Source organism: Pseudoalteromonas sp. CST2 (assembly GCF_028599385.1).
Taxonomy (GTDB): domain Bacteria; phylum Pseudomonadota; class Gammaproteobacteria; order Enterobacterales; family Alteromonadaceae; genus Pseudoalteromonas; species Pseudoalteromonas atlantica.
The window spans coordinates 115,344-173,014 of the sequence record NZ_JAQREO010000005.1 but is presented as its reverse complement, the minus strand read 5'-3'; the positions used below and the strand labels follow the sequence as shown (position 1 = coordinate 173,014).

General features: G+C 39.3%; 48 protein-coding genes, 1 pseudogene and 1 riboswitch (2 of these 50 cut by a window edge). Of the genes and pseudogenes, 9 read left to right on the top strand and 40 right to left on the bottom strand.

From position 1 onward, the window contains the following. The 4 genes from PSH41_RS09190 to PSH41_RS09175 all read right to left on the bottom strand — a co-directional run. Positions 1-714, bottom strand: partial view of an FAD-dependent oxidoreductase gene (locus tag PSH41_RS09190; RefSeq protein WP_273588884.1) — the 5' portion only. The gene continues 288 nt to the left of window position 1, outside the view; the window shows 714 of its 1,002 coding nt (coding positions 1-714); the start codon lies at positions 712-714; its stop codon lies beyond the left edge, outside the window. Between the two features lie 55 nt (positions 715-769). Further along, positions 770-2,722 (bottom strand): phosphomethylpyrimidine synthase ThiC, encoded by a 1,953-nt coding sequence (gene thiC / locus PSH41_RS09185; protein WP_273588883.1) that lies wholly within the window; start codon positions 2,720-2,722, stop codon positions 770-772. Positions 2,723-2,865: 143 nt separating this feature from the next. Further along, positions 2,866-2,971, bottom strand: a riboswitch (TPP riboswitch). Positions 2,972-3,065: 94 nt separating this feature from the next. Further along, a complete protein-coding gene (locus tag PSH41_RS09180) occupies positions 3,066-3,464 on the bottom strand; it encodes an META domain-containing protein (RefSeq protein WP_273588882.1) in 399 nt (132 codons plus the stop codon). 311 nt (positions 3,465-3,775) lie between these two features. Then, on the bottom strand, positions 3,776-4,180 hold the full coding sequence (locus PSH41_RS09175) for an acyl-CoA thioesterase (RefSeq protein WP_273588881.1): 405 nt from the start codon (positions 4,178-4,180) through the stop codon (positions 3,776-3,778). Positions 4,181-4,263: 83 nt separating this feature from the next. On the opposite strand from PSH41_RS09175, the gene PSH41_RS09170 reads away from it, so the two are divergent. Next, entirely contained in the window at positions 4,264-6,381 is a 2,118-nt protein-coding gene (locus tag PSH41_RS09170; RefSeq protein WP_273588880.1) for a TonB-dependent receptor, read from the top strand. Positions 6,382-7,178: 797 nt separating this feature from the next. Here PSH41_RS09170 and epmA read toward each other — a convergent pair. Both epmA and efp read right to left on the bottom strand, forming a co-directional pair. Further along, complete coding sequence (gene epmA / locus PSH41_RS09165; protein WP_273588879.1) at positions 7,179-8,153, bottom strand: elongation factor P--(R)-beta-lysine ligase; 975 nt, start codon at positions 8,151-8,153, stop codon at positions 7,179-7,181. Between the two features lie 56 nt (positions 8,154-8,209). Next, positions 8,210-8,776 carry an elongation factor P gene (gene efp, locus PSH41_RS09160; RefSeq protein WP_004587956.1) on the bottom strand — a complete coding sequence of 189 codons (567 nt, stop codon included), beginning with the start codon at positions 8,774-8,776 and terminating at the stop codon, positions 8,210-8,212. Positions 8,777-8,817: 41 nt separating this feature from the next. On the opposite strand from efp, the gene epmB reads away from it, so the two are divergent. Beyond that, positions 8,818-9,831, top strand: coding sequence for an EF-P beta-lysylation protein EpmB (gene epmB, locus PSH41_RS09155; protein WP_029773264.1), 1,014 nt, complete (start codon positions 8,818-8,820; stop codon positions 9,829-9,831). On the opposite strand, the gene PSH41_RS09150 is transcribed toward epmB, so the two are convergent. Next, positions 9,828-10,037, bottom strand: a complete 210-nt coding sequence (locus PSH41_RS09150; RefSeq protein WP_024031488.1) for a hypothetical protein — start codon at positions 10,035-10,037, stop codon at positions 9,828-9,830. The two genes, epmB and PSH41_RS09150, sit on opposite strands and share 4 nt — an antisense overlap. 82 nt (positions 10,038-10,119) lie before the next feature. On the opposite strand from PSH41_RS09150, the gene PSH41_RS09145 reads away from it, so the two are divergent. Further along, entirely contained in the window at positions 10,120-10,410 is a 291-nt protein-coding gene (locus PSH41_RS09145; protein ID WP_004587953.1) for a hypothetical protein, read from the top strand. A gap of 88 nt (positions 10,411-10,498) precedes the next feature. Here the strand turns inward: PSH41_RS09145 and PSH41_RS09140 are convergent, their stop codons facing one another. Both PSH41_RS09140 and PSH41_RS09135 read right to left on the bottom strand, forming a co-directional pair. Beyond that, on the bottom strand, positions 10,499-10,990 hold the full coding sequence (locus PSH41_RS09140; protein ID WP_273588878.1) for a DUF3016 domain-containing protein: 492 nt from the start codon (positions 10,988-10,990) through the stop codon (positions 10,499-10,501). Positions 10,991-11,383: 393 nt separating this feature from the next. Continuing rightward, entirely contained in the window at positions 11,384-11,875 is a 492-nt protein-coding gene (locus PSH41_RS09135; protein WP_273588877.1) for a DUF3016 domain-containing protein, read from the bottom strand. Positions 11,876-12,061: 186 nt separating this feature from the next. Between PSH41_RS09135 and galE the strand changes: the two genes are divergently transcribed. From galE to PSH41_RS09120, 3 genes are all read left to right on the top strand, one after another. Beyond that, positions 12,062-13,078: a UDP-glucose 4-epimerase GalE gene (galE, locus tag PSH41_RS09130; protein WP_273588876.1), complete on the top strand. Its 1,017-nt coding sequence runs from the start codon at positions 12,062-12,064 to the stop codon at positions 13,076-13,078. A 496-nt stretch (positions 13,079-13,574) separates the two neighbouring features. Then, on the top strand, positions 13,575-14,273 hold the full coding sequence (gene rsuA, locus PSH41_RS09125) for a 16S rRNA pseudouridine(516) synthase RsuA (protein ID WP_273588875.1): 699 nt from the start codon (positions 13,575-13,577) through the stop codon (positions 14,271-14,273). 120 nt (positions 14,274-14,393) lie between these two features. Next, positions 14,394-14,738, top strand: a complete 345-nt coding sequence (locus PSH41_RS09120) for a four helix bundle protein (protein ID WP_126005846.1) — start codon at positions 14,394-14,396, stop codon at positions 14,736-14,738. A gap of 64 nt (positions 14,739-14,802) precedes the next feature. Here PSH41_RS09120 and PSH41_RS09115 read toward each other — a convergent pair whose 3' ends face one another. Further along, positions 14,803-15,576, bottom strand: coding sequence for a YggN family protein (locus tag PSH41_RS09115; protein WP_064386118.1), 774 nt, complete (start codon positions 15,574-15,576; stop codon positions 14,803-14,805). 1,035 nt (positions 15,577-16,611) lie between these two features. On the opposite strand from PSH41_RS09115, the gene PSH41_RS09110 reads away from it, so the two are divergent. Further along, positions 16,612-18,063, top strand: a complete 1,452-nt coding sequence (locus tag PSH41_RS09110) for a capsule assembly Wzi family protein (protein ID WP_273588874.1) — start codon at positions 16,612-16,614, stop codon at positions 18,061-18,063. Between the two features lie 57 nt (positions 18,064-18,120). On the opposite strand, the gene PSH41_RS09105 is transcribed toward PSH41_RS09110, so the two are convergent. From PSH41_RS09105 to wecA, 28 genes and pseudogenes are all read right to left on the bottom strand, one after another. After that, positions 18,121-19,287, bottom strand: a complete 1,167-nt coding sequence (locus tag PSH41_RS09105; RefSeq protein ID WP_273588872.1) for a nucleotide sugar dehydrogenase — start codon at positions 19,285-19,287, stop codon at positions 18,121-18,123. Positions 19,288-19,540: 253 nt separating this feature from the next. Continuing rightward, entirely contained in the window at positions 19,541-20,461 is a 921-nt protein-coding gene (gene galU, locus PSH41_RS09100) for a UTP--glucose-1-phosphate uridylyltransferase GalU (protein ID WP_273588871.1), read from the bottom strand. A 663-nt stretch (positions 20,462-21,124) separates the two neighbouring features. Then, entirely contained in the window at positions 21,125-22,081 is a 957-nt protein-coding gene (locus tag PSH41_RS09095) for a DHHA1 domain-containing protein (RefSeq protein WP_273588870.1), read from the bottom strand. Positions 22,082-22,184: 103 nt separating this feature from the next. Further along, positions 22,185-22,796 carry an adenylyl-sulfate kinase gene (cysC, locus tag PSH41_RS09090; RefSeq protein ID WP_273588869.1) on the bottom strand — a complete coding sequence of 204 codons (612 nt, stop codon included), beginning with the start codon at positions 22,794-22,796 and terminating at the stop codon, positions 22,185-22,187. Positions 22,797-23,112: 316 nt separating this feature from the next. After that, positions 23,113-24,849, bottom strand: a complete 1,737-nt coding sequence (locus PSH41_RS09085; protein WP_029773233.1) for an SLC13 family permease — start codon at positions 24,847-24,849, stop codon at positions 23,113-23,115. A 265-nt stretch (positions 24,850-25,114) separates the two neighbouring features. Next, positions 25,115-26,527, bottom strand: coding sequence for a sulfate adenylyltransferase subunit CysN (cysN, locus tag PSH41_RS09080; RefSeq protein ID WP_273588868.1), 1,413 nt, complete (start codon positions 26,525-26,527; stop codon positions 25,115-25,117). Between the two features lie 89 nt (positions 26,528-26,616). Continuing rightward, the gene (locus PSH41_RS09075; protein ID WP_029773231.1) at positions 26,617-26,964 is read right to left on the bottom strand and encodes a four helix bundle protein; all 348 of its coding nucleotides are present in this window, start codon (positions 26,962-26,964) and stop codon (positions 26,617-26,619) included. Positions 26,965-27,062: 98 nt separating this feature from the next. Beyond that, positions 27,063-27,971 (bottom strand): sulfate adenylyltransferase subunit CysD, encoded by a 909-nt coding sequence (gene cysD / locus PSH41_RS09070; RefSeq protein WP_029773230.1) that lies wholly within the window; start codon positions 27,969-27,971, stop codon positions 27,063-27,065. Positions 27,972-28,567: 596 nt separating this feature from the next. Continuing rightward, positions 28,568-29,437, bottom strand: coding sequence for a glycosyltransferase family 2 protein (locus tag PSH41_RS09065; protein WP_273588867.1), 870 nt, complete (start codon positions 29,435-29,437; stop codon positions 28,568-28,570). 2 nt (positions 29,438-29,439) lie between these two features. After that, complete coding sequence (locus PSH41_RS09060; protein WP_064386131.1) at positions 29,440-30,345, bottom strand: glycosyltransferase; 906 nt, start codon at positions 30,343-30,345, stop codon at positions 29,440-29,442. Positions 30,346-30,473: 128 nt separating this feature from the next. Further along, a pseudogene (locus PSH41_RS09055) lies at positions 30,474-30,749 on the bottom strand (glycosyltransferase family 2 protein); the annotation flags it as partial. Positions 30,750-30,903: 154 nt separating this feature from the next. Next, complete coding sequence (locus PSH41_RS09050) at positions 30,904-32,241, bottom strand: hypothetical protein (RefSeq protein ID WP_273588866.1); 1,338 nt, start codon at positions 32,239-32,241, stop codon at positions 30,904-30,906. After that, on the bottom strand, positions 32,238-34,019 hold the full coding sequence (locus PSH41_RS09045; protein WP_273588865.1) for a glycosyltransferase family 2 protein: 1,782 nt from the start codon (positions 34,017-34,019) through the stop codon (positions 32,238-32,240). Before PSH41_RS09045 ends, PSH41_RS09050 begins: the two co-directional genes overlap by 4 nt. An 89-nt stretch (positions 34,020-34,108) precedes the next feature. Beyond that, the gene (locus PSH41_RS09040) at positions 34,109-35,269 is read right to left on the bottom strand and encodes a hypothetical protein (RefSeq protein ID WP_273588864.1); all 1,161 of its coding nucleotides are present in this window, start codon (positions 35,267-35,269) and stop codon (positions 34,109-34,111) included. A gap of 27 nt (positions 35,270-35,296) precedes the next feature. After that, positions 35,297-36,175, bottom strand: a complete 879-nt coding sequence (locus tag PSH41_RS09035; protein WP_273588863.1) for a WcbI family polysaccharide biosynthesis putative acetyltransferase — start codon at positions 36,173-36,175, stop codon at positions 35,297-35,299. Beyond that, the gene (locus tag PSH41_RS09030; RefSeq protein WP_273588862.1) at positions 36,168-37,040 is read right to left on the bottom strand and encodes a hypothetical protein; all 873 of its coding nucleotides are present in this window, start codon (positions 37,038-37,040) and stop codon (positions 36,168-36,170) included. Before PSH41_RS09030 ends, PSH41_RS09035 begins: the two co-directional genes overlap by 8 nt. Continuing rightward, on the bottom strand, positions 37,040-38,047 hold the full coding sequence (locus tag PSH41_RS09025) for a hypothetical protein (protein WP_273588861.1): 1,008 nt from the start codon (positions 38,045-38,047) through the stop codon (positions 37,040-37,042). Before PSH41_RS09025 ends, PSH41_RS09030 begins: the two co-directional genes overlap by 1 nt. Continuing rightward, complete coding sequence (locus PSH41_RS09020; RefSeq protein WP_273588860.1) at positions 38,048-42,310, bottom strand: glycosyltransferase; 4,263 nt, start codon at positions 42,308-42,310, stop codon at positions 38,048-38,050. Between the two features lie 3 nt (positions 42,311-42,313). Next, a complete protein-coding gene (rfbB, locus tag PSH41_RS09015; protein ID WP_273588859.1) occupies positions 42,314-43,405 on the bottom strand; it encodes a dTDP-glucose 4,6-dehydratase in 1,092 nt (363 codons plus the stop codon). 194 nt (positions 43,406-43,599) lie between these two features. Continuing rightward, positions 43,600-44,496, bottom strand: coding sequence for a dTDP-4-dehydrorhamnose reductase (gene rfbD / locus PSH41_RS09010; protein ID WP_273588858.1), 897 nt, complete (start codon positions 44,494-44,496; stop codon positions 43,600-43,602). Between the two features lie 23 nt (positions 44,497-44,519). Further along, positions 44,520-45,065: a dTDP-4-dehydrorhamnose 3,5-epimerase gene (gene rfbC, locus PSH41_RS09005; protein WP_273588857.1), complete on the bottom strand. Its 546-nt coding sequence runs from the start codon at positions 45,063-45,065 to the stop codon at positions 44,520-44,522. A gap of 12 nt (positions 45,066-45,077) precedes the next feature. Further along, positions 45,078-45,989, bottom strand: a complete 912-nt coding sequence (rfbA, locus tag PSH41_RS09000) for a glucose-1-phosphate thymidylyltransferase RfbA (RefSeq protein ID WP_064386151.1) — start codon at positions 45,987-45,989, stop codon at positions 45,078-45,080. Positions 45,990-46,043: 54 nt separating this feature from the next. Next, on the bottom strand, positions 46,044-47,477 hold the full coding sequence (locus tag PSH41_RS08995; RefSeq protein ID WP_273588856.1) for a lipopolysaccharide biosynthesis protein: 1,434 nt from the start codon (positions 47,475-47,477) through the stop codon (positions 46,044-46,046). 2 nt (positions 47,478-47,479) lie between these two features. Beyond that, on the bottom strand, positions 47,480-48,130 hold the full coding sequence (locus PSH41_RS08990) for an ABC transporter ATP-binding protein (protein ID WP_273588855.1): 651 nt from the start codon (positions 48,128-48,130) through the stop codon (positions 47,480-47,482). 24 nt (positions 48,131-48,154) lie between these two features. After that, on the bottom strand, positions 48,155-48,940 hold the full coding sequence (locus PSH41_RS08985) for an ABC transporter permease (protein WP_273588854.1): 786 nt from the start codon (positions 48,938-48,940) through the stop codon (positions 48,155-48,157). After that, positions 48,941-50,668, bottom strand: a complete 1,728-nt coding sequence (locus PSH41_RS08980; protein ID WP_273588853.1) for a polysaccharide biosynthesis/export family protein — start codon at positions 50,666-50,668, stop codon at positions 48,941-48,943. Positions 50,669-50,676: 8 nt separating this feature from the next. Beyond that, on the bottom strand, positions 50,677-51,066 hold the full coding sequence (locus tag PSH41_RS08975; protein WP_126005781.1) for a DVU3141 family protein: 390 nt from the start codon (positions 51,064-51,066) through the stop codon (positions 50,677-50,679). A 47-nt stretch (positions 51,067-51,113) separates the two neighbouring features. Next, positions 51,114-52,151, bottom strand: a complete 1,038-nt coding sequence (gene wecA, locus PSH41_RS08970) for a UDP-N-acetylglucosamine--undecaprenyl-phosphate N-acetylglucosaminephosphotransferase (protein ID WP_064386160.1) — start codon at positions 52,149-52,151, stop codon at positions 51,114-51,116. 324 nt (positions 52,152-52,475) lie between these two features. Here wecA and PSH41_RS08965 point away from each other — a divergent pair, with 324 nt between their 5' ends. Further along, the gene (locus tag PSH41_RS08965) at positions 52,476-53,855 is read left to right on the top strand and encodes an MBL fold metallo-hydrolase RNA specificity domain-containing protein (protein ID WP_273588852.1); all 1,380 of its coding nucleotides are present in this window, start codon (positions 52,476-52,478) and stop codon (positions 53,853-53,855) included. Between the two features lie 434 nt (positions 53,856-54,289). Beyond that, positions 54,290-54,742 (top strand): REP-associated tyrosine transposase, encoded by a 453-nt coding sequence (locus tag PSH41_RS08960; RefSeq protein WP_126005775.1) that lies wholly within the window; start codon positions 54,290-54,292, stop codon positions 54,740-54,742. Between the two features lie 450 nt (positions 54,743-55,192). Here PSH41_RS08960 and PSH41_RS08955 read toward each other — a convergent pair whose 3' ends face one another. Together PSH41_RS08955 and PSH41_RS08950 are read right to left on the bottom strand one after the other, a co-directional pair. Continuing rightward, positions 55,193-56,197 carry an NAD-dependent epimerase gene (locus tag PSH41_RS08955; RefSeq protein WP_273588851.1) on the bottom strand — a complete coding sequence of 335 codons (1,005 nt, stop codon included), beginning with the start codon at positions 56,195-56,197 and terminating at the stop codon, positions 55,193-55,195. Between the two features lie 31 nt (positions 56,198-56,228). Continuing rightward, a protein-coding gene (locus PSH41_RS08950; RefSeq protein WP_273588850.1) for a polysaccharide biosynthesis protein crosses the window boundary here: on the bottom strand, positions 56,229-57,671 show its 3' portion. Its footprint extends 492 nt past the window's final position; only the last 1,443 of its 1,935 coding nucleotides appear in the window; its start codon lies beyond the right edge, outside the window — the gene reads right to left on this strand; the stop codon is at positions 56,229-56,231.

Here is a 57,671-nt window from a genome sequence, read left to right as displayed (position 1 = left end):
TGGCGCTATATAAATTGGGTAGCGCGGGTGCATTAAACGCACCGGCCGCGTTAAATTAACCTCAGGTGCATGTAATCTAGCCACTTCACCGCGTACGCCTCTAAGGGGTTTATCGCCTTTAGCACCTAAGCCACGACAGTCAATAATGTAATCAAACGCGCGGTTATTCACCTCGCCGTTTTGAATGCTAACGCGTTGGTTAAAAACAAACTTAACCTTACGTTTATTAAGCATGGTAAAGCTTGCTCTATAAAAGGCCTGGTTATCTATTTGCCCTTCGCAGGGTAAAAACACACCTTGGTTAAAACGATTAGCTAATTCGGGTTCTAACTGCATTATTTGCTGAGCATTTAACGCCTGCGCGCCGTGCCCTGCTATAGGCTTAATACGCTGGCTAAAGCTTTGTAAGTCGCCTTTATCTTGCTGGTGTGCCACGACCAGCGTGCCTTTTTGCTGATAAAAAACTTCGCCTTCAATCTCGCTCACTATCTCTGGCCAGCGCTTGAGAGAATTTAGCCCCATGATGGCTAAATCCGTTTCACACAATACCGACTCAGCAAGCGGAGCAAGCATTGCCGCAGCCACTTTACCGGCACTATTTTGTGTGTGTTCGTCACTGGCTTCAAACACGGTTACATGATGCGACTTACTAAGCTCGAGGGCAGCTAAGCGCCCTGCTAAACCAAACCCCACAACAGCAATGTTGTAAAACATAAAACCTCCTTTTAATAAAAGGCTAGCAGCCATAAGCCGCTAACCTGTTATTGGCTTATATTGCTTTGTGGTAAATTTCTGAGCCCGTTTGTTTAAACTCTTCCGATTTCGCTTTCATTTGCGCTTCTACATCAACCATTTTGATCTCAATTGCATCACCAACATTGTTAGGGTCGATCCCGCGTGATTCGAGATCTTTGGCGTAATCGCGTACCTCTTGGGTAATTTTCATTGAGCAAAATTTAGGGCCACACATAGAGCAAAAGTGCGCTACTTTGCCAGACTCTTGCGGTAGGGTTTCGTCGTGATATTCACGGGCACGTTCTGGGTCTAAACCAATGTTAAATTGGTCGTGCCATCTAAATTCAAAGCGCGCTTTTGATAATGCATTATCGCGCTCTTGCGCGCCGGGGTGGCCTTTGGCTAAGTCGGCCGCATGTGCTGCAATTTTGTAGGTAATTAGGCCCTCTTTTACATCTTCTTTATTGGGCAAACCTAAATGCTCTTTTGGTGTTACATAACACAGCATGGCACAGCCGTACCACGCTATTTGTGCAGCGCCTATACCCGATGTTATATGGTCGTACCCTGGTGCTATATCGGTCGTTAATGGGCCTAATGTGTAAAAAGGCGCTTCGCCACAATGCTCTAATTGCTCATCCATATTGGCTTTAATCATGTGCATTGGCACATGGCCTGGGCCTTCAATAAATACTTGTACATCGTGTTTCCACGCAATTTTTGTAAGCTCCCCTAACGTACGTAGCTCACTAAATTGCGCTTCGTCGTTGGCATCAGCAATCGAACCTGGACGAAGGCCATCTCCAAGCGAAAAACACACATCGTATTGTTTTAAAATTTCGCAAATATCTTCGAAGTGCGTATATAAAAAGTTTTCTTTATGATGCGCTAAACACCACTTAGCCATAATTGAGCCACCACGCGATACAATGCCGGTTACACGCTTTGCCGTCATTGGCACATAACGCAGCAATACACCGGCATGAATAGTAAAGTAATCAACGCCCTGCTCGGCTTGTTCAATTAACGTATCGCGAAATATCTCCCACGTTAGGTCTTCGGCCACTCCGTTTACTTTTTCAAGCGCCTGATAAATTGGTACCGTGCCAATAGGCACCGGCGAGTTACGTACTACCCATTCACGGGTTTCGTGAATGTAACGCCCGGTTGATAAATCCATTACGGTATCGGCACCCCAACGGGTAGACCACACCATTTTTTCTACTTCTTCTTCGATTGATGAGCTTACCGATGAATTACCAATATTCGCGTTAACTTTAACTAAAAAGTTACGGCCAACTATCATGGGCTCGGTTTCGGGGTGGTTAATATTATTTGGTAAAATAGCGCGGCCGCGGGCTATTTCGTCGCGTACAAATTCAGGGGTAATAAAATCGGGAATACTCGCCCCAAACGACTCGCCTTTATGCTGTGCTGCTAATAGCTCTTCTCTAATTTGTACACGGCCCATGTTTTCGCGTATGGCTACGTATTCCATTTCAGGGGTAATAATGCCTTGGCGAGCATAATGCATTTGCGTCACGTTTTTGCCCGCTTTACCACGGCGAATTTTAGGTAAATGATCAAAGCGAATATGATCAAGGCCGTCATCGGCCATACGTTGCTGAGCAAATTGCGAAGTGACTGAGTCGAGCACTTCGGTGTCGTTGCGCTCTTTTATCCACTGTTCACGAAATTTAGGTAACCCTTTACGTACGTCTAACTCAAAGTTAGGGTCGGTATACGGGCCTGATGTATCGTAAACACGCAGTGGATCGTTTGGCTCATACACAGGGTTTTGCTCATCGCCACCAATAAACGTATCGCTTAATGTAATTTCGCGCATACCCACGCGTACACCGCTTTGGCTACCTTCAACATACACTTTTTGTGAGCTTGGAAATGGCTGACCCGTTAAATTATAAATATAATCTGACGCAGCAGCGCGCGTTTCTCGACGTGTAGACTTATTTGTAGTGTTTGACATGACTTACCTCATTGCTAAAGGGTTGTCTTGTCAGATATTCCATAAGGAATAGAGAAAGATCGTAAAGCAGTGGTTACGCTGCTTTGCGGCCTAAAATGGCTATTTATTTTGTTGTGCGCATAAAAAAAGACGCACAAGCGTCCCATTTTAGGCAGCTTGTTCCCTACGCAGGTTTTAACCTGATCAGGTTCACGGATCCCGCTTTCGCGATCTCAGCCTTAATTATTTAAGGCACTCCGACAAGTAAAATTATGTTCGTTGATTTGCTATTTTGATCAAATCAGCGTTGAGTGTACGCCAGTTAAAAATTGCCTGCAAGGGGCAGTTTTAAATACTCATGCCACTACTTTGCATTAAATAAAAAAGTTTGATCGCCCTGCATAACTAACTGTGAGCCTTGCATGGTAAGCGTTGCACCTTCTCGTAGCGCTTGTAAAAACTGCTGCTCTAGCTCATCAACGTCTGCTCCGCACGACTTACGCGTCATGCCAAGTTTATTAACGCTAATACTGCTGTCTTTAAGCTCGCCTTCACCAAAAAACTTATTACATCCTGCAAACCCGTTTACTTGCAACGCTTCAATAAAGCTCATTGATGCACTGTAAGAGGCCGGCACAGCTAAACCATCAACCTTTGATAGTTGCCATTGTGTGTACTTTAGCTGCTCAGTGGTCACCGTCCCTGTGGCTGTACAACCAATACATAAACCGATTAAAAGCATCGGTAGTGCTGCTAATTTCATGCTATTTCTAACTAAATATTTAATTACCGTAATAGTAACAATTTTTATGCGGTTTATCCGTTAAAAATGCATGTTTTAAATGTAAATTTTTGTTCTATGATAGTTTAGAGAGTGTTGAACTTTGCAGATTAAAACGTGTTCACATTATGGGCGCTTTAATCGCTTTGCTTTATTTGTAACTTAGTAGGCTCGATAACAGCACCTACGCTACCCGCTATTTACGATAAACAATCCCACTACCTAGGCGCTGCTTTAAAACAAACTAGGTTAAATTTAATCCCAAAGGTCACAGCCCCTAAAAATTATACCCGCTAATACTGGGTGTAATTTTTAAATAAATTATCTATTTCGGGAGGTAAAAAAGGGCGGCCTTTTTCATTAACCGAGGTGCCTATAACCTTGGCTTGTAGCATTACTTTGTTGTCGTGTTTACGCACTAAGGTTTGCTTAAACGCAAACTTTATACGGCTTATACGTTCAGGTTCAACTGCTATATAAAATTCATCATCTGGTACAAGCGAATGTTTATAATCAACCTCACTGCGTATCACCACTAAATTAACTTTTTGCTTTGCTAGTAGTGCAAAATCAACCCCATTTGCAAATAAAAACTCATGGCGAGCATGCTCTAAATAATTAAAGTACACACTGTTATTTACAATTCCTTGTAGGTCACATTCGTAATGGCGCACTTTAAAATCAACTTTAAAGGTCATATTAGTAATCCTGATTATTTAACGTATAATCGCTGCGTTATAACACAAGTATTAAAATAATTGCTACCATACGAGTCCCCAAAATGGAGTTAAGTAACCTAATGAACTTACGTTTGTCTTTAATTACTGCGGCGTTATTACCGCTAATTAGTACACCACTTATAGCAAACGCTGATGACAGCGACCTAGAACGAATTGTTGTTACAGGCGACTTTCAACGTGAAAGCATTCAAACATTAAGCGCTAGCGCTAGCCTATTTAGCAAAGATGAAATTAACCAACGTGGTGCAAGTTACTTAGACGAAATGCTAGGTAGTACAGCCAACGTAAACTTTACATCTGGTGCGTCTCGTGGTCGTTATATTCAAATTCGTGGAGTGGGACTTCGTTCACAATTTGTAGATCCAATTAACCCATCGGTTGGCTTAGTTATTGACGGCATTAACTACTCGGGTTTAGGTGGCAGCTCATTATTATTTGATATAGACCAGGTAGAAATTTACCGCGGCCCACAAGGCACTCGCTTTGGTGCAGACGGCATGGCCGGTATGATCCAAATGGAATCAGCTCAGGCAACTGTCGATCCGAGCTTAAAATTACAAGTGGGTATGGGTACTTATAACTCGCGCGAAGCAGGCCTTGCAGCAAGTACTGGATTAACCGACGACACAAGTGCCCGCGTCAGCTACTTTCGCAGAAAATCAGATGGCTACGTAGATAACCTATATTTAAACGACGAAACTCAACAACAGGATGAGCAAGTAGCCCGCTTTAAATTAAACAGCCAACTTACTGAGCATTTAAACACAGAGTTAAACCTGCACTACATTGATATAAACAACGGCTACGATGCGTTCACGCTTGATAACAGCCGTAATAGTGTAGCCGACGAGCCAGGCCAAGATAATCAACAAAGCTACGCCATTGGTATTAATAATACCTACACAGGTTTTGATGCCTTTGATGTAAGCTTAAACCTTTCAGCCATTGATACAGAGCTACTTTACAGCTTTGATGAAGACTGGGTATGTAACGATGCAAGCGAGCCACAATTATGTGCAGCTGGCTTACATCCTTGGGGTTATAGCTCAACCGATGTGTACACGCGTGATCGCGATGATCAATCGGCTAATTTACAATTTAATTCTAAAACAGGTAATTGGGTTGCCGGTGTTTACTATCAAAACCGCGACGTAGATTTAGAGCGCGAATACACTTGGCTTGCAAGTCCATTTGCATCAACCTACGAAACCAGTAACGTAGCTGTTTACGGCCAAGTAGCCACACCTATCGGCCCTAAAACCACGCTCATTACCGGTTTACGTGTAGAGCAATACCAAGGTGATTACACCGACAGCAACGGCTTTATTGAAGAGACTGATGACGTAATGGTAGGCGGTAAAATAGCACTTGAATACCAAGTGATTGATCGTACTATGATCTACACCAGCATTACCCGTGGTTATAAAGCTGGCGGTATTAATTCAGAAGCATTAGCCAAAGCTAAAGACGAAGGCTTAAACCTAGATGCTGATTTTTTCCAGCAGCATACAAGCTTTGACCCAGAATACCTTTGGAGCGGCGAGTTTGGCGTTAAGGGTTCATCGCTTGATGATAAATTTACCCTGCGTTTAGCAGCATTTTATATGCACCGCGACAACATACAGCTAAAAGCATGGCAAGTAGAAGGTCAGCAATTTACAGGCTACGTTGATAACGCAAGCTCTGGTAGCAACTACGGGCTAGAAGTTGAAGGTAGTTACCAACTTACCGAAGATTTATTCTTAACAGGTAGTGCCGGTTACTTAAACACAGAAATTGACGACTTTGTAACGCAATCTGGCTTAAATCAAGACGGTCGTGAGCAAGCGCAATCACCTAAATACCAATACGCATTTAGCGCACGTTACAACTTTACTAATGAGCTGTACGGTATGATTGGTGTTGAAGGTAAGGACGATTATTACTTCTCAGATAGCCATAATTCAAAAGCACCCAGCAGCAATTTAGTAAACCTAAGTTTAGGCTACGAAGCCGACATGTGGGCAGTGCGCGCATGGGCACGTAACGTATTTGACGAAGAAGTACCAACCCGCGGCTTTGAGTTTGGTAACGACCCACTTGATGGCTACGCTACACACACCTACGTGCAATTAGGTGAGCCAAGAGTAGCGGGTATAACGTTTACGTTAGAGCTATAAGCTGTTAGAAAAAATAAATATTAAGCACCGCGTTTACAATAAACGCGGTGCTTTTTTATTGGTAGGCGTGAAGCTTACTCACGCAAAAAGAAAAAGCGTAAATAGATTTTATATTAACGCGCCAGCAAGCAAGGCGTTTACAATTAATTATTACTTCTTCACTACTGCATGTTTTCTGTGGTGATAAAATTTCTTTAGTTTTTACTTAAAAGAACAATTTTGACCACCGAGGGCGCAGCGCGCTACACTGAGACGTTGTTTGCTCTTCTCCTTCACTTCTCCGTGTTCTCTGTGGTGATAATAATTTCTTAATTACTGATGCACTAGAACAAAATGCTTTTACCACCGAGAACACCGAGGCACTGCCACTACACTGAGAAACACACAAGTAGCAGCAAGTTTATCTCCCGTCTGGCATTTAATACAAAATACGCGGCATAAAGCCGCGACTACAACATGACCCTCTAAAGCGCAGCGCCTTCTAACCTCTTTGTGAAGAAATAACTTAACCTTTATTGCACAAAGAGAATAAAAAGAGGAGTAAATGAGAAAACATACAAGTAGCAGCGAGTTTACCTCGCGTCTGGGTTTATTGTTTTAACGCGGTATAAATACCAAATGCGCCTACATTAAAAACACAATGTCGTAGGCGTGAAGCTTGCTCACGCAAAACTGCAAATACTCAATATGCAGCATACGAATACAACATGACCCTCTATAGCGCAGCGCCTCCTAACCTCTTTGTGAATTAATGCTTTAAATTTTTTGGGTGGATAACCACGCCTACAGGTAAAGCATTACGCCCTATCTACATCAAACGCGATGACTTCTTTTATTGTATCTTTAGCGGTGGCTAGCATAACTAACCTGTCTATCCCCATAGCAACGCCTGCGCATTGCGGTAAACCGTGCTCAAGTGCGGCGATTAAGCGGGTATCCATAGGCACGTGGTTTAAGCCATTCTCTGCGCGATAAGCGTTATCTTCATCAAAGCGTTTTGCCTGCTCTTTAGCATTAGTTAATTCATTAAAGCCGTTCGCTAATTCCATATTTTTATAATAAAGCTCAAAGCGCCCTGCTACTCGGTTATCGTGCTCACAAATTTGTGCCAATGCCGCTTGCGATGCCGGGAAGTGATACACAAAACACGGCTTAGTTTGCCCAATAGTTGGCTCTATTTTCATACAAAATAACAGCTGCAGTAAGGTATCTTTATTGGTTTCGTTTTCGGCTATATCGGCAAAACCGTGATCGCAGGCAAGTGTTTGCAATTGCGTAAGCGTAGCTGTTAATGGGTCAAGCGCTAACACTTGCTCAAATGCTTGCTGGTAAGTCAGTCGCTCTGCAGGCTCTACATTTAAAATGAGCTGCATTAGCTCATCCATTTCATCCATTAATGCAAACTCATCAAACCCAGGGCGATACCACTCAAGCATGGTAAATTCGGGGTTATGATGGCGCCCCGCTTCTTCGTTTCTAAATGCCTTACAAAGCTGAAATATGGGCCCTGAGCCTGCTGCTAGCAAACGCTTCATTGCAAATTCAGGCGATGTTTGTAAATAAAGTGGCAAGCCACCCGCGTGGCCTGGGCCTACAAACTGTGTATTAAAACTTGCTAAATGCACATCGGTTACACTGGCACTGCTTAAGCTCGGTGTTTCTACTTCCATTACATTACGCGTATAAAAAAACTCACGAATTATTCTCAGTATGGCTGCACGCTGCTTAAGGGTGTTTATGCTTGCACTAGGTGCCCAAGGTGTTGCTGACATATTTTCTCCAAAAAAAATCCCAGCTTAAGCCGGGATTTTATAAACCGTACTCAAGCTTACTTAACACGGCCTACGTATTCACCGCTACGGGTGTCTACTTTAATTACTTCACCAATTTGTACGAATAATGGAACGCGTACTACTGCACCAGTGCTAAGCGTTGCAGGTTTACCGCCTGTGCCCGCTGTATCGCCTTTAAGACCAGGATCAGTTTCAGTGATCTCAAGCTCAACAAAGTTAGGTGGAGTAACCGCGATTGGGCTACCGTTCCATAATGTAATAGTACATACATCGTTTTCAACTAACCATTTAACGGCATCGCCAAGTGCTTTTTCGTCAGCGGCAATTTGTTCAAATGTTTCGTTGTTCATGAAATGCCAAAACTCACCGTCTGTGTATAGGTACGCTAAGTCGGTATCCATTACATCGGCGCCTTCAACTGATTCACCCGATTTAAAGGTTTTTTCAAGCACCTTACCAGAGATAAGTTTGCGGATACGAACACGGTTAAACGCTTGGCCTTTACCAGGTTTTACCATTTCATTTTCTAAAATACTGCAAGGTTCGCCGTCCATCATAATTTTTAGGCCGCCCTTGAACTCGTTGGTGCTATAATTCGCCATCGTTTCCTCTATTTAATTTTTTTCGAGTAATCTACGTGCCAATGATACAAAGAAATGAAGCAAATTTGCATAAAAACTGGCAAAAAGAATTAGCAAATGTAGTTACCTGCCCAAAAACCTTGCTTGAAATGGTCGGTTTATCGAGCCAAGCCCATGAAAACGACCTAAAAGCCCGCAGTTTATTTCCGGTACGCGTGCCAGTCCCTTTTATAAAAAAAATACGCAAGGGCGATGCAAACGACCCCTTATTGCTACAAGTTATGCCACGCCATCAAGAGTTTTTAACCAAAACAGGTTTTAATAAAGACCCTTTACTAGAGCAAGACAACGAACAGCCTGGGCTTTTACATAAATATAAATCCCGTGTTTTAATTATGTTTAAAACTGGCTGTGCAGTAAATTGCCGTTACTGCTTTAGGCGCCACTTCCCGTATCAAGAAAACCAGCTTAATAAAAAAAGCCTGCTTGATGCGCTGAGCTATATAAAATCAGATGCCAACATAAACGAAGTGATTTTAAGTGGTGGCGACCCACTTATGGCCAAAGACGATGCCATTAGCTGGTTTTTAGATGAGCTTGAACAATTACCTCAAATTAAACGTATGCGAATACACAGCCGATTACCTGTGGTAATACCTGCGCGAATTACCGATGAGCTATGCGCGAGGCTAAAGCAATCACCGCTAAAAATTATATTTATTAACCATATAAATCACGCCAACGAAATAGACGACGAGTTTAAAGCCGCCATGCAAAAGCTAAAGCAAGCAGGCGTAACGTTATTAAACCAAGCAGTTATTTTAAAAGAGGTTAACGACACCGTTGAGGCACAAATAAATTTAAGTGAGGCGTTATTTGATGCAGACGTACTGCCTTACTATTTATATTTGCTAGATAAGGTTGAAGGCGCAAGCCACTTTGATATAGAAGAGCCACAGGCAATAAAAATAATGGCAGAACTATTAAAAGCCCTGCCTGGATTTTTAGTGCCTAAATTAGTAAGAGAAATAGGCGGTCAAAAAAGCAAAACACCTATCGACCTTAAGTTAGTTTAAACGTATATATTTACGTTGTTACCCAGTGTTGCAGTGACCGACTGAGCCGGTGATTGCGCACTTGTTGGCTGGGCAGCACCTTCAATTAGTGCAAGTGCTGCTGCGCCATCTGCTAATTGCTGCTTTTTAGACAAAGCAGCGGTATATACTTCACCACCTTGGCCAGAGCTAGACATAGCGGGTAGATTTCCACCTGATATATTCATCGTTATAAGCCTTAATCAACCTGACATTTAAATGTAATCCAAGTACTATATCGGCAATGCAGTACAAAGCTTTAGGAAAACCATGGATTCTATAATTGAACAACTCAACGCTAACTTAAAAATTGTTTATCGCCAAGCACTTGATGCCGACAAAAAACTAGATGAGCTACAGCAACAAGGCCACGGTAAATTTAAAGCCTTGTTCCCAGCTGATGCCGGATTTAGTTTTGAAGCTAAACGCTTTAAGCCATACGTACTTGATGTAGCAGCCGATGTAGAAAGCTTAAGCACAGATGGTTTTGATGAAGAAAAGCTTAAAACAACGGTTATTAAGCTACAACAGTTACTTACCCTGCTCGCTACGTTTAAGTAACTAAAAATTAAAGTTTAATTTAGTAAACATCAAATACAAAAAATGCCGATAATGTTTATCGGCATTTTTATTTATTTTGTAACTGTATTTAACTTATATTAGATAAAACTTTTGAATGAAACCAGTTAGTTACTAAGCGTTTTTCATAATAAAATGATCTAGAGGTTGAGCGCTTAATTTTATCTAAATAGCCTCTATCTTTTAATAACACTTCTGTGGCGTGGTTCACAACTTCACCCTGCGGATTAGTTACCGTGTAAGACAGCTTAATTTGTGGGTAATGAAATGGTTGAATTACTCTTATTTTTTTAGCGCCAGAAAACTCAATAGCACCTGCTAAATCAAGATCTGCAACCTCTACATTTAATTTATATCCACTTGGTAATTTTTCAGCTAACTTCGCAAAATGCTTTTCAAAGTTAATAGTAATTTGCTTTTCAAAAGAAGTTGGTGATTGATTTGCTGCACGCACATCGCGGTAATTGTCAAAATCATGCCATTTAACTGCAGACTCACCAGCTTGTGCAATACCAATAGAACTTAAACCCATTACTAACGTTAGTAATTTTAAACTTTTCATAATCTTCTCCATATGAACTATCAAAAGTCAACGCAAGTACAACACATTCAATTTAAAACAATAAACCAGAACACTTACACTGATGACATTAGTTTAAATTAGCAGCAAAAATTTTTAATGTAAAGTTAGGTACATGCCGATATTGGTAAAAACACAATCAAAAAGTAATTTAATCACTTACTTGCTAGCAAGTGCAAAAGCTAATAACTCTCTTAGTAAGCATAATTAAAATGATAAAAAAGCCTACTTACATTTAAGCTCTGCTTGATAAAACTAATTTTAATAAGGAAAACTATAAATCGCTATTTTTAGTTTGCAATAGTTGCTTACTATAGCCGCTACCTTTAAGTCATTTTGATTTTGTAACTTACCACTTTTACTGGCAAGTTTAATTTAATCAATACTTGCTAAAATTTGCTCGCCAAACCATTCGGTTATTAAGCGTTTTTCATAAAAAAACGGCTCGTCGCGACCCATTTTAATTTTATCCATAAAGCCCATGTCTTTAAGCTCTACATCGTCCTCTTCACTCACTACGCTCCCTTTATTATCGCTTAGCGAGTAATTGAGCTTAATGCGCGGAAAATAAATAGGTTTTACTACGCGTATTTCATCCATACCGCCATAGCGTACGTCCCCTGCTAAATCGATATCGGTTATTTCTAAATTTAGCTTGTAGTCTTTTGGCAATTGCTCGGCAAGTTTAGAAAAATGTTTTTCGAACTGAGTAGCAATTTGTTTGTGGTACGACGCTTTACCCTGGCTAGAAGCGCGCACATCGCGGTAGTCTTTAAAATCTTGCCACTTAACTACAGATTCTCCAGCGTGTGCAAATGCAGGTAATGTAATACACATTGCCATAGCGATTGTTTTAACTGAATTCATAGCATTCTCCAAAGGGCAGTACTAATTATTTAGACTTAGCCCAGTAATAGACCATACAAGTTTAACACTAGTTTATTAACCATTACTTAATTAACCTATTTTAATACGCTTTTAAAATAAAGCATGTAAATACTAAGAATATGTGATGAAATTAAGATAATTGAAAAAGGTATCCACGGAGCATTCATGGCAATTTTAGTAACAGGCGGCGCAGGCTACATAGGCTCACACACCGTTTTAGAACTTTTACAGCAAGGTAGCGAAGTTGTTGTTGTTGATAACTTAAGTAACGCATCAAAAGAGTCGCTTGCACGCGTAAAGCAAATCACAGGCAAAGAAGCCACGTTTTACCAAGGCGACATTCTTGATAAAGGCTTTTTAGATGCCATTTTTACAAGGCACACTATAGAGAGTGTGATTCATTTTGCTGGCTTAAAGTCGGTTGGTGAGTCGGTCGCTAAACCTGTTGAGTACTATCAAACAAACGTACAAGGTACGCTAACACTTGTAGATGCCATGCGTGATGCAGGCGTATTTAAATTAGTATTTAGCTCATCAGCCACAGTTTACGGCGACCCTGTAAGCTTACCAATTAAAGAAGACTTCCCGGTAGGTGGCACCACTAACCCGTACGGCACATCAAAACTGATGGTTGAGATGATGCTGCAAGATATTGCTAAATCAGATGAGCGTTTTGCATTTGCTATTTTGCGTTACTTTAACCCAGTGGGCGCACATGAGTCAGGCTTAATTGGCGAAGATCCAAATGGTATTCCTAATAACTTATTACCATTTATTGCCCAAGTTGCAGTAGGTAAATTAAAGCAGCTTGCTGTATTTGGTGATGACTACGACACCGTTGATGGCACTGGTGTACGCGACTATATTCACGTTGTAGATTTAGCGATGGGGCATTTAAAAGCGCTTGATAAAATTGCCAACAATACCGGCGCACTTGTATATAATCTTGGCACAGGCAATGGTTACTCTGTACTGCAAATGGTTAACGCCTTTATAAAAGCCAGCGGCCAAGACGTTCCTTATCAAGTATCGCCTCGTCGCCCTGGCGATATTGCTGCATGTTACGCCGCGCCAGAAAAAGCACTTAATGAGCTAGGCTGGGAAGCGGTGCATGGAATAGATGCCATGATGGAAGACACATGGCGTTGGCAATCAAATAACCCTAATGGTTATAAAAGCTAATTAAACATACTTTTTAATTTTAGGCGTGAAGCTTGCTCACGCAAAACTGCTAATACTCAATACGCGGCATAAAGCCGCGACTACAACGTTACCCTCTAAAGCGCAGCGTCTCTTAATCTCTTTGTGAATAAATAACTAAACCCCCTATTGCACAAAGAGAAGAAATGAGGAGTAAATGAGAAAACATATAAGTAGCAGCGAGTTTATCTCGCGTCTGGGTTTATTATTTTAACGCGGTATAAATACCAAATGCGCCAGCAAGCAAGGCGCCTACTTAAAAACACAATGTCGTAGGCGTGAAGCTTGCTCACGCAAAACTGCTAATACTCAATACGCGGCATAAAGCCGCGACTACAACGTTACCCTCTAAAGCACAGTTCACCCGCATCTATTTTTGCTTGGTAAAGCCTTAAAATTTGTGGGTAGTTTACTGACATGGGGTTTCACTATCGGCTATAATCGCCGCCATTGTAGCCGACTAAAAATGTGAACCAAAATGAAATTCCCTTGCCGCTTAGATAAATTTATTAGCCACCTAGCCGAGCTACCACGCTCAAAAGCTCGCGCGGGTATTAAACGCCAAGAAGTGCAAGTAAATGGGGAAGTTGTTAGCGCGTTCGATTTTCAAGTAAACCAGCAAGATGAAGTAACATTTGCTGGTGAGCCTATGGTATTTTTAGGCAAGCGCTACTTTATGCTACACAAACCTGTAGGCTACGTGTGTGCCAATGTAGATGAACTACACCCCACCGTATTTGATTTGCTCGATGAGCCAAATATGGCCGACTTTCATGTAGCAGGTCGCCTTGATATAGATACCACCGGCTTAGTACTTATTACTAACGATGGCGATTGGTCGCACCGTATTACCTCGCCAAAGCACAACAAATTAAAAACCTACTTAGTAGAAACACAAGAGCCTATAACCGAAGAAGCATTAGAACAACTACGCAACGGCGTACAACTTCACAACGAAAAAGATCTTACCCGCCCAGCTAAAGCAGAAGCACTTGCCACCTACAGCTTACGTTTATCAATCAGCGAAGGTAAATACCACCAAGTTAAACGCATGTTAGCCGCGGTAGGTAACAAAGTGGTAGAACTACACCGCGAGCAAATAGGTAATATTATACTGGACGAAAACTTAGCAAGTGGAGAGTATAGGGAGTTAAAAGAGGGAGAGGCTATTCTTTAAAGCTTTTAGCTTTTAGCTTTTAGCTTTTAGCTTTTAGCTTTTAGCTTTTAGCAAAGTTAACACTCTTGCTTAGTTGTACTACCCTTTCTTTATTAGAATTGATAATAAATAGAGGGTGAAATGAATTTTGAAAATTTAGAAGTATGGAAACGTTCTGCACGATTAAGCGCAGATATTTATAAGGCAACTGCAACCCTCAAGGACTATGGTTTTAGGGATCAGCTAACACGCTCGGGGCTCTCCGTGCCAAGCAATATAGCAGAAGGAATGTCCAGAGAGAGTAATAAAGAGAAAAGGCGTTTTCTAGATATTGCAAGAGCCTCCTTGGCCGAAGCAAGAACACAAATATATATTGGCATTGATATTAAATATATAAATAACATCGACGGCAAGGAGTGGCTTAAAGAAACAAACGAACTATCAGCCATGATCCAATGCCTCAAGCTAAAAATCCCACAGAACTAACACTTATAGCTCATAACTAACAGCTTACAGCTTATAGCTTATAGCTTATAACTCCCCACTTTCCTTACGATTTTATCTGCACTAAATCAAAGTCAGCCATGCCTGGGACAATCGCTTGCAAGCGTGATTCGGTCACATCGAGTGCGTTTAAACATTCACAGTATTCAGAGGCTTTAAGCTCAAGTTGCTGAGCCTTTTTTTGCAGAGATTTATCTATTTCTTTAGAGATAATATCCATACGTTGGCCCATGTCATTAATGCGGTCTTCAATATTACCTTCGCGTGATTTAAAGGCATCACCAAGCGACATTAAAATAGCCCCTAACGAGCCATGTACGGCAGAGTGTATTTGCTGGCTAATTTCTTTAGTGAAAAAATCATCTATTTGCGAGAGCGACTGTGGCGCGATAAAAAAGAAGTCATCACCACGCTTAAATTTGTCCATAAGCGCACGTTCTACGTACTGGAGCTGGGTTTTTAGCACCTCTGGCTCTTTGTCAGACATCCCCTCGACTACATGTTCAATGGCGCTTAAACCTAAGTTAACACCATCGGTAGCCAAATTAACAAGCTCCGGCACCGTATGGCGAATACCATGGCTAAATTGCTCAAGCACTTTGCTTTCTTCAGTGCTTAAATCAACCCAGTAACCTCGAATAAAAAGCTGGCTATTATTATTAATTTGTACACGCGTTTGGCCTTTATCAAGAATACGTATAACGTCGTCGGTAATTATTAAGCCATGACTAAGCTCAACATCACACTGTGACTGAGCTAAAACAGCAGAGCTTGAAAGTGCTAAACACAACGCCAATATCGAACGAGATAACAACGCCATATACACCTCAACAAGCCAAAAAAGGAAGGCAAGTAGGTTAACAAAAAACCAACTTTATGCAAGAAAAATAGCTGTTAACTGTTAGCTGTTAGCTGTTAGCTGTTAGCTGTTAGCTGTTAGTTGTTAGCTGTTAGCTGTTAGCTGTTAGCTGTTAGCTGTTAGCCAAAATAAATTATTAAGCACTGTGTTTACAATAAACGCAGTGCTTTTTTATTGGTAGGCGTGAAGCTTGCTCACGCAAAAAAATAAAACACCTCTATTTTAACCACGCGCGAGCAAGCAAGGCGCCTACAACACTCCCCTCTAAAGCGCAGCGTCTCTTAACCTCTTTGTGAATTAGTATTTTTATTTTTTTCATAAAGAGAAGTAAGTGAGAAAACATACAAGTAGCAGCGAGTTTACCTCGCGTCAGACATTTTGCATTAATAAATATACATAGAATAATTACAAAACGCGCCAGCAAGCACGGCACCTATAACACTCCCCTCTAAAGCGCAGCGTCTCTTAACCTCTTTGTGAATTAGTATTTTTATTTTTTCACAAAGAGAAGTAAAAGAGGAGTAAGTAAGAAAACATACAAGTAGCAGCGAGTTTACCTCGCGTCAGACATTTTGCATTAATAAATATACGCAGAATAATTACAAAACGCGCCAGCAAGCAAGGCCCCTACAACGTTACCCTCTAAAACGCAGCGTTTCTTAACCTCTTTGTGAATAAATTACTTAATATTTTGTACAAAGAGAAGTAAAAGAGGAGTAAATAAGAAAACATACAAGTCGCAGCGAGTTTACCTCTCGTCAGACATTTTGCATTAATAAATATACGCAGAATAAATTCCAAATATGCCAGCAAGCTGGGCGCCTGCAAAATAAAACTTAACTTCAAAGCTCATTTGGGCTAAAAATGTAGATCTTACCCATACTAAATAACGACTAATCTACGCGGGTTTGAGTCTTTTTCTTTCTTACTTAGTTATTTATTGCTAACCTCGCATTAACGTTTTTACTTAAACAATTTTTTGCTAACGGAATAATTATGCTAAAAAAAATAACACTACTTGTCGGGATGGCAATCAGTGCAGACGTAATGGCTAAAGGCGGAGTTTCACCTTATTTACCTTTAAATCAAGTTCCTGAGCTTGAGCATAATATTCAACGCCTTTTAGCTGTAAGTAAAAACACCCACTTAATGAGTAAGCCCTATAAGGCTCACGATATTTACAACGTACTGCAAAAAATTAGATTCACACACCCTGATCTATACCACACGCTTACTTACCAAATAAATCCGTACATTCAAGCAGGGGCGCTTACTTTTGTTAAAGGCACAGCATCTGTAGGAACAAACAATAAAAACCTGCCTAATCAACGAGGGCAGACCACAAAAACAAATTTAATTATCGAAGGTGGCGCTAATTTAAGTTTGGGCGACTATTTCGGTGCAAGCGCCGTAGGAATTATAAATGAAGATGGAATTATCCCAACCCAAATCATTGTTTATATGGGGTTTAAATACGCTCAGCTAGATATTGGCTACCGCGAACACTGGTACTCTCCTTTTAACAGTAGTGCTATGTTACTAAGCACCCAAGCCGAAACAACCCCATCTATAACTTTAAGTAATGTCGAGCCAATCACAGATTTTAAGATACGCTACGACATGTTCATTAGCCAAATGACAGAGCAAAGAGGGATTTTAAAAAACCAAAGGGTCGAAAATCCCGAGGACCGAGAGTACGAGCCTGGTAAACCTTACTTATTTGGCTTACACACCAGCTTTTCTATCACAGACAATTTAACGATAAGTTTAAGCCGCCTAATGCAGTTTGGCGGAGGCCCGCGAAGCGTAACTTTAAAAGATTTCGCCGAGGGTTTTTTCAGCCCTGGTAGTAAAGATAATGTAGGCGAAGACGATACTGACGACGCTAACTTTGAATTAGGTGACCAATTGGGTGCAGTCGCTTTTAGCTATTCAAATACATTAAATAACCTAGCCTACGAACTTTATGCAGAGGTAGCCCTTGAAGATACTTTAGGTGGCGGTGGCGGCGGCAGAAATAACGCTTACAGCTTCGGCCTCTTTATTCCATTTATTAATAAAAATCATAGCATTCGATTTGAGCATAGTAATTGGCAAGCGCTTTGGTACGCAAATGGTATATACCTAGATGGCAATAGAAATCATGGGAATGTAATAGGCCATTGGGCTGGAGATGAACATGAATACGAAGATTACGTAGCAGCAAAAGCAATAAGCTTAGATTGGAATTGGCAATTAAATCGAAAAGAGTATTTACAAACTACCTTTCGCGGCTTAAAAAACGCAGGCGACAACTACAAAACAAGTTATGAAATGCAAATTACTTATAATAGTAAGCTAAACAGGCCTATGTGGGGCGCTAAAAGCTGGGGTGTTGAATTATATACGGGTAAAGATGTATATGGGGACGCATTTTCAAAATTAGCATTTACGGCTAGCTTTAACTAATTAAAAAGCCTACACCGTTTTTAAACGCTGTAGGCGACGCATTTTAAACGTTACTTATTAATCACTACCAAATAAATCACGTGTATACACTTTATCTGCAATGTCGCTAAGCTCCTCAACCATACGGTTAGAAATCACTACATCAGATATCTGCTTAAACTCGTTTAAGTCTTTTATTACGCGTGAGTGGTAAAACTCATTTTCTTCAAGCACAGGTTCAAATACAACAACCTCAATACCCTTGGCTTTAATACGCTTCATAATGCCTTGAATAGCAGAGGCTCTAAAGTTATCAGACCCCGTTTTCATTACTAAACGGTAAACACCTACAATTTTAGGGCTACGTTTAATAATTGAGTCGGCAATAAAGTCTTTACGTGTTGTATTGGCATCTACAATAGCGCCAATAATATTGTTTGGTACATTTTGGTAATTAGCTCGTAGCTGCTTGGTATCTTTTGGCAAACAGTAGCCACCGTAACCAAACGATGGGTTGTTGTAATGGTTACCAATACGTGGGTCTAGGCCTACACCTTGTATAATTTGCTTAGAGTTTAAGCCATGTGCTTCTGCGTAGCTATCTAGCTCATTAAAATAAGCAACTCGCATGGCAAGGTAAGTGTTAGAAAATAACTTAATCGCTTCAGCTTCTGTTGAGTCAGTGAATAGCACTTCAACATCTTGCTTAATTGCACCTTGCTTAAGTAAGTTAGCAAAAATAGTTGCGCGCTCGCTTTGCTCACCTACAACAATACGTGACGGGTGTAAGTTATCGTAAAGCGCTTTGCCTTCACGTAAAAACTCAGGAGAGAATATTAAGTTTTCAGCATTAAGTTGCTGCTTAATATCAGCCGTAAAGCCTACCGGAATAGTCGATTTAATCACCATAACCGCATTAGGGTTATGCGCCATTGTGTCTTTAATTACGGCTTCAACAGAGCTAGTATTAAAGTAGTTGTTTTCAACATCGTAGTCAGTGGGTGTAGCTATAATTACGTAATCAGCGTCTTTATAAGCGGCTACCTTGTCAGTAGTGGCTGTAAAATTTAAGTCATCACGCGTTAAAAACTCACTAATTTCTGTATCAACAATTGGTGACTGCTTATCGTTTAAAAGAGCTATTTTTTTCTCGTCAATATCAAGTGCAACCACTTCGTTATGTTGCGACAAAAGCATAGCGTTTGAAAGGCCTACATAGCCTGTACCTACCACGGCAATTTTCATGTTATTCCCTTAATGTTTTCATTGGTAATTAATAAGTATAATTTTATCAGAATTGCACAATATCAGCTATTAAAACGATACAAGGTTAGCGGTAAAAGTAAAGCATCAAACACTTATAGCCAATAAACAAATTCACAATAAACGCATTTTCATGTACTTCATTTGTATAACAAATAAAAAACGCGGCATTAAGCCGCGTTCGTTTAATTTTTACAATGCAATTAATTCAAGTTGAACCAATAAGCATTATTACTTATAAGTTTACAACATTGTCAGATTGCAAATTCGACTCATCGTTAACCAGTGTAGTTAAGTACTGTCCAAAATCCTCACCCAACTTAGTATCACGCATGCCGTATTCAACAATCGCTTTTAAATAACCTAGCTTATCGCCACAGTCGTGCGAGCGGCCACTCATATGAAATGCTTCAACGGTTTCTTGAGTCATTAACGCATCAATAGAGTCTGTTAATTGTATTTCACCACCAGCGCCTACTGGCGTTTTGGCAAGTAGCGGCCAAATATTCTTACTTAGTACATAACGGCCAACAACAGCAAGGTTTGATGGTGCTTTATCGGCATCTGGTTTTTCAACCATTGTTTTAATTGCCGCACTGTTACCTGGTGTTAACTGCACGCCATTTATATCAGCAATACCGTATTTGCTTACATCTTCTTGTGCTACTGGCTCTAGCATAATTTGGCTTGCTTTGGTCTCGTTAAAGCGTTTGATCATCGCGGCTAGGTTTTCAGTTTTTTGATCGGCCGTATAAGCATCAAGTATTACATCAGGGAGTAATACTATAAAGTCGTCATCGCCCACTATTGGCTTTGCACACAAAATAGCGTGCCCTAGGCCTTTAGCTTCGCCTTGGCGTACACTCATTACCGTTACATCAGCAGGGCAAATAGAGCGTACTTCTTCAAGTAAAGCACGCTTAACACGCTTTTCTAAAGTAGCTTCTAGCTCGTAGCTGGTATCAAAGTGGTTTTCTATGGCGTTTTTAGAGCTATGCGTTACTAGTACAATGTCTTTAATACCGGCAGCTACACACTCACTCACTATGTATTGAATAAGTGGTTTATCTACAATCGGTAGCATTTCTTTAGGAATTGCTTTAGTCATAGGTAACATGCGAGTGCCAAGGCCGGCAACAGGAATCACAGCTTTCATGGGTAGTCCTTTAATTTGAAATAAAAATTTATATGTTGATCTTAACTTAGCAACTTTAAAGTAGATACAACCTGAATATATTTAATAATGCGCTTATTTATTGAGAGCTCCGCAAATCAAGGCTATAAACACCGTAAAGGCACTGCCTTTAAACGCCAGCTAGCTGCGCCTCTACAAAAATTTAATCACCGCGCTAATTTTGACTGCAGACGTAGAGCTTGCTTACGCAAATTTTAAAAACTAAGTGCCATTAAAAATATACACACTCACAAAAAACGCGGCATAAAGCCGCTGCTACAACACCCCGTTTTAGTTAACAAATCACTAAATATTTTGCACAAACAGAAGTGAAATAAGAGTAAATGAAAAGACATAAAACAAGCACTTATTTTAAGCTTATTGCTTCTTCTAAAGCGCAGCGCCCTCTTGGCCTCTTTGTGAAGTAAACGAGATAAAAAATAATTTATAAGTTTAACTGGTGCCGCCAACAAGCAAACTCAACCATCGAGCCAATCTTCAGCTGTAGACGTAGAACTTACTCACGTTAGAAGCAAAGCTTATCGCGTTTTTAAAATATAATAACCACTATAAAAGCGCGGCTTTTAAACGCCAGTAAGCTGCACGTCTACAATAAAACTTAATATAGTTCAGCTCTTGGCCTAACTATATGTAATATTCTACTAACTCTTTGATAAAGTGTTCAACTTGCGCTTTAGGTAACTCATTAATGCCAGCAGCGGCAGCACGACCACCGCCCGTATCAAACTTACTACATATATCAACAGCGCCTTGCTTGTTAGTTAGGGGGGCTCTAACGCTCACTAAGTAACTGCCTTTGTTATTAAACGTAAATACTGCATGGGCTTTATTTGGTGACTGATTAGCAAGGTCATTACCTAAAACGCCGCTTACTCGGCGAGCCCAAGCTGCATCCTCTAATAAAACTACTTTAGCTGTATCGCAATCATGAAGTATTTGCGCATTAGCGGCTTTTTCCATATCAGCTTTATAAGCTTGCTCAAGAGTATAATAAACTGAGCTTTTATCGTTAATTGCATCAAAAGGCGACTTATACTGCAAAAGCAGCTCGAATAAATCTTCTGGTGCAAAATGTAAATCAGCCACTTCACTTCCGTAGCCGTTATAATTTATGTAAGTACCAAATGCTTTCAACTGTGACTTTTGAAGTTCAGTTAATCCAAGCTTATCGGCCTCGCTATCAGCCTTAGCAAATAAGTTATCACCATAGGCAGCAGTAATTGCCCATAAATGAAATTGTTTATCTATTAAATCACTGACAATTAAACTGGTACACATATTCGCATCTAAATCTATGTGTGCAAATAAATTAGCATGATTAGGTATATCGCCAGCTTTATGGTGATCTACATACATAACACGCGCCCCAACACACAAAGCATCGTGAAGAGCCGGCATATTTTTTTCCATCGAAATATCCAATACCCTAATACAGTCCCCTTCTTGCGGAGTGATTTTTTGCATTAATTGAATATCGCGTTTAACACCCGTTACCTTTATGGTGTCTGTCGGGTTTGCTAATTGCAGCTGTAATAAGGCAATAATGCCGTCGGCATCACCATTAAAAATGTCGTATTTCATAATATTCTCAAATACATAAACAAAAAAAGATGCCAATATAACTAAAGGGCACGTAAAAACCGCAGCTTGTTGCCACTAACTCGCTTTCCTTAGTTGGTAACTTTTAGCTTTTAGCATTTACAATCTTGTTATTAATTAAATAATCTACAATTTGAGCAGCGCACTGCTCAATGGTTTGCTCGGCCGTTTTAACATGTATATCAGGGTTTTCAGGCACATCAAATGCTGAACTAATCCCTGTAAAGTTTGGTATTTCACCTGCGCGCGCTTTTTTATATAAGCCCTTTGGATCGCGGCTTTCGCAAACAGCAAGCGGTGTATCTATGAACACTTCTACAAATTCACCTTCATTTACTATATTTCGAGCCTGAGCGCGATCAGCTTTAAATGGCGAAATAAACGCAGTAGAAACAATAAGGCCAGCATCAACAAATAGCTTAGCAACTTCACTTATGCGGCGAATATTTTCAATACGGTCTTCGTCACTAAATGTGAGCCCTTTGTTCAAACCCATACGCACGTTATCGCCATCAAGCAAATAAGTATGGCAGCCTAATGAAAATAGCTTTGCTTCAACAGCATTTGCCACTGTAGATTTTCCTGAACCACTTAAGCCAGTATACCAAAGTAATACAGGCTTATGACCTTTGTGTTGCTGCTTTTTATCTCGCGACACGGTTTGTGCGTGCCATACTATGTTTTCATCTTGGCTCATTAAAGCACCTTTTTTTTTAAATTATTTAAAGTAAAAGCGCTGCTTTAAACGCCAGCAAGCTGCGCGTCTACAACACCATATTCTTCAGCGTAGGCGTGAAGCTTAATCACGCACGAAATTGCAATATTTATACTTTTATACCAATGCGCCAGCAAGCTGTGCGTCTACAACCCCCTCTAAAGCGCAGCGTCTCTAAACCTCTTTGTGAATAAATTACTTAAAACCCTATTGCACAAAGAGAAGCAAAAGAGAAAAAATGAGAAAACATACAAGTAGCAACGACAACGCAGGCGCTAAGCTCTTAACTCAATGTTTTTCAGCTAGTACTAAACGGAAAAAACACAGGTACAAACACCAATACAACAAGTGCATATACCATACTAATAGGTAAGCCTATCTTCACAAAATCGTTTAACCTGTAATTACCAGCATTAAATACCATCAAGTTAGTTTGATACCCATAAGGGCTAATAAAACTTCCGCTTGCCGCAAAGGCTACCGCCATTACAAAAGGCAATACATCTACACCAAACCCTAAAGCCACGGTATAGCCTATAGGAAACATCAACGCCGCAGCAGCGTTATTCGTTACAAACTCGGTCATTAACCAAGTTACTACATAAACTAATACAAATGCAGTGTACACATACCTAGGGTCATCAAATTGACCTATAAATCCACCTAACGATTCAACCACGCCAGAGTTAACCAGCGCGTTCGAAAGTAAAATAGCTGACGAAACCACCAGCCATATATCAATGGGGAATCGCCTTACCAGCTCATTGGTGGTTAAGCTACGAGTAAATAAAAGGCCCCCGAGCAATAACACCAGACCCTCTAACAAATCTAACACGCCAACAGCCGCCAACGCTATTGTGGTTATAAAGCCACCTATAGAAAACCATGCTCGCCAGCCATTAATTCTACTTTCAGGCTCTACACCGGATAAGGTTAAAAAGTTTTTATTTATATTTGTTCTAGATTTATAGTCATCACCCACGGCTAATACTAAAAAGTCACCAGAGCGAATAACCACATCACCTAACTTACCCGAAACCTGCTCGCCGTCACGCCTTATTGCCACTACAGCAGCATCAAACAATGCCCTAAACCCCGTAGTTTTAAGCGTACGCCCTACTATTATACTTTCCTGCCTAACAACTACTTCTGTAAGGTTGCTATTTAAAGTGCCATTTTTTTCAGCAAAAATTTCTAATCCTGAAAACTGCCCAAGCTGCAATAATTTAGTTATGTCTCCGCAAAATATTAACCTATCAGCTGGATGTATTACCTCTGACGGAGAAACAGGGCTAATTAGCCTCCCCTCCCGGACTATTTCAACTAAAAATAAAGACTCTAAATGCCTAAGCCCATTAACCTCAACAGAACGCCCTACAAGCTCAGAATCTGCAGATACCTTCGCGTCTATAAAGTAGCCTTCAGATGTCACTTTGTTTTGTTCTATACTCGGTAACATTCGGGTACAAAAAAACATCGTCAAGCCGCAGCAAAGTACCAAAATAGCACCCACAGCAGTAAATGAAAAAAACGATAACGACTTACCCGACGCCTCAATATACATTGAGTTAACAATCAAATTAGTAGAGGTACCTATTAGCGTAAGCGTTCCACCTAAAATAGAGGCATACGACAAAGGTAATAATAACTTACTGGCAAAATGATGGGGGTTATTACGAATAGGCGAAAGCAGTGTAGCTACAACCGCGGTATTATTTAAAATAGACGAAAAAAAGGTCGTTACACCAAACAACCTAAGCCATGTAGAATGATAACTATCTACAATTGTTTTAGACGCTATAACTCTTAATAAACGCGTTTTTTCAAGCGCTAACGAGCACAACACTAATAAAATTAACGTCACTAGTCCTGGGTTAGCAATGCTCGTTAAAAACTGGTCTTTACTCACTAAATCGCAAGCGATTAAAGCAATAAGTGTTGCACCAAAAACAGCAACAGGTCGCGTTTGTAAAACAATTAAACCTAAAATTGTTAGAGCAAAAATACAAAGCGTTAGATATGCATCTAATGGCATGATTTAAGTAGCCATCCTTAGTTAACCTGAACCCTGGATAATAAACCTATCTCTAGCAGCTATTTTCAGTGCTAACTGCGTTAAACTTACTTGCAATAGGCCAGCTATTGACGCGTAAATTCGCCTTGTTTTCATTGAAAATCTCTGGCTAGAGATAATAAATTTAAATATCACTATAATTCAATATGTTTGTAAGTCTCTTAAACAGAGTTCAGGTTAGTTAATAAAATGCGGGCTTATAAAAGCCCGCTATAACTTGAGTAATCTAACGGATTACTTTTGCATCCCAATGCGGAAAGTGCTTACGAACTAACGCATTAAACTCAACTTCAAACGCAGAGTGCTCGCTTTTAGGATTGTTGCCTTTTCCATCTAATGGCTTACGTATCATACCCGCACCAACCGTAACGTTAGTTAATCGGTCAATCACAATAAACGCACCAGTATGTTTATTTACATCATACGCATCAAATTGCACGGGCGCTGTTAATGCAAATTGGCAATTACCAATTTCGTTTAGATTTAATTGTGATGCCTCTTGTTGCTCTAGCGTGTTTACATCAACTTTATAGTTAATAACCTCAGCGTATCCATATACCGATTTACTCCCTACTTTAATTTCGTACTCACGGTCTACATGTAAGGCTTCTTCGGTCATCCATACTACGTCTGCTTCAAAGTTATCAGCTGAGTGTGGCTTTTGATGCGGACGTACCAGCATATCACCACGGCTTACATCTATTTCATCTTCAAGCGTTAGTGTAATAGCCATACCTGCAGATGCTTTTTCAAGGTCGCCATCAAAAGTAACAATTGATTTAACCTTACTCTCTTTACCTGAAGGTAGTGAAGCAACCGTATCGCCAACTCTAATATCACCCGCAGCCACAGTTCCGCTAAAGCCTCTAAAGTCTAAGTTAGGACGATTAACATATTGAACTTGCAATCTAAACTCATCATTTTTTGCGTGTTTAACTTGCACAGTATTAAGTAGCTTCATTAACGTTGAACCAGGGTACCAGCTCATAGCTTCGCTTTCGTTTACCACATTATCGCCACGTAGCGCCGAAATTGGCACAAAACGTACATCATCAAACGAAAGATCCTGTGCAAACTCGCGGTAATCTTTTTTGATGTTTTGATAAACCGACTGCTCGTAACCTACCGCATCCATTTTATTAATAGCGACAACTACGTTTTTAATACCTAATAAAGAGCAAATATAGCTATGGCGACGTGTTTGCACCTGCACACCGTGGCGCGCATCAATTAAAATAATAGCTAAATCACACGTAGAAGCACCCGTTGCCATATTACGCGTGTACTGCTCATGCCCAGGCGTGTCGGCAATAATAAATTTACGCTGATCTGTTGCAAAATAACGGTACGCAACATCAATCGTAATACCTTGCTCGCGCTCAGATTGCAGGCCATCCACTAAAAGAGATAAGTCAAAATCGTTATCAGTGGTATTAAAGCGTTTTGAATCCTTTTCAATGGCAGCCATCTGATCTTCAAAAATCATTTTGCTATCATAAAGCAAGCGGCCAATTAATGTAGATTTACCATCATCCACGCTACCACAAGTTAAAATACGTAGCATGTCTTTGTTTTCGTGTACTTTTAAGTAAGCTTCAATATCTGTAGCAAGTAAGTTTGGTTGTGTTTGTTCGGTCATTTTAAGTCCTTTATAAGCTGTAAGCGACGAGCTGCTGGCGTCGAGCTACGTGCTTAAATTTGTTTATGTTGCGAGCTACGAGCTACGAGCTACGAGCAACTTTTAATTGTTCTAATCAGACTACCTAGCATTTTCCCAATTAATTCACATTCACTAATAATCGACAAGCTATTTTCTTTTGAAATATAAGCTAGTTCAGTTGCAATCATTAACTGCGTTTTTAATTCGCCTAAAGAGCCCTTTGCTATAACTAAAAAGCGAGCTTTTTCTTTATCGGACTCTCTTTCAAAGCCTTCTGCAATATTGCTAGGAACAGAAACGCCGGCTCTACACATTTGATCTTTTAAGCCAAAATCTTTTAGCTGCTCAAATGTTTTATAAATTTTTATACTTAGGCGAAAACTACGCTGCCAAACCTCTAAATTTTCGTATCTCATAAGCATCCTTGTTTATTACTTTTGGCTACTTACTGAGAGCTAATAGTTGCATATTTAAGCTCGCAGCTCGCAGCTCATAGCTAGAGGCCCTAAGCGCTTTAGAAGTAACCTTCCATCTTTTTCTTTTCCATAGAACCCGCAGAGTCATTATCAATTACTCGCCCTTGACGCTCAGAAGTAGTACAAAGCAGCATCTCTTGAATTATTTCAGGAAGGGTTTGTGCTACAGACTCAACAGCACCCGTTAGCGGGTAGCAACCAAGCGTTCTAAAACGAACCATTTTATTTTGTACTTGTTCGCCCTCTTCAAGCTCCATACGCTCATCATCAACCATAATAAGCGTGCCATCGCGCTCAACTACAGGGCGCTCTTTAGCAAAGTATAATGATGGAATTTCAATACCTTCAAGGTAAATGTACTGCCAAATGTCTAGCTCGGTCCAGTTACTAAGCGGGAACACACGAATGCTCTCACCTTTATCTACTTTACTGTTATAAACATTCCACAGCTCTGGACGTTGGTTTTTAGGATCCCAGCGATGATTTTTATCACGAAAAGAATAAACACGTTCTTTAGCACGCGATTTTTCTTCATCGCGGCGAGCACCACCAAATGCAGCATCAAAGTTATTCATATCAAGCGCCTGCTTAAGGCCCTGAGTTTTCATAACATCTGTATGCTTAGCACTGCCGTGTACAAATGGGCTCATGCCCATTGCTATACCTTCTGGGTTTTTATGAACAATTAGATCAAAGTCATACTTTTCGGCCATTTGATCTCTAAACTGGATCATTTCTTTAAATTTCCAGTTAGTATCAACATGCATAAGCGGAAAAGGAATTTTACCTGGGTAAAATGCTTTGCGTGCTAAGTGCAATAAAACCGACGAATCTTTACCTACAGAGTAAAGCATTACCGGGTTATCAAACTCAGCAGCAACCTCACGCATAATATGAATAGACTCGGCTTCAAGCGCCTTTAAATGAGTTAACTTTTCTTCATTCATAATGTTTGTTTATATCCTAATTTGTCAAAATCCATTCTAGCCAATGCTACCGATTCTTTTATTGACCGTTTTAAAACTGCGATGCGCTTATAGTCTAAGTTTAATTATCAACGCATGCAATGTGTATACATTTCACGTAACTCACAAGGGTACTGCTAACGCTACTTGCGTGTGTTACGCCAACAAATTTGCCCTGTACAAAAATTTTACCACCATGCCAATTTTCGCCGTAGACGTAGAGCTTGCTCACGTTAGAAGCAAAGCTTCTCATGGCTTTAATGTAATAACCAATGTAAAAGCGCGGCTTTTAAACGCCAGCAAGCTGCGCGTCTACAAGTAATTTAACACCGTGCCGCCCGCGGCCCATCGCTATCACCCGTAGGCGTGAAGCTTGCTCACGCAAGAAATTAAAACATCTACACTTTTATACCAACGCGCCAATTTTCGCCGTAGACGTAGAGCTTGCTCACGTTAGAAGCAAAGCTTCTCATGGCTTTAAATGTAATAACCAATGTAAAAGCGCGGCTTTTAAACGCCAGCAAGGCGCGCGTCTACAAATACAAATCCACTTGCTATCTAAACCTATAATCTTTCACTCACTTCCAATGTGACTTATACGGGCCTTTGCGGCCAAGTACGCCATCAACAATGCCTTGAAGCATAAACCCTAAGCGCTTAAGCCTGTTTTTTTGCATAACAGAATTTAAAAAAAGCCTTATAGGCATAAAAAACAAACACCTAACTTTCCAATAGGTTGGAACATATGGCCTGCGGCTTAAAAGTAAAATATTTCTAAATTGATAATAAAGCCTAATTGGTGCGCCTACTTTATAAGTAACGCCAATAAATTTACTACGTGAGTCGCCAAGCCTATGCACCATTTCTACATTTTTAGCTTTGGCTATATCAAACCCCATACTGCGAGCGCGCCAGCACCACTCATGGTCTACTCCATCAATAAACAACGACTCGTCTTTTAAACCTATTTGGTCAAGTGCACTTAAATCTATCATCATGCCCGAGGCTATAATTTGCGTAACTCCCACTAGGTCGTCGTACTCAAATACCTCTTTTTGTATTTTAGGGTTAACTTTTTTATCTGAAAAACTACACCTAATACGTGGGCCAATGGCTACAACGTTTTGTTTAATTTTGTAAGATGCTTTAAGCAAACTACTTAAATTAAACACCATATCGCTGGGGATTAAGCTGTCTTGGTCGAGTAAAATCGCATACTCGCACCCTGCTTTTAATAAATACAATAAGCCGGCATTATGCGCATGCGCTATGCCAGAGTTATCAGCAAGGTGAATATAATGGTAATGCTTAATTACCTTAGTAAAATCATGCGGGGTTGGGCTATTGTCAACAATAACCACTTCTTCGGTTTGCCCGTATAAACGAGTGAGTAGGCGTTCTGTTAACGCTAAATCGGGCTTATAAACAACTAAAACTGCACCAATCATAATTAATTGTGTTTATTTAAGCCTAATATAAAACGGTCGGCTTTATATGCAACTTTTATAATCCATGAAGGCATCATTCGTAAAATTAATACAAACAACGCATAACAATAATTTTGTAAAGACTTTTGCTTAAGCGAATCCATAGCTAAAAGTCTCGCTTTAAATTCATTTACCGATTTCCCCCTACCCCGGCGCTTATAAAAACCGTTAATGCGCCTAAAGTGAAGTAAAGGCTCTTTTACGTTAGCAAACTTACAGCCATCTTCAGCCAGTGCAATCCATAAAAAGTAATCTTGCGTGTTACGCATGTTAGGCAAATACCTATGGCCACGTGCAAATACACTATACCTAATTGCCACCGTAGGATGATTAATAGGGCAACGACGCGAAAACGCATACAGCAATTTAGAATGAGTAAGGGGTAACCTGCGAATTCCCGCCCTATTACCTTGCTCATCTACCTCCCAAAGGGCAGAGCCAAGCACGTCAACATCATCATGCTTATCAAGTAACGTCGCTTGTTTTTCAAAACGGTGAGGCACACAAATGTCGTCGGCATCCATTCTAAAAAAGTACCGAGGATTTAATGGTAGGGTCGAGTCAATAATGTAGTTCATACACGCACTTAAACCCTTGTTTGTTGTGCCATGTACAAGCGCTAAGTTGGAGTTTTCTTTTTCTACTTGGGTTAAATAAATAGCTATATCGTCAGCTACTTCACCATCAAGTACAATCATAAATAAATCTGCTGGTAAGGTCTGATTTAAAACGCTTTCAACCGCTTGCTTTACCCATTCTAGTCGGTCGTTAATATAGACAGACATACCACATACTATGCTTACACTACTTGCAATAGGGTAAGTAGATTGCAATATAAACTGATTATTAGTTGCCGATATTGGGATCATACTCTCTCTATAAAAAGATAAAACAACCAAAAAACAGTTATCTACATAGTAAATACAGTGTAGCGTAATTTAATAATTGATTCAAAAAACGTATATTCAATAATAGCGTTGGTTTACACTTTTATTAACTACCTAAAAGACTTAATTGCAAAATTTTCTCTTTTTAGCGTTAAGTTAGGGTTATACGCTGGGTCGGCCGCTATTACATCCGCCCATGTAGTTTGCAAATAGGCAAGTTCAGCGTTAAAGCGCTTAACTTTTTCGGGGGTATCCTCATGCCCACGTGAAACCGACTCATGATGATACAATACCGCCTCTGCGCAATATAAATTACGCTTACCTAGCTCTCTTACTTTTAAACATAAATCTACGTCATTAAACGCAATAGCCAGCTTTTTTGCGTTAAATTATTAATAAACAAAAACAAGCTCACACATTTAAATCAGTAGTAAATATCGCGTAATTAAACACTTCTATTTTTGAATGCTTGCTTAACTCATTTAAATTACTACACACGCATTACAAGCTCATCAATCTAGCCCTATAGTAAAGTAAATATTAACGCCCTAGTAAGCTTTTAAATTTTCGCATAGTGCTCTTTTTTTCAGGTATTACCTCAGCAGCACTTGCGTCTTTTATATTTTGATTTACAGCCCTAATTAGCTCATTCAGCTTGTCAATAAATTGCCAGTTTTTAGGATTAAAATAATGCGCCCCTTTTGCAAACTTTAGAGCATTATCAAAGTCACCAAGCTGAAAATAGTAACAAGCTAACTCGTAACAAATTTTCCCTCTTTTACTAGGATGCACAGTAAACTGGTTTATATGCTTTAAAAGCAAATCATCAATTAGCATTTTTTTATCTATCGCTTCATGCTCCACACCATACAGCTCGTAAATAGCGGGCGTATCAATAACCAAGTTAGGGTTACTTTTAATTAAGCTAATAAGCTTTGCATGTAACGCAGAATCATATTCTAGTAAATAGTCAGAAATTAATGTTAGCTGCGATAAAGAAGCACGCTGCTTCACAAACGTACGCTGCTTCACGTCTTTAAAAATGTTTAGTAACGGCAACAAATGTGGCTGATTATAAAGCTCTATAAAGCTGGCCATTTTTTCGCAACTTTCATTATTTAATTTATTAAAAATTTCTGGGGCAATTAAAGAGTACTCTCGGTCGCCAATATCACAACTCTGTAATGCTACATCCAATTTAGGTTCTATTGAGCCTAAGCCAAAGTGATTAAGTAAACGTTTAAACTCTAAGCTTTCAAAGGTAAAAGAGGGGTTAATTCTGCTATTTTTAAAACCTTCATCCAAACTCATACCTAACACACAAAGCATATCTGCAACTATATTGCCTCCTTGCATTAGTCTCTCGTCAAACGGGCGTAGGTGTATTTTTTTGCTATCAACATTTTTAAAAACACGCTCTAAGTATTGCCATAAAAAGCTATCTAGTTCAGGCGGAGCAATGAATGGTTTAATATTTGAATGCCGCTTAACCGATTGATTATAATTAGACTCTAAAAGCTCAACAGGGTTACGTATGTATGCAATAAACTCTGCATGGGGGATTAGTTTTTGAATATCGATAATTCTGTGGAAAAAAAACTCCGACGACAATAGCAAAGTCGAATGGCCACTTTTTTCAAAATTAAGCAGCAAATTTGTTACTTTTTTACTGTCAACTTGCCAAGTTCCATTATCAGCTTGTGTTAGTATTTCCCGTAGGTTGCCCGAACTAATTTTATCTTTTGATAAATCATGTTTAGGATAAAAAATACTATTTGATTCTAAAAGCGCTATATTTTTAACCAGCCATGCTTGGATAGCTGATGACCCTGTTTTACCAGGACCTGTGTGTATAATTACTCGTTTGGTATTATTCATTTTAACGAAAAGTCTTCTCTGGTTTGGCTTAACCAAGGGCTATAGCATGGGTCGTTTTTAAGCTGATCCCCCCATGTTTTTTTCATATAGCTAACCTCTTGCTCAAAGCGCTTTATTTTTTCAGGGGTATCTTCAGCACCACGGCTAACCGACTCATGATGTATCATCTCCGCGTAGGGAGTCCATACATTTAAATACCCTGCTTGCTGTACTTTTAAACAAAAATCAACATCATTAAAAGCAATAGTTAAATGCTGCTCGTTTAACCCTTCTACCTGCTCAAAAACAGATTTTTTAACGGCTAAACAAGCCGCAGTAACAGCCGAAAAATTTTGTGTTATTTTAAGGCGCTTAAAATAACCTGCATGTTCTTTTGGTAAATATTTATGCGCATGCCCAGCTACACCACCTATACCCGTAACTACACCAGCATGTTGTATTGTGTTATTTGGGTAGTACAGCTTTGCACCCACACACCCAACATTGTTGCGTAAAGCGTGGCCTAGCATTTCGTTTAACCAATTAGGAGATTGTATTTCAATATCATTATTCATTAAAACAATCACCTCACCATTAGCTTTACTTACTGCGTAATTATTAATAGCCGAGTAATTAAAGGGTTTATCGTAGGTGAGTAAACGTACTTTTTTAGCGCTTTCTAATTGCTTAAAATAGCTAATAGAGTCAGGATCATCAGATTGGTTATCAACCAGTAGTACTTCAAAGTGTGTATAGCGAGTTAAAGTATAAAGCGAGTCAATACACTGCTTAACTAGCTGAGCACTATTTTTAGTAGGTATAATAATAGATACTAAAGGCAGCTGTTTGGGTATAGGCCAGTTCACTTTATAGGTATTACTAAGTAACCCCGACTCTACCGTTATATCAGCGTTGTCACTAAAATGAGTTTGCAGAGCTTTTAACCCTGCATCGTGGGTATAATTTTTTTCACTTCCAGCCAGTGCGGTAGATCCTGCGGCAATACGCCAGTGGTATAAAACATACGGTATATGAATAATACCTTGGGCTTTACATTCCTTTATTGCCCGTAATAGTAAATCGTAGTCTTGGCTGCCTTCTACACCTTTCCTAAACCCACCAATGGTATCTAACAACTCTTTTTTATAAACCCCTAAATGGCAAATATAGTTATGCGAATACAATAAATCAGGGCTAAATTTAGGCTTAAAATGCGCCTGTTCAAATTCTCCCCGCTCGTTCACTTTGTCTTCGTCACTATATAAAATGTTGGCTAACGGCTCATTTTTTATAAATAGCGCAACAGTGTTTAAAGCATATTTATGCAATAAGTCGTCATGATCAAGTAAAGCAATATATTCACCGCTCGCTAAATTAAGCCCATCATTAGATGCAACCGAAATATGACCATTAACCTCGCGCTCATACACTTTAATTTGCGGATGCTGTGCGTATACTTTTAACTGTTTAGTTAACTCAATGTCATTTGAGCAATCATCAACTAAAATTAGCTCCCAATTACTATACGACTGCCCAATTACAGACTCTACCATAGCCTTAAAATGGCTTAGATTGGGCTTATAAATAGGCGTAATAATAGATATTTTTACTCCTTGAGTTACCTCAGGGAGTAATGAGAGAGAAAACGAATTTTGAATACTCGTCTTTAAATAATTATCAGGAGCACTGCCTGTCACATTATCATCAGCTAATTTAATAATATATTTACGGTAAAAATGGGCAAGCCAATCAATCTTTCTAAGCCTCATGCGAAGTTTTAACGGTAAAAGTTTTATCATTAACATCCCGGTTGAAATATGTCACTAATATGTAGTTTATATTTATGTTAAGGGTTTCTCGGTATAGCTAAGCATATAAAATTTCTTTATTATTTTAACGAAGCAATTAATAACTTAAGCTTTTTTTTAACTTCTTCTTTCTTTGCTTTTAATAGTGCGCACTTTAAAATATTTAGCGCAATTTCATTAGAACCAACCTCTCTTAAAAATTTTGCGCACTGAATGTGTAAATCAATATTTTCACCACAAGATGCAAAGACTAAAAAACAATCTTTAAAAGCTGCATCATGATTGTTTAATTCTGCATTTACTTTCATTCTTAAGGCAATAATACCAGGAGCTGAAAACTCCAAATTATCTATGGCGTTATCTAATAATTTTAGAGCTTCCTCAAAATGGCCATACATAACTTCTATCCTTGCACCTAATGCATAATCAAATGGTTCCAAAACCACATTACCTAGTAGTTTGCACCAAGCTGTGTATAAATGATCAAGTTGTTCTTTAGAAGCATATTGATAATATTGCCATAAAATATGCAATAGCATTGGATTTCTGGGATAACCTAATTCTACAAGAATATCATTACATAGATTAACGCTTTTTATTCTTTCATCTTTTGCTATTAAAGAAGTAATATTCTCCACTTTTTTTGAAGCTGAAATTAACGCTTCTACTTTTTGATCTATAGCATCAAAGGCATCCCTCTTAATATTGCTTTGACCTTTGCGTAAACCAATAAAGTAAAGATCTTGCGATAGAGGGTTCGTATAAAACTTATAATATGAGAAGTACCTATTGAGTAAATCAATCGGGAAGTCACTTTCAACTAAGTTTTTATAATAATCCCAACCAAGCTCTGCAGTTCCGGGGGACGATTCAGGTGAAGTTCTCGAAGTCCCATGCTCAGGCCTTCCTGTTGTTGCACAGGAAAATAGCACCACACCTCCCCCCCTAGTTAACCTTGCCATATTTTCAAAAGTTTCAAGGTAAACCGGGTTATGCTCAAAGCATTCGCAAGAGATTGCTAAATCTACGGCTTTATCTAAGTCAAACTCGTGACCAGAACTAACAATATCCACCCCTTTTCCTGCGCTTAAATCAACGCCTATATAGTCACATTTTTCAAATAGCACACGAATTGATTTATTAACATAATGAGAGCCAACTTCTACCACACGCGCATTTATAAAAATTTCAGGTAACTTATTTTTAACTAATTCACAAAACTGGAGTGCTTGCCAGTGCATATTCGTACCTCAAAATTTTTAGGTAAATTAAGTCACCTTTATTAAAAACCGCTTTTTATTTAATAGTTTGTTTTTTAAGAAAGTTTTATCCAGCCTATGATATAAATTAAAATCTGAACTAACTTGCTCCTCAAAATTAACTTTTTCACCATTTACAATGAAAAATTCACTATCAAATTCAAGCCCTAATATATTAGAGATGTTTTTTTCTACAGGCAAAACTATATGGCCTAAGACATCTGTTTTTTCAGGTTTAACAGTCCCATCGAATCCACACAATATCAGAACTTGGTTGGCTATATAACTAACTGTAATAGAGCTTGGGTGATTGAAAGTATGAAACAACCGTTCTCTTTGGAAATTTTCGATTATGAAGCCTGATAACTTAACATCTAAGTTGAACTCAATCTCCCGACGGTGGAGAGACTGAATGGAAAGCAAGTGTTGGTTTAAGAGTTTCTGACGTGCTATTCCTCTGTCATTTTTTATAATTTCTAATGTTTCTGGCAGACTTAAGCCGTTCAAAAAACAATCTACGACTTGATAGTCATGAACTCCACCAATCAACCCATCCACACCATCTAATGAGTCATAAAATGGGAAATATCCAGTATAATATGCAGAAGGGATCATAATTAATTTACAATTTTTTTTAATTGCACTAAGCACTACCGAATTAGATAAAAACGGAAATCTATTTTCATCAACTACGGGCTGCTGGATAACAAGATCTAAAGTTTTTATTTGTTCTAGTAGCTCCTGTTGCTTATCTATATTTATAGTATGAATAGGTGGGACTCTAATATAATCATACATAGAGGTAAAATCTGCACAGGCTGTCAAATGCTTTATTAATGCATCAACTTGGCAGTTACCAATTATAGTAAATTTTTTCTTATTACTCATATAGGTACCTTAACTCTTCTTTAAAGTTAAAAATTTCACCCTCAATTTCACGTATAATAGGGGTATACCTTTTAAAGACAGTGGCCCTTTGTTCCTTACTTAAGAATGACCTTTCATGACTTTCCTTAAAATTTAGCATCAGCGTATTATAGAGCTCTAACCTCTTAGGTACGTCTAGTTCTAAGTTTTCATTTAATAGTCTAAGGATTTCTATACATTTTGGTGATGGGCTAATATTTTCATCGCTTCGATGAGAGGTGGAAGGAGGCTTTAACCCAACTAAACTACAGAAGTCATGTATCAAATCCCCCTTTACAAACACCCTCTTATCAAAAGCTCTTACAATCATATCCTTTGTTCCAAACACCTGGGCGTAGTTGAGTACTACCTTGTATGCTGGCTCTTGGTGCCTTTCAAAAAAGTCGTTAAACTTTGCTGTAGTAAAAGGATAGTTTTTTACAACTTGGGAGTACCATGACTCTATCCATCTATCTGGACGTCTCAGGTAAGTAATTATTTTGACTTTTACATCGCTAGGCAGCAACCCCTTTAACTCATTGACTTCATGAATGCTTCTTAACGATGAAAACCCTTCTGAGCTTATTATAAATGTATTATTTTTGCTGGCCTTAATATAGTCAGCGAGTTTTTTATATAGAAGCTCTTTTTTAAAATGAAAGTCTAATCTATTTTTATTCACTACAAAAGCTAGCTCATGCTGCGCAATCCCGCCTTCTGCTAATAAGCCAATATTCACATAGTCAACGCAAGAATTATAAAATTCTTGCCTATACTGTGTTAAAAAGCTTTGTATAGTAGACGAGCCAGTTTTGGCATCCCCAATGTGTAAATACAAAACTTTCATTATGCTTTATCCATTCTTACCAAAACAGAACCTAAAATGTCCAATAGTTCCATTGAAGATAACTCAAGCCCTTCTAAGTCAATGTATGATTTATTATCTACACTTAACTCCAACCTTTGTTCAGGCGCTAAATATTCAGCGTTAAGCTTTTCGTTTTGTACTTTATAATGCTCTAGCACTTCTTCGCATATCGCAGGCCTTAGAATAGAATGATGTGACGTAATATCGCCGCGGGCATAAAGAATGCTGTCTTGTACAATTCCATCAGTCAATGAAATATTGGGTTTATATTTATTAAGGACTAACAAAGTTTTTATTTCTCTAGGGGAGGGGCTAATATTTACAACTTTATTCTCAATAGTAAATTCACTAACATCACAGCCTAGTGATTCGATAAAATCTACAGCCAAGCCTTTTGGATGTTTTTTACATTTATCAAAGCTTTTTACTATGACATTTTCCTTGCCCAGTACTTGAGATATATTTTCAGAAAATGAGTAATAGTTCAAAAATCCAACATTCTTATAAGTGTTTTTAATAAACTCTTCTGGTAAGTCTGTACAATGATGCCTTTTCACCCTTTGCATATATCCCGACATTAGAAATTGGTCTTGCCTTCTAACATAATAAAAATATTTAAGCTTAACTCCCAACTTCTCACATGTTTCCTTTAACTTAATAATTGAGGATTTAGGAATATTTGTAAAAAACTCAGAAGAAATAACTCCTATATCCGAATCACTACTATTTATTAAATGTATTAATTCATTTAAATGCTGCCTAGTAGGATCATCTAAATATGCTTCATGGTTTTCACCTAATAGACTACGGGATAATAAAGCACCATTTCCCGAAGTTATAGCTCCTGTTAAACCGGCTTGAAACTCACCCATTTTAAAATAATCTATTGATAGTCTTTTCAAAGCATCATAGTTATTTGCAAACATTACTTGTAACGCTGATGAGCCATTTTTAGGCATACCTGCATGTATTATTAGCTCTTTCATTTAATCACCTACCACATTTTTAATCATATTGACCCACTTGGGGAAAACCGTTTTTTTCTCATATTGCTTAGAAGCAAATCTAGCATTTTTTGACATAATACTACGTTGCTTATCGTTCTTTATCATTTGGGCTAGGCTATCACTCAGCTCTTCTATGGATTCAACTAACAAGCCCGATTTGGCATTTATAATTTCATTAGGGCCATTACATTGCTTGAAAGCAATTGATGGTAATCCACAAGCCATAGCTTCAACTAATGCAATACCAAATCCTTCAAATTCAGATGGCATAACATTAATAGAGGCCTTATTTAAAACAGACTCAATATCATTGGTGGAACCCTTGAGTGTTATTAAATCAGCCACCTCGAGCTTATCGATCAGCTCTTCTAACTCTGATCGCAAATGCCCCTCTCCATAGATCTCCACATGCCACCCAGTAGCTAATAGTGTTTCTTTTATTTTGGATACAGCCTGAATTAGCCTATCAAAACGCTTTTGCTCAGCCAGTCGCCCTACTGCAACTATAGTTTTTTCTCTATTATTATACGGCTTGAAATTAGCTGGAAACTCGATACCATTCGGGATAATGTGTACTTTATTATGCAACTGGCTTGGCAGTGATTTTTTAAACTTATTTAATAATAAATGAATATTATCAACATTCTCAAAACACTTTAGGCGCTCTTCTTTATTCCACCACAAGTCTTCTATCTTCCATGGATCGTTATGTTCAGATGCAATAACTGGGATACCTGTAAAGTTTGCAGCTTCAACAATTGGCGTAAATAGCCACTCAGATAACATTGGAATAAATACATCTATCCCGTCATCAAGTAACGCTTTTCGTAACTCTTTAATAGATACCTCTTGCCTTGTTTCATCGAAGATACCTTTCACTTTAATATTGCCGTATAGCGGGTAAACAGGTTTTGCGTTTTTACCCCAGCGCCTTGCATAAATAGTGACGTCGTAGCCTTGCTCAACAAAATAGTTAGATAAATCAGCCGCTAAGCGTTCAATACCACCTTTAGAAAACAGCATACCATGAACATAAAGGCCGATATGCTTAGATTGGCTTTGATAAGCAATTTTATTCTTTAAAGATTTTTTATCATATAAGTCGTCTAACGTTTTATTTTTATGTTTAAACTTAAACCTTTCCCACTCGCGATCGATTGCAGAAAATGCTTTTCTAACTAATTTTGGGGTTACTTTATAATTATCAAATACAAACTCTGTGACCTTATAGCGTTCATTAAAATAGGTATTAGAGCCCTCAACCTTATTAACTACTGACGCACTGTGCCTGCGAAAGTAATTGTTGGTATTAACATCATATGCTAACTTGCCCTTTCTTAAACTAGCTAAATATATAAGCCAATCACCACACATTTTAAAACTACTTGCTTGCTTTAAAATCTCTGTATCTAAACTACTTTTACGTAATAATAATCCACTAGCATTTACGAGAGTACACACCGCTCCGAAACTTTCATTAACCTCTTCAAAACCATCCATAATAAAACTATTTAAGTATTTGCATGGGTATGCACTATTCAAATAAGGCTCTAATGCTGAATGATTAACTTCACCTTTTTCATTCATAATAACTGTTTTACCAGATGCAATGTTTACTAACTCATCATCAAAGTAAGGCAATAAAGTTGCTATAAAGTTGTTATCGCACGTATCATCTCCCTCTGCGATCCAAACTACATCAGATTCTGCAACAGCTAAGCCCTTGCTCCACTGCGCAAATGGCGAGCCTGTATTTTTAATATTTTCCTCTACTGACACACGAAAATCATGAGAATATGCACTCGCATTTTTAACAGAGTTATCCTTCGAGCAATCATCAAACACTAAAACTTCTATATCTTTAATAGTTTGATTTAAAACTGTTTGAATTCTTTCATCAATAAATAGCTCATGATTATACATTGGTACAATAACGCTCACGCTTGGCTTATATTGTGTGTATTTTTGTAGAACCTTATAAATATTTAAGCATTGTTTTTCACTTGTATAATTGGCTGTTACCCTCTGTCTTGCTACCTTCCCCATTTTGACTAATGAGTCTCTATCTCTGTGCAAGTTCAATATTTCTTTAGCTGCATCACTAGAGTCTATTTTCTCTAAGCAAACACCTGCATCATCTTTAACAAATTCGGTTATACCTGTTGCCTCTGAGAAGCAAATTGTGGGTATGCAGTGCTGTGCAGCCTCCATAACAACAAGTGGGAACGGATCTTCTCTAGATGACATATAAAATATATCAGCTACGGCAATAGCTTCATTGGCATCGTCGCGCTGACCTGTGAAATGAATATTTAGCTTTTCATTCTCAGTTAATGAAAGGCGAAGTTCTTCTAGATCTGGCCCTGGACCAAACCATACGAAATGTACATCACTCTGTTGGGCTAATACTTCTCTTGCAGTAGCTAAGAAAATGTCAGGCCCTTTTCTCCAATATACCGTGCCACAACCTGCAACTACTAAAGCATCGCTTGGTATCGATAGCTCTGCTCTTATTTTTTTCTTTAATGTTTCTAAGTTAGATAATGTTTTATCTACAATTTTGATAAATGCAGGAACAGTTGTAATTTCTGTTTTAGGTAGGTTATGAGTTTCAATTAAAGTTTTTGTAGTCGCCGGTGAGGCTGAAATAAAATGTTTACACTGCTCATTCAAATAATTAAAGCTACTGATATTCTCTTCAATCACTTTTTCCATTTCGTGGATATGTGCAATAACATCGCATTTAAATACAAACTCATGTTCTTCTAGTAATTCAAAAAGCTTTCCGGATACTACTGTGTTGACATAACAAAACTCAAAATCTTCGTTAATAAAAGAAAGAAGGGTCTCTAATTCATCTATTTTATAATTTGGTAATACGTATACCTCTGCATATTGAGCATATAAATTTGCTAAAGGTCCAGCACTCAATAAAAGTACTTTAATCTTACGGTTTGTATGAGAATAAAACCATTTAATAATTTCTAGTAAAACAACTTCAGAGCCGGCTTGAATGCCATCATGCCCTACAAATAAAAGAGGTTTTTTATTATTAGTTCTACTCTCCAAAGCTGGCGCAGAGCCTAGTCGTCCTTCGTAAAAACCATGAGCACAAAAATGTTCAAATGCGGATGTGCCGGCTTCTCTTACATCTGCATTTAGCTTTTTATAAAAAGTAGGTGAAAAATATGGGTTAGGTTGCCGACCTTCCTGTTCACCAAAATTTATAAAGTGATACAAGGGATCTATTTCTGCCTGCTTTATATCAGGGTTATTTTGCAAATAATATTCTGTATCAAAGACAACTTCTGCAGGCTCAACACTCGATTCTACTGAATTTTTAATAACTTGCTCAGGGCAAAATGCCCTATCTTCATGCACACCGAAATCACAAAAGTGAGTAAAGGGTGTCATTTTACTTCTAAGCACGTCTGGGTTTTTCTCTAAATAGAACACAGGGTCAAAGTATGGATTAGGCTTACGTCCTTCTTGTTCACCAAAGCTTTTAAAATGCTCTAATGGGTCCAAACCAGCATCTTTAACATCTGGATTGTTTTCTAGATAAAAAGTGGGATCGAATGTAGTAACAGATTCAAGCCAAGCTTGTTTTTCTCTTAAGGCTTCGTACTCTTCGATATTTTTAACTCGCCCCTCCTTTTTGCCAAACTCAAAATAGTGTATGAAGGGATTTATCTCTGAGTGAAGAACATCTGAATACGTTTTTATGTAGATTGAAGTATTAAAACTAGCTGTTGGGTTGCGTAATTCTTTAGCACCAAATAATACGTAATGAAGGTAAGGTTCTAGCCAAGACCTTTCTATATCTGGGTAACATTCGTTATAGAAAGCCTCATCGACAAGATACTTTAGCATTTTAATATCTTTATCAATCCTAGCATGTTCTGTTATTTGAAAATGTTTATACACCGCTGGGCTAATAGATTTACACTCTGAAAAAAAGTGGGCATCTGAGGCGCATTTCTCCAAGACTGTAACTAAACTCTCTCCTTCGTTATTACTACTTAAAGCTTTAATAGAAAGGCTGGAGCAAGGATCAAACTCAAGTTTCTCAAAATTATTGGTGAAATGCTCCGCCGGTGACAAACCTTTTAGGTAATTACCATAAGCACATCTGTAGAAGTCATCGTTAAATACTTTCTTATAAAATTCCTCACTAAACTGGGGATATTTATTTGCGCCAAGCTTATTATTTAATATATATTTTTTTGCTTTTGTAAACACTTTTTATAACTCCACCTTAATTAACTCGAGCCACCATGCTTCGTTGTTTAAATACCAATCGAGTGTTTTTGCAAAGCCGGTTTCAAAGCTTTCTGCTGGTACATAGCCAAGCTCATTATTTGTTTTTGTAGCATCAATCGCATAGCGTCGGTCGTGCCCTGCACGGTCTTCAACATAAGTAATTAGTTGCTCAACGTTATTTTCTATAGCCGATTTTGCATTAGGGAAGCGCTTTGCTAGCTCGGGGTTGTTTGCAAACTTTTCGCCCATTACCTTACATACTAATTTAACTATATCTATGTTGGCCCATTCGTTATTGCCACCAATGTTGTAGTTTTCACCAATGCGGCCTTTTTTAAGTACTAGCTCTATACCACGGGCGTGATCTTCTACGTATAACCAGTCGCGAATTTGCTGGCCATCGCCATACACTGGCAATGGTTTATCGTTTAAAATATTAGTAACAATTAAAGGAATTAACTTTTCAGGAAAGTGGTACGGCCCATAGTTGTTTGAGCAGTTTGAAGTCGTTACCTCAAGCCCATAAGTATGGTGATACGCGCGTACTAAATGATCGCTCGCCGCTTTTGATGCAGAATATGGTGAGTTTGGCGCATAGGCGGTGTCTTCGGTAAAAGCGGGGTCTGTCGCACTAAGCGTGCCGTAAACCTCGTCGGTACTTACGTGATGAAAACGATGCGCTAAAGGCTCGTTACCATTAGCTTTTGGCTCGTCTATCCACTTTTTTTTAGCTGCTTTTAATAAGCTGTAAGTGCCAAGTATATTTGTTTCTATAAAGGCATCTGGCCCTGTTATTGAGCGGTCAACATGTGACTCGGCAGCAAAGTGCACTATGGTGTTTAACTGGTGTGTCTCTATTAGCTGCTCTATTAATGCTGTGTCGCAAATATCGCCGTGCACAAAGGTCATGTTTGGGTTGTTTGCTACTAGGTCTAGGTTGGCTTTATTTCCTGCATAGGTTAGTGCGTCTAGCACGATTACTTTGTCTTGCGGGTTTTGAGCTAACCAATAATGTACAAAATTGGCACCTATAAACCCTGCGCCACCAGTTACTAATAGATTTTTTACTGACATTTTTTATTCCATTTACAAATTTTGTTAAAGCTATGAGCTATGGGCTTCGAGCTTCGAGCTTCGAGCTTCGAGCTTCGAGCTTCGAGCTTCGAGCTATGAGCTATGAGCTGCGAGCTGTGAGCTATGAGCTTCGAGCTATGAGCTTCGAGCTATGAGCTGCGAGCTAAGAGCTGTGAGCTACGAGCTATGAGCTGCTAGTTATTAGGCAACTCATTTAGCATTGTTTTTAATTGTGTGCGCCAATGTATTGTTTTAACGCCAGTTAGCTCTTCTGCCTGTGCTTTATTTAACACACTAAACGCAGGGCGTTTAGCTGGCGTTGGGTAACTCGCTGCCGGTATTGCACTGATTGGTATTGCTTTACTTAATAGGCCTTGTTCTATTGCTAGCTCTTGTATTGCTACTGCAAAGTCGTACCACGATGCCACCCCTGCGTCGGTCCAATTTAAAATAGTGGCTGTATTTGCATTATTAACCTGTAGCGCATTATTATTTTTGTTCACTAATGCCCATAGCATATTGGCAAGACCTGCGGCCCACGTAGGCGTGCCTACTTGGTCGCCTACTATACCTAATTGTTCTTTATCGTTCATTAGGCGCAACATAGTTTTTACAAAATTATTACCAAATACCGAGTACACCCAAGCGGTTCGTACTATGGTTGCATGCCCACCTAATATATTGCTAATTTGCTGCTCACCAGCAAGTTTTGATGCACCATACACCCCTAATGGGTTAGTGGCATCGCTGGCGGTATAGGGCATGGTACTTGTGCCATCAAACACAAAATCGGTCGATACATGTATTAACTTAGCGTTTATGTGCTTGCATACAGTAGCTAAATTAGCTGGGCCTTGCTCATTTACGGCATAAGCTTGCTTAGTATCAGTTTCGGCTTTATCTACTGCGGTATACGCTGCGGCGTTAATAACTATATCGGGGGAGTGGCTAATTAAAAGCTCGTTTACTTGCTCTGCATTGGCTATATCAAGTTCTTGGCTACCAAAACATATTAGCTCTATATTACTTGGGAAGCTTTTTTGTAGCTCTGAGCCTAACTGGCCGTTTTTACCTGTTACTAATACTTTCATAATGACTACTTTAACTAGTTAACTTAAAACGTTGGTGCGTTTGTAAATGCAAGGCCTACTTCGTCTTTTGCCGAAAGCTGCGGTAGTTTACCCTCAACTAACGGCCACTCTATATTAAGTGTTGGGTCATCCCACTTAATTGATACCTCTGCATTTGGGTTATATATATCGGTACATTTATAAACAAACTCGGCGCTATCGGTGGTTACATAAAACCCATGGGCAAACCCTTCTGGTACCCATAATTGGCGTTTATTTTCGGCCGACAATAACACCCCAACCCACTGCCCGTAAGTAGGCGAGCTTTTACGCATATCTACGGCTACGTCAAACACTTCGCCTTGGGTTACACGTACTAATTTACCTTGCGTATTTTGTGTTTGGTAATGTAAACCTCGTAGTATGCCATGCGCCGACTTACTATGGTTTTCTTGTACAAAGGTGCGCTCGCCACAGTGCTGGTTAAATAGGTCTGCGCGAAAGGTTTCCATAAAAAAACCGCGCTCGTCGCCAAAAACTTGTGGCTCTATTATTTTTACATCGGGTATTTTTGTTTGTGTAAACTTCATTATTAATGCCTTTTAAAATACGGTTTGATCTAATAGCCCAAGTAAGTATTTACCATAGCCTGACTTTTTAAGCGGTTTGGCTAATTGTTTAAGTTGCTCTGCGTTTATGTAACCCATACGGTAGGCTATTTCTTCTGGGCAGTTAATTTTTAAGCCTTGGCGTTTTTCTATTGCACGAATAAAATTAGCAGCATCAAGCAGGTCATCTAATGTGCCGGTATCTAACCATGCGGTGCCGCGGCCCATTATTTCTACGTTGAGCTCTTTATTAGCGAGATATTGGTCTATCACGTCGGTTATTTCTAGCTCGCCACGTGCTGATGGCTTAACATTTTTTGCAAATTCAACCACTCGGCTATCAAAAAAGTATAAACCTGGGACGGCGTAGTTAGATTTAGGTTTGTCGGGTTTTTCTTCTATTGATATGGCTTTGCCGTTTTGGTCAAACTCTACCACTCCGTACGATTTAGGGTTAGCAACGTGGTAGCCAAATACCGTTGCCCCTTGCTCGCATGTAGTTGCATTTTGTAGCGATATTGATAAGTCGTGGCCATAAAAAAGGTTATCGCCCAATACCAAGGCTGCACACTGCCCTTGCAAAAAGTCTTCGGCTAATAAAAAAGCTTGCGCTAGGCCATCTGGGCTGGGTTGCTCTACGTATTCAAAGCTAATGCCCCATGCGCTGCCATCGCCAAGTAATTCTTTAAAGCGCGGTAGCTCTGTTGGGGTAGATATAATTAAAATTTCGGTTATACCCGCCATCATTAATGTCGACACGGGGTAAAAAATCATGGGTTTGTCGTACACAGGCATTAATTGCTTACTTACCACTTTTGTAAGCGGGTATAAACGTGTACCCGAGCCGCCCGCTAATATAATGCCCTTACGGGCCGACTTGTGCTGTGGCTTTGTTAATGAATGCATATAGATTCCTGTCTATCTAATTATTTAATTATTATTTTCGCGCTAAGCACTGTGCTACCTTAGCTCTTTTACTGTTGCTAAAATTACCTTACCTATGCCAAATAGCATTAGCTGTAGCACTGCAAATAGTAAAATATTGTATAACGTGTTTGGGTATTGGTGGTCTTGCGGTAGCGTTGCCGTCTCCACCACTACTAAATATTTAAGCTGCCTATAGGCCTCTATTCTGGCTTTATCTAGCGATACCTCCGATGCGGTATACCCTTTTAAGGCAAGCTCAAGCTCTATTTTTAAATCAGAAAACTGCGCTAACACTTGGCTTACTGCTCTGTTATTAGTTGTTGTATTTGTGGGCTCAGAACCTTGTTGCGAAAGCCTTTCGCGCTCAAGTTCTAGCTGAGTTTTTAATGCATTTAGCTCGGCCTCAAGCATTACTACTTGCGGGGCTCTGTCGGTCATGGTTGAGCGTAGACCTTTTAGCTGCGCACTTTTAGTGGCTATTTGCCCCTCTAATCCGTAAGTTATTTGCTGTAGTGCTAGGCCTTCGGCCTCTGGGTCTAGTAGGTTATTTTTTTGCTGAAAGGCAAGTATGTTTTTTTGCGCATCGCGCAGGCGTTGCTCCACCTTAGCGTGTTCTAAGCGTATAAACTGTAATTGCGCCTCAGCTAACTGATGGCCAATAGAATTTATATACCACTCTGCTCTGCTCACTATTATTTTGGTTAAGTTATTAGCAAACTCTGGGGTAAAACCTTGGGCTAATATTTTAAGTACACCTGAGTCTTCGTCTATTTCAATAGTGGTGTGGTCAATGTAGTAATTTAGCAGGTCTTCGCTGCTGGCATCGCTACTTAGCCCTGTAAAAATATCACCATGCTCTTGGTAATGTGCCTTTAAATTACTGTGCTGTTGCAGGTAGTTAAGCATGTCTTGCGAATGAATATAAGCTTTTGCTATTTCGCTATCGGCTGTTGAGCTACCGCCCACTCCTAAACCGCTTAAAAGCGCCATAGATGGGTCCATTGTGCTCATGCCATCGGGTTGCTGAATTATTAACTGTGCTCGGCTTTCATACCGTGGGGCTGCTAAAACAAGTTGGTAAAAAGCAAATAATACAAAAGGCGCTACTAATAGCACAAACCACGGTTTGGTTAATAAATGCAGCCCACGCTTATTGTTTAATTTAGCAAAAGCAGATTGCTTTATATTGGGTTTTACATTTTGCTCGGTAGATGTACTTGTTTGAGTTTGCTTTGCTTTACTATTTACTTTATTAGTAAGCCTAGCTAGCTCTTTATTTATTTTCTCATTTTTAGGGTTTAAATTACGTGCGCGTTGCATAACACGCCTTGCTAGGTATATATCATTTTGCTCAAGCTGTTGCGCAAGCCCAATTAGCTTTTCGCCGTTATCCCAAATAGCTTTATCGGTTTTTAACCCTAGCTCTGTAAAGCGTTGTTCTATTTTTTCTACCGCTTGTTGACTCATAGTTATAATGCCTGGTAATGAGCAATTCCTTGCTCTAAATCGTTGTAAAAAGTGAGTTCGCCTTTATGCAATACAATAGCACTATCGCAAAAATGGCGCAGTTCGTCCATTTCGTGGCTAACCATAATAACATTGGCATTTTTACTTTTTTGTGTAAGTGCTTGGCGGGTTTTTTTTCTAAAGTTTGCATCGCCCACCGAGGTAACCTCATCTATTAGGTATACGTCAAAGTCTATACCTATTGAGCACGCAAACGCTAGGCGGGGTTTCATGCCGCTTGAGTAGGTTTTTACTGGCAAATCAAACTTTGGACCTAGCTCTGCAAATTGGCGTACACGGCGCACATATAAATCTAGGTCGGCTACGCCGTTTATCATACCTATAAAGCGGGCATTTTCGGCACCACTCATTTGTGGGTGAATCCCCGTAGCCAGTGCTACAGGCCACGATAAATGCAGGTCGGTAATAATTTTGCCTTTGTTAGGGTATTCACTGCCGGCTAACATTTTAAATAAAGTAGATTTACCTGCCCCGTTTGAGCCCAAAATAGCAATATTGTGACCACTGGGTATTTCAAAGCTTACATTTTTAAAAATGTATTGTTTACCCATTGCCGAGGGATAATATTTAGTAATGTTTTGCAGTTTTATCAACTTGATACTCCATATTGCATAACACTACCTACTTAGCGCCTGTTTCCACGATATGTGGTAAACAGCTAAAGCAAAAAATAACAGTACAATTGTGCAAGTTAATAAATAAAACTCACTTACGGCCTCTGTTGGGTAAGTGTTATAAGCCGCGTGGCGCGTTAACTCTATGGCATGCAAAATAGGGTTCCAATCAAGGTATGGCCAATATTCTTTTGGTATATCTTGCATCGAAAAGAACACGCCCGATATAAAAAATAAAGGCCGTGTTAAAATGCTCCGTACTTTTGTTATTTCGGGTACGTAGCACTGCCCAATCGCAAATAGTAACCCTAACGATGTAGCTATAACCCATATGGCTATAACATTGGTAATTACAAATAATGGATCGTCTATTTTAATATCCATTTTAAGTAAAAACATTAGTAATAAAATAAGCACAAAAACAAATAGCTTAACAAGCAAATAAAAACAACTGCTTGCAAGTACGCTACTAATAGGCTGCACTTGCCTAAAGGCAAATAAGGCCTTATTTTTATTAATGGAGTTAGCTGAATTGTTTAAGGTTTCTAAAAACAGCTGAATTAACAGCATGCCATACATCATGAATTCGAACGTGGGTACAGTGTGTGACTCGCTACCTGCAATTAACCCACGTAAGTAAGATAGTAAAAAAATAAAACTTAACGGCTGAAGAACAGCCCAAGCAAGCCCAAACTTATCGTTAAAGCCCGTGCGGATTTCGCGTACAAATAGGGCAAATATAACGTCGCGCCATATTGCCCAGTTATTTCGTTTTAGTACGGTGGTCATTTAGGTGGCCACATTTGCCGCAATAGCAATCTGATAAATTATTTGCGTTATGTCTTTAACCGATTGCAAAAATTTGGTGTCGACTTTTGGGAGTACCAAAATTTGATCGCCAGGCTTTAAGGTGCCGTAAGCGTCAAGATCTATCATGCCGTTAGGGTGTATAACCATTATTTGGTCGTAATTGGCGCGCTCGCTATAACCTCCCGCCCATGCTATGTAGTCGTCTATTGTGGCATTGGGGTTGTAAACTAATGCCTGCGGCATGAGTACTTCGCCCCCAATGTGTATTAGGTCTGTTTTAGCGGGTATGTGTATTATGTCGCCTTGCTCTAACCTAATATTGGCAACTTGCCCTTGGTCGGCAATTACCACTTTACCTAACGGTGTTATTTTACGTGCGCGCTCGGTAAATTCTAAAATCATTTTACCTTCTTCTGCGCGAATTTTTGCTTCGCCGTCTGATGAGGCTGGCGCAGTAAATACGCTTCGCTCTAAGCGCTCTAGCGATTGGTCTATCATTTCTTTTTGTTTTTTAGCTACGCTTTTACGTTGTATGTAAATAGATTGGTAGTCGGCTAACGATTTATCTATTTGAATATGTGCAAGTAGGTCGTGCAAACGCGTGTTTTTATTAACAGCAAAGTACGAAGGCCCTAAGTAACTGCCATCTACTTGTATATCGATAACTTGGGCTCGCATGTCGTCGTTAAAAATTAGGCGGTCGCCATCTTTAAGCTCAAAGTTTTTAAATTCGTTATAGGGTAAATAAACCGAAAATGGGCCGTCGGCTCTGTCGCCAACTACGCCTACATGGCTAACTTTAGCCAGTGGTAATGCAAACTTGGCGAGCTGATCGCCTGTTGCGTGGCTTTGTAAAAATTCGAACCTAAAAGGCGCGCGTACACTCCCTGACACAACCACAGTGGCTTTTTGGCGCTCTACTAATATTACGTCGTTATCTTTAAAGTTAAACTTAGGTAGGTAACCCGTTAGTATAAAGTCGTAAAGGTCTATATTTTGAATTACTTTGTTATTACGCAACACTTTTATTGAACGATAGCTGCCTCGCTCTGAGTCTATTCCGCCTGCGCGTTTTAAGTAATATAAAATGCTGTCGGATGCGATACCAGCGTATTGCCCGGGGCGAATTACGCTACCACTAATGTATACGCTCACTGGTGTTGCTGTAAGCAGGTTTACATAAATTTGTACGCTTTTTTTGTATACCTCTTTTATTTTATTGCTTACGTAAGTATTTAACTGGCTTGCTTTTACATCGGCCACATAAACCGGGCCAACATTGGTTATAAACAGGTTGCCTTGGTTATCTACGGTTACCACTTCAGATTGGTTAATTGCGCCCCATAACCATATTGATACTTTGTCGCCTGGGGCTACTGTGTAGTCGTCGTTTAAACCATCTAGGCGCTCGCTTTCGTAGCCGCCGGCAAATAAATTAGCACCATACGGAGGGGGTAAGCCTTGTTCTGAGCTAGGTAAAAGCTCTGCTGCAGACATTTCGCCTGGTAACAATGTGCCCGAACGCCCTTGCTTGCTAAATGTGCCATTTTGTAGCTCTGCATTAGGTAATTGCGTTTGCGTTGTGCCTGCGTTTTCGAGCTGTGTTAGCGACATTTGTTCAGCAGCGCTTAGATTTAGCGATACAATAATGCTGGCGCCAATAATTAAATTAAAAATTAGCTTAAAGCTTTGGTTAAAGGTATTCATAAATTGGCTCAGGCTCCAAAACTTATAGTGTTATTTTTGTTTTTAATGACTTGTGGTGCCATTACCCACTGATCAGTTTGGCTGTTTTTACACATGGCTTGGCGAGTTTGAGCAGAGCTTTGCCCTTGCTGATTTAAAAATAACTCGCGGCATTGTTCGCCCAGTGCAGAGGTGTATTTTTTTCCTAGGGTAAACTCAATATTTTTATAGCTACCTTGGTAACCAACAGGTTTACTTTGAATTAGTTGTGTAAATGCTAATGGAATTACATTTTGATTAGTGTGTACTACAGGCTCGTTTATAAGTGCGCGGGTAGCATGAAGAACCGGAGGAGATGATGTACAACCAAGTAAAAATAAAATTGGCATTAGTGACGTAAGAGCTAAGTTTATTTTCATAATTTTTTTAGTCTGCTTTTATATAACACGTAAATATTCCTTTAATATTACTGGCTTTTAGCGCTAATTTTTTTCCATTCATGCTCTGTAAATGCAGCATAACTAAAAAATAAAACTAGAAAGACCAATAACATAAGCCATTCTGCTATTGAGTAAACCTCGGCTATGCAGCCTACCATTGCTAGTATACTTGCAGCAATTGAAATAACAATAAGTGCTTGCTTGGTACTATACCCCTTTACTTCTAAAAGGTGATGTAGGTGTTGCCTATCGGCTAAAAACGGGGATTTTTTTGCTTTAACCCTTCTAATTATAACGGCTGCCATATCAATTAATGGTACTGCTATTATGTAAAGGGCCGTAACTGGCTTTAATGCGGGTGTACTTAATTGCGTGCCAATGACCATAAGCCAAATAAGCGTTAAACCAATAAGCATGTTACCTGAGTCGCCCATAAATATTTTTGACACTGAGCTGTGTAGTTTTAAATTAAAGATTAAGTAGCCTAATAATGAGGCAATAAACAGCACGGGCAACAAGTACCATGCATTAGTTACTCTACTTAATAAAAAACCCAACGCTGTAAAAGCAATTAAACTAAGCAAACCGGCTAGTCCGTCCATCCCGTCAATCATATTTATTGCGTTGATCCCTGCAATTATGGCTATAACGGTTACAGCTATGCCCAGCACACCTAACTTAAGCTCTATATTACCTAATAAAAAACCTAGGCTTGTTAGGTATATTTCGGTGCCAAATATAATTAGTGATGCAACCAGCACTTGCGCGACTAAGCGCACTCTAACAGATAGCCTATAACGGTCATCAAGCGCACCCAAAAATAGCACTAATGCTGAGGCAACTAGGTATAAATTAAGGTTTCTACTGTGGTCGATAAATAAAACAGAGGCGATTAAAACTGATAGGTAAATGGCTATGCCGCCTACAAGGGGGATATTTCCGTCGTGTACTTTGCGATCACACGGAAAGTCGACTAATCCTGTTTTTATTGCTATTGGATTTATTACTTTTATTGCTACAAGCGAAACAATAAATGTAATAACCAACGGGAACCAAAAGTCCATTAATTACCTCTTGAATAAAGGTTATGGTTTTCACTCATAGATACTACTTCACTTATTAACTACATAAAAAGGCTAAACAATTTATAGACCATAAACTATGTAAAGTCATTTTAAGCATGCGTTTAGGCAGATTTATTTATAATTTAATTTGTTTTTACTGCTTAAACCACTGGTAGTTTAAGAGCTAATTAGCTCATACAATAATGTTTACAGGAGTTAAGTTACCATTTTATGACTTTAGCAACAACAAACCGCTAAGTACTTTATAGCCAGCCATTTTAGTTCTACATTATTAATATGAGATTAACAAAATAATGAACCACTATGAAAATACTTCACCACGGAGCGGTAAATGGCGTGACTGGCTCGTGCCACGAATTAGTTATTAATAGTATAAACAGCGTGCTAATAGATTGCGGGCTTTTTCAGGGAGAAGACGCAAAAGATGATTTATCAATAGAGTTTGATATTGCGCACATTAGCGCGCTTATTGTTACCCATTGCCACATTGACCACGTGGGGCGCATTCCTTATTTATTAGCAGCCGGTTTTAAGGGACCCATTTATACTACGCCTGCCTCGGCTAGCTTACTGCCACTAGTGATTGAAGATGCGTTAAAGGTAGGTGTTACTCGCGATATAAAAATTATAAATGCCTGCCTAAGCTTGCTAAATAAGCAGATAGTAGCGGTTAATTTTAATACTTGGTTTGAGCTGCCTTGCGCCAACCAGCAAATAGCTAAAGCGCGGTTTCAGCGTGCTGGGCATATATTAGGTTCAGCCTATGTAGAAATAGATGTTGGCATTAATACAAAGAATAATAAAAGCCATAGAGTTGTGTTTTCGGGCGATTTAGGGGCGCCCTACACGCCGCTATTACCAGCTCCAAAACCTCCTTATAAGGCCGACACATTAGTTATAGAGTCAACCTACGGTAATAAAAATCATCAAGGCCGAAAAGAGCGCACCCAAACACTAAAAAATGTAATTGAACGCGCAGTAGCAGATAACGGCGTAGTGTTAGTGCCGGCATTTAGTATTGGCCGCACACAAGAGCTACTTTACGAGCTAGAACAGCTAATACATCAATCAACTAAAGGATCGCCTTGGCGAAGTATTCATGTAATTTTAGACTCCCCCATGGCTGCCAATTTTACCGAGCAATATATTAAGTTTAAACACTTATGGGATGCAGAGGCTAAGCGCAAAGTAGCCAAAGGCCGCCACCCTCTAGACTTTGAAAACCTAACTACGGTAGATACTCATAGTGAGCATATCGCTATTATTAATTATTTAGCCTCGCGCCAAACACCTGCCATTATTTTAGCTGCCAGCGGAATGTGCAGTGGCGGGCGAATAGTTAATTACCTTGAGCGCTTTTTACCTGACAAAACAACCGATGTATTATTTGTTGGCTACCAAGGCCGCGGCACGTTGGGGCGCGATATACAAAAATATGGCCCCCGCAATGGGTATGTTTTTATAAACGATACACGTATTACAATTAACGCACAGGTGCACACCATTAGCGGTTACAGCGCGCATGCCGATCAAAATGGATTAGTTAAATTTGTAACCGGCATGCGTAAAAAGCCAAGCCATATAAAAATTGTGCACGGTGATGAAGATGCAAAGCGGGCATTAGCAAGTAAGTATAAAGAGGTGTTGGAGGAAGGTGTTAAAATTGAGATAGGTAAGGGGTAAATACAGAGCTTATTCAAAAAATATGTGTAAATACCTGCGTAGGCGTGAGACTTGCTCACGCAATTGGGTAAATATGTAAAAGCGTTGCTTTTAGTGCGCCAGCAAGCAAGACGCCTACAACCCAATATACACCGAGTATAAGAACCCATGTAGGCGTGAAGCTTGCTCACGCAATTTGATAAATACGTAAAAGCTTCGCTTTAAATGCGCCAGCAAACAAGACGCCTACAACGCAATATACACCGAGCTTAAGAGTCCACGTAGGCGTGAAGCTTGCTAACGTAATTTGGTAAATACGTAAAAGCGTTGCTTTTAATGCGCCAGCAAGCAAGACGCCTACGTGGAGTTAAACCTTTATATTAGTGGTGGGTTTAGGATTTTGTTGTAGGCGTGAAGCTTGCTCACGCGAAAAGTACTTTAAAAGGAATAAAACTATGGCTAACACACATAAACGATTAAAAGGTAGACGCCCTACCATTAATGCTTTTTACTCCATAACTTTATGTTGCGACTTCCGTAAGCCATTATTTGCTAATTATTTAAATGCACGGTTGATAGCTAGAGAGCTTACAGTGTTTTCCAAAAGTAATTCTCTTAATACTATTTGCTTTGTAATTATGCCTGATCATATACATTGGCTTTTACAACTAAATCGTAGCCCAGAACTATCAAGCCTAGTTAGAAAGTTTAAGAACATTACAACTTATAGATTTAATAAATATAACGGTACAGACGGAAAGATATGGCAATCAAATTATTATGACCACAAAATAAGAGATGATGAAGATTTAATAGCTCAAGCTAGATATATAGTAGCAAACCCTTTACGTGCGGGATTAGTAAACAACATAAGCAAATATCCGTATTGGGATTGTGTTTATTTGTAAAAGCGTTGCTTTTAGTGCGCCAGCAAGCAAGGCGCCTACGTGGAGTTAAACCTTAACATTAAAGTTGGTTTAGGGTTTTATTGTAGGCGTGAAGCTTGCTCACGCAATTGGGTAAATACGTAAAAGCGTTGCTTTTAGTGCGCCAGCAAGCAAGACGCCTACGTGGAGTTAAACCTTAACATTAAAGTTGGTTTAGGATTTTATTGTAGGCGTGAGACTTGCTCACGCAATTGGGTAAATACGTAAAAGCGTTGCTTTTAGTGCGCCAGCAAGCAAGACGCCTACAACTCAATATACACCGAGTATAAAGTCCACGTGGGCGTGAAGCTTGCTCACGCAATTTGATAAATATGTAAAAGCGTTGATTCAATGCGCCAGCAAGTAATGCGCCTACGTGGAGTTAAACCTTTATATTAGTGGTGAGTTTAGGCTTGCTTTTGCGGTGATATTTTACGAGTAGAAGGTTTTATACCATTTGGCTAATTCGCTTACGCCTTCTTTAACACCTACCTTTGCTTTGTAGCCAGTGGCCGCAAACAGGTCTTGTGTATCTGCAAAGGTTTTATAAACGTCGCCAGCTTGCATTTCACGGAAGTTCTTTTTAGCTTCAATACCTAATTCGCTTTCTATAGCTTCTATGAATTTCATTAGATTAATAGGGCTGCCATGGCCTATATTATAAACGGCATACGGAGCAGAGCTTGAAGCTGGTGAGCCTGTTTCTACTCTCCAATCTGGGTTTGCTTTAGGTATAACATCAGCCGCGTGTACTACTCCTTCTACAATATCGTCTATGTAGGTAAAGTCACGCCACATATCGCCATTATTATTTATATCGATAGTTTCGTTATTTAAGATTTTTTTAGTAAATATGTATGGAGCCATATCTGGGCGACCCCAAGGTCCATAAACTGTAAAAAAGCGTAACCCTGTAGTCGGTAAGCTATATAAATGTGAATAGCTATGTGCCATTAATTCGTTGGCTTTTTTAGTAGCAGCATAAAACGACACAGGATGATCAACACTGTCTGTTGTTTCAAATGGTGTTTTTTCGTTTAGCCCGTATACAGAACTAGATGATGCGTAAACAAGGTGCTTAACTTTATTATTTCTGCACCCTTCTAGCACGTTTAAGTGCCCAACTAGGTTTGAGTCGGCGTATGCGTCTGGATTCTCAATTGAGTAACGAACGCCAGCCTGTGCAGCTAAGTGTATTACCTTATCGAATTGCTCAGTTTTAAACAGTTCACTCATAAGCGCACGTTCGCTAATATCAAGTTTTATAAACTTAAAGCTGCTGTGATCTTTAAATAAATCTAAGCGCGCTAATTTTAAATTTACGTCGTAATAGTCGTTTAAATTATCAATACCAATAACTTCGTGCCCGGCTGTTAATAACTTTTGACATGTTGCTGCACCAATAAACCCAGCAGCTCCTGTAACTAAATATTTCATGGAATTCCTAATCTTTTAATTTTGGACTTACTCAAAAGCGACTAACTTTAGGTAAAACAGTAACATTAGTTTGGCTATTTTGTTTTTCTTCCCAGTTAAGGTCGCATATTCCGTCAGTAGGAGAAAACGCTGTAGGTGCCTGTAAAAGCAGTTTACGGATTAGTGGGTGATCAGAGTCGTCACAAGCTATTTTCAGCTTCCCTAAGAGCGGCTCAAGCTCATCCCATGGCATTTTTATTTCTTGTGCACTTAAAATCCTTGGGTGGTCTGTCCCAATAACATTATCGCCAATAAGCAGCTCTTCAAAAAGTTTTTCGCCTGGGCGCAAACCTGTACATTTTATTTCTATGTCGCCATTTGGGCGTTTTTCGTGCTTAACTTCAAGCCCCGATAAGTGAACCATTTTAGTTGCTAGGTCTTTAATTTTAACTGGCTCACCCATATCGAGCACAAATACATCGCTACCTACACCCATAGCACCAGCTTGAATAACAAGCTGCGCTGCCTCTGGTATTGTCATAAAGTAACGAGTAATGTCTTGGTGAGTTAAAGTAATTGGGCCACCCGCTTTTATTTGCTTTCTAAATAATGGAACAACAGAACCCGACGATCCCAGTACATTACCAAAGCGAACCATTGTAAAACGCGTTGTATCTTGAACTTCAGACAAACCTTGTAGCACTAGTTCAGCCATGCGCTTCGTTGTTCCCATAATATTTGTAGGTCTTACGGCTTTATCGGTTGATATTAAAACAAACGTGTCTACTTTGGCGTTTATTGCCGCCGTGGCTACATTGTAAGTACCGTAAATATTATTGCGAACACCTTCTACTACGTTGTGCTCTACCAATGGTACATGCTTATATGCAGCTGCATGGTAAACAGTTTGCACATTAAAGGTAGAGAACGTTGATTCAACCAGTTTTTTATTTTGTATTGAGCCTAATATAGGCAGTACTTCTATGCTTAAGTTATTTACAGTACAGTACTCTGATAGCTCTTTTTCAATTGCATATAACGCAAACTCAGAAAGTTCAAAAAGTACTATTTTTGTAGGGTTATTTTTAACTATTTGCCTGCACAACTCAGAGCCGATTGAGCCACCCGCCCCTGTTACCATTACCACTTTATTAGCTATATTTTCAGACATTAGATCTTGACGAGGCATAACTGAATCTCGTCCTAGTAGGTCATCAATTTCGACATCTTTAACTTCATCTAAGTTAGTTGTGCCCGAAACAATATCTGCCATACCAGGTATTGTCATAACTTGAAGCTTAAACTTTTCAATTGCGTTTAATATTTCTTTACGGCGACTTCTTGAAACACTAGGTAATGCGAGTAAAATTTTATTAGCACATTTTTGTTTTGCTATTTCGGCTATTTGTGAAGGAGCATGCACACATACACCTTGTATTAGTGATAAATGCTTTTTAGGATCATCATCAATAAAGGCAACTGGTGAGTACTCTGG

Excerpts from the sequence above, each read along its gene's own strand:
- thiC (WP_273588883.1), bottom strand. The coding sequence starts at position 2,722 with ATGTCAAACACTACAAATAAGTCTACACGTCGAGAAACGCGCGCTGCT.
- PSH41_RS09180 (WP_273588882.1), bottom strand. The coding sequence starts at position 3,464 with ATGAAATTAGCAGCACTACCGATGCTTTTAATCGGTTTATGTATTGGT.
- PSH41_RS09175 (WP_273588881.1), bottom strand. The coding sequence starts at position 4,180 with ATGACCTTTAAAGTTGATTTTAAAGTGCGCCATTACGAATGTGACCTA.
- PSH41_RS09170 (WP_273588880.1), top strand. The coding sequence starts at position 4,264 with ATGGAGTTAAGTAACCTAATGAACTTACGTTTGTCTTTAATTACTGCG.
- epmA (WP_273588879.1), bottom strand. The coding sequence starts at position 8,153 with ATGTCAGCAACACCTTGGGCACCTAGTGCAAGCATAAACACCCTTAAG.
- efp (WP_004587956.1), bottom strand. The coding sequence starts at position 8,776 with ATGGCGAATTATAGCACCAACGAGTTCAAGGGCGGCCTAAAAATTATG.
- epmB (WP_029773264.1), top strand. The coding sequence starts at position 8,818 with ATGATACAAAGAAATGAAGCAAATTTGCATAAAAACTGGCAAAAAGAA.
- PSH41_RS09150 (WP_024031488.1), bottom strand. The coding sequence starts at position 10,037 with ATGAATATATCAGGTGGAAATCTACCCGCTATGTCTAGCTCTGGCCAA.
- PSH41_RS09145 (WP_004587953.1), top strand. The coding sequence starts at position 10,120 with ATGGATTCTATAATTGAACAACTCAACGCTAACTTAAAAATTGTTTAT.
- PSH41_RS09140 (WP_273588878.1), bottom strand. The coding sequence starts at position 10,990 with ATGAAAAGTTTAAAATTACTAACGTTAGTAATGGGTTTAAGTTCTATT.
- PSH41_RS09135 (WP_273588877.1), bottom strand. The coding sequence starts at position 11,875 with ATGAATTCAGTTAAAACAATCGCTATGGCAATGTGTATTACATTACCT.
- galE (WP_273588876.1), top strand. The coding sequence starts at position 12,062 with ATGGCAATTTTAGTAACAGGCGGCGCAGGCTACATAGGCTCACACACC.
- rsuA (WP_273588875.1), top strand. The coding sequence starts at position 13,575 with ATGAAATTCCCTTGCCGCTTAGATAAATTTATTAGCCACCTAGCCGAG.
- PSH41_RS09120 (WP_126005846.1), top strand. The coding sequence starts at position 14,394 with ATGAATTTTGAAAATTTAGAAGTATGGAAACGTTCTGCACGATTAAGC.
- PSH41_RS09115 (WP_064386118.1), bottom strand. The coding sequence starts at position 15,576 with ATGGCGTTGTTATCTCGTTCGATATTGGCGTTGTGTTTAGCACTTTCA.
- PSH41_RS09110 (WP_273588874.1), top strand. The coding sequence starts at position 16,612 with ATGCTAAAAAAAATAACACTACTTGTCGGGATGGCAATCAGTGCAGAC.
- PSH41_RS09105 (WP_273588872.1), bottom strand. The coding sequence starts at position 19,287 with ATGAAAATTGCCGTGGTAGGTACAGGCTATGTAGGCCTTTCAAACGCT.
- galU (WP_273588871.1), bottom strand. The coding sequence starts at position 20,461 with ATGAAAGCTGTGATTCCTGTTGCCGGCCTTGGCACTCGCATGTTACCT.
- PSH41_RS09095 (WP_273588870.1), bottom strand. The coding sequence starts at position 22,081 with ATGAAATACGACATTTTTAATGGTGATGCCGACGGCATTATTGCCTTA.
- cysC (WP_273588869.1), bottom strand. The coding sequence starts at position 22,796 with ATGAGCCAAGATGAAAACATAGTATGGCACGCACAAACCGTGTCGCGA.
- PSH41_RS09085 (WP_029773233.1), bottom strand. The coding sequence starts at position 24,849 with ATGCCATTAGATGCATATCTAACGCTTTGTATTTTTGCTCTAACAATT.
- cysN (WP_273588868.1), bottom strand. The coding sequence starts at position 26,527 with ATGACCGAACAAACACAACCAAACTTACTTGCTACAGATATTGAAGCT.
- PSH41_RS09075 (WP_029773231.1), bottom strand. The coding sequence starts at position 26,964 with ATGAGATACGAAAATTTAGAGGTTTGGCAGCGTAGTTTTCGCCTAAGT.
- cysD (WP_029773230.1), bottom strand. The coding sequence starts at position 27,971 with ATGAATGAAGAAAAGTTAACTCATTTAAAGGCGCTTGAAGCCGAGTCT.
- PSH41_RS09065 (WP_273588867.1), bottom strand. The coding sequence starts at position 29,437 with ATGATTGGTGCAGTTTTAGTTGTTTATAAGCCCGATTTAGCGTTAACA.
- PSH41_RS09060 (WP_064386131.1), bottom strand. The coding sequence starts at position 30,345 with ATGATCCCAATATCGGCAACTAATAATCAGTTTATATTGCAATCTACT.
- PSH41_RS09050 (WP_273588866.1), bottom strand. The coding sequence starts at position 32,241 with ATGAATAATACCAAACGAGTAATTATACACACAGGTCCTGGTAAAACA.
- PSH41_RS09045 (WP_273588865.1), bottom strand. The coding sequence starts at position 34,019 with ATGATAAAACTTTTACCGTTAAAACTTCGCATGAGGCTTAGAAAGATT.
- PSH41_RS09040 (WP_273588864.1), bottom strand. The coding sequence starts at position 35,269 with ATGCACTGGCAAGCACTCCAGTTTTGTGAATTAGTTAAAAATAAGTTA.
- PSH41_RS09035 (WP_273588863.1), bottom strand. The coding sequence starts at position 36,175 with ATGAGTAATAAGAAAAAATTTACTATAATTGGTAACTGCCAAGTTGAT.
- PSH41_RS09030 (WP_273588862.1), bottom strand. The coding sequence starts at position 37,040 with ATGAAAGTTTTGTATTTACACATTGGGGATGCCAAAACTGGCTCGTCT.
- PSH41_RS09025 (WP_273588861.1), bottom strand. The coding sequence starts at position 38,047 with ATGAAAGAGCTAATAATACATGCAGGTATGCCTAAAAATGGCTCATCA.
- rfbB (WP_273588859.1), bottom strand. The coding sequence starts at position 43,405 with ATGTCAGTAAAAAATCTATTAGTAACTGGTGGCGCAGGGTTTATAGGT.
- rfbD (WP_273588858.1), bottom strand. The coding sequence starts at position 44,496 with ATGAAAGTATTAGTAACAGGTAAAAACGGCCAGTTAGGCTCAGAGCTA.
- rfbC (WP_273588857.1), bottom strand. The coding sequence starts at position 45,065 with ATGAAGTTTACACAAACAAAAATACCCGATGTAAAAATAATAGAGCCA.
- rfbA (WP_064386151.1), bottom strand. The coding sequence starts at position 45,989 with ATGCATTCATTAACAAAGCCACAGCACAAGTCGGCCCGTAAGGGCATT.
- PSH41_RS08995 (WP_273588856.1), bottom strand. The coding sequence starts at position 47,477 with ATGAGTCAACAAGCGGTAGAAAAAATAGAACAACGCTTTACAGAGCTA.
- PSH41_RS08985 (WP_273588854.1), bottom strand. The coding sequence starts at position 48,940 with ATGACCACCGTACTAAAACGAAATAACTGGGCAATATGGCGCGACGTT.
- PSH41_RS08980 (WP_273588853.1), bottom strand. The coding sequence starts at position 50,668 with ATGAATACCTTTAACCAAAGCTTTAAGCTAATTTTTAATTTAATTATT.
- PSH41_RS08975 (WP_126005781.1), bottom strand. The coding sequence starts at position 51,066 with ATGAAAATAAACTTAGCTCTTACGTCACTAATGCCAATTTTATTTTTA.
- wecA (WP_064386160.1), bottom strand. The coding sequence starts at position 52,151 with ATGGACTTTTGGTTCCCGTTGGTTATTACATTTATTGTTTCGCTTGTA.
- PSH41_RS08965 (WP_273588852.1), top strand. The coding sequence starts at position 52,476 with ATGAAAATACTTCACCACGGAGCGGTAAATGGCGTGACTGGCTCGTGC.
- PSH41_RS08960 (WP_126005775.1), top strand. The coding sequence starts at position 54,290 with ATGGCTAACACACATAAACGATTAAAAGGTAGACGCCCTACCATTAAT.
- PSH41_RS08955 (WP_273588851.1), bottom strand. The coding sequence starts at position 56,197 with ATGAAATATTTAGTTACAGGAGCTGCTGGGTTTATTGGTGCAGCAACA.